The organism is Ancylobacter sp. GW821-FHT10E12 (assembly GCF_058809335.1).
Genome location: NZ_JBXASN010000009.1, coordinates 223,137 through 278,288 on the forward strand (window position 1 = coordinate 223,137; position 55,152 = coordinate 278,288).

Annotated in this window: 47 protein-coding genes and 2 tRNA genes (1 of these 49 cut by a window edge); 23 read left to right on the forward strand and 26 right to left on the reverse strand. The window is 68.0% G+C overall.

The genetic code is table 11. The features are described from left to right. The 14 genes from ribD to AC1RU4_RS14680 form a co-directional block, all read right to left on the reverse strand. Positions 1-417, reverse strand: the start of a protein-coding gene (gene ribD / locus AC1RU4_RS14615) for a bifunctional diaminohydroxyphosphoribosylaminopyrimidine deaminase/5-amino-6-(5-phosphoribosylamino)uracil reductase RibD (protein ID WP_492891869.1). Its footprint begins 678 nt before the window's first position; only the first 417 of its 1,095 coding nucleotides appear in the window; its start codon is at positions 415-417; its stop codon lies off the left edge, out of view. Positions 418-481: 64 nt separating this feature from the next. Further along, entirely contained in the window at positions 482-970 is a 489-nt protein-coding gene (nrdR, locus tag AC1RU4_RS14620) for a transcriptional regulator NrdR (RefSeq protein ID WP_492891819.1), read from the reverse strand. A 9-nt stretch (positions 971-979) separates the two neighbouring features. Beyond that, positions 980-2,281: a serine hydroxymethyltransferase gene (glyA, locus tag AC1RU4_RS14625; RefSeq protein ID WP_492891820.1), complete on the reverse strand. Its 1,302-nt coding sequence runs from the start codon at positions 2,279-2,281 to the stop codon at positions 980-982. A gap of 167 nt (positions 2,282-2,448) precedes the next feature. Continuing rightward, a complete protein-coding gene (locus AC1RU4_RS14630; RefSeq protein ID WP_492891821.1) occupies positions 2,449-3,183 on the reverse strand; it encodes a metallophosphoesterase family protein in 735 nt (244 codons plus the stop codon). 117 nt (positions 3,184-3,300) lie between these two features. Beyond that, positions 3,301-4,023 (reverse strand): ATP12 family chaperone protein, encoded by a 723-nt coding sequence (locus AC1RU4_RS14635; RefSeq protein ID WP_492891822.1) that lies wholly within the window; start codon positions 4,021-4,023, stop codon positions 3,301-3,303. After that, positions 4,020-4,691 carry an HAD-IA family hydrolase gene (locus tag AC1RU4_RS14640; RefSeq protein WP_492891823.1) on the reverse strand — a complete coding sequence of 224 codons (672 nt, stop codon included), beginning with the start codon at positions 4,689-4,691 and terminating at the stop codon, positions 4,020-4,022. The genes AC1RU4_RS14635 and AC1RU4_RS14640 overlap by 4 nt, the downstream gene beginning before the upstream one ends. A gap of 61 nt (positions 4,692-4,752) precedes the next feature. Continuing rightward, a tRNA-Val gene (locus tag AC1RU4_RS14645) sits at positions 4,753-4,828 on the reverse strand. 395 nt (positions 4,829-5,223) lie between these two features. Then, on the reverse strand, positions 5,224-5,502 hold the full coding sequence (locus tag AC1RU4_RS14650; protein ID WP_241616001.1) for an HU family DNA-binding protein: 279 nt from the start codon (positions 5,500-5,502) through the stop codon (positions 5,224-5,226). A 307-nt stretch (positions 5,503-5,809) separates the two neighbouring features. Then, positions 5,810-8,248: an endopeptidase La gene (gene lon / locus AC1RU4_RS14655; RefSeq protein ID WP_492891824.1), complete on the reverse strand. Its 2,439-nt coding sequence runs from the start codon at positions 8,246-8,248 to the stop codon at positions 5,810-5,812. A gap of 273 nt (positions 8,249-8,521) precedes the next feature. Next, on the reverse strand, positions 8,522-9,793 hold the full coding sequence (clpX, locus tag AC1RU4_RS14660; protein ID WP_492891825.1) for an ATP-dependent Clp protease ATP-binding subunit ClpX: 1,272 nt from the start codon (positions 9,791-9,793) through the stop codon (positions 8,522-8,524). Between the two features lie 389 nt (positions 9,794-10,182). After that, positions 10,183-10,815, reverse strand: a complete 633-nt coding sequence (locus AC1RU4_RS14665) for an ATP-dependent Clp protease proteolytic subunit (RefSeq protein ID WP_492891826.1) — start codon at positions 10,813-10,815, stop codon at positions 10,183-10,185. Positions 10,816-10,993: 178 nt separating this feature from the next. Continuing rightward, a complete protein-coding gene (tig, locus tag AC1RU4_RS14670; protein ID WP_492891827.1) occupies positions 10,994-12,355 on the reverse strand; it encodes a trigger factor in 1,362 nt (453 codons plus the stop codon). Positions 12,356-12,486: 131 nt separating this feature from the next. Then, positions 12,487-12,571 (reverse strand) — tRNA-Leu (locus AC1RU4_RS14675). A 330-nt stretch (positions 12,572-12,901) separates the two neighbouring features. Further along, on the reverse strand, positions 12,902-14,407 hold the full coding sequence (locus tag AC1RU4_RS14680; RefSeq protein ID WP_492891870.1) for an NAD(P)H-hydrate epimerase: 1,506 nt from the start codon (positions 14,405-14,407) through the stop codon (positions 12,902-12,904). A 324-nt stretch (positions 14,408-14,731) separates the two neighbouring features. Between AC1RU4_RS14680 and AC1RU4_RS14685 the strand changes: the two genes are divergently transcribed. Together AC1RU4_RS14685 and glnA are read left to right on the forward strand one after the other, a co-directional pair. After that, positions 14,732-15,070: a P-II family nitrogen regulator gene (locus AC1RU4_RS14685; RefSeq protein WP_213355983.1), complete on the forward strand. Its 339-nt coding sequence runs from the start codon at positions 14,732-14,734 to the stop codon at positions 15,068-15,070. An 81-nt stretch (positions 15,071-15,151) separates the two neighbouring features. Further along, a complete protein-coding gene (glnA, locus tag AC1RU4_RS14690) occupies positions 15,152-16,561 on the forward strand; it encodes a type I glutamate--ammonia ligase (RefSeq protein ID WP_492891828.1) in 1,410 nt (469 codons plus the stop codon). A gap of 104 nt (positions 16,562-16,665) precedes the next feature. On the opposite strand, the gene AC1RU4_RS14695 is transcribed toward glnA, so the two are convergent. The 4 genes from AC1RU4_RS14695 to AC1RU4_RS14710 all read right to left on the reverse strand — a co-directional run bounded on the left by AC1RU4_RS14695 (position 16,666) and on the right by AC1RU4_RS14710 (position 19,617). Continuing rightward, on the reverse strand, positions 16,666-17,844 hold the full coding sequence (locus tag AC1RU4_RS14695) for a GGDEF domain-containing protein (protein ID WP_492891829.1): 1,179 nt from the start codon (positions 17,842-17,844) through the stop codon (positions 16,666-16,668). Positions 17,845-18,043: 199 nt separating this feature from the next. Beyond that, positions 18,044-18,520, reverse strand: coding sequence for a 30S ribosomal protein S9 (rpsI, locus tag AC1RU4_RS14700; protein ID WP_492891830.1), 477 nt, complete (start codon positions 18,518-18,520; stop codon positions 18,044-18,046). A 2-nt stretch (positions 18,521-18,522) separates the two neighbouring features. Then, on the reverse strand, positions 18,523-18,984 hold the full coding sequence (gene rplM, locus AC1RU4_RS14705) for a 50S ribosomal protein L13 (RefSeq protein WP_492891831.1): 462 nt from the start codon (positions 18,982-18,984) through the stop codon (positions 18,523-18,525). 165 nt (positions 18,985-19,149) lie between these two features. Further along, entirely contained in the window at positions 19,150-19,617 is a 468-nt protein-coding gene (locus AC1RU4_RS14710) for a PaaI family thioesterase (protein ID WP_492891832.1), read from the reverse strand. Positions 19,618-19,750: 133 nt separating this feature from the next. Between AC1RU4_RS14710 and AC1RU4_RS14715 the strand changes: the two genes are divergently transcribed. The 5 genes from AC1RU4_RS14715 to AC1RU4_RS14735 all read left to right on the forward strand — a co-directional run bounded on the left by AC1RU4_RS14715 (position 19,751) and on the right by AC1RU4_RS14735 (position 24,702). Beyond that, positions 19,751-20,191: a CoA-binding protein gene (locus AC1RU4_RS14715; RefSeq protein WP_492891833.1), complete on the forward strand. Its 441-nt coding sequence runs from the start codon at positions 19,751-19,753 to the stop codon at positions 20,189-20,191. A 129-nt stretch (positions 20,192-20,320) separates the two neighbouring features. Then, positions 20,321-21,634, forward strand: coding sequence for an O-acetylhomoserine aminocarboxypropyltransferase (locus tag AC1RU4_RS14720; protein WP_492891834.1), 1,314 nt, complete (start codon positions 20,321-20,323; stop codon positions 21,632-21,634). Between the two features lie 206 nt (positions 21,635-21,840). Beyond that, entirely contained in the window at positions 21,841-22,002 is a 162-nt protein-coding gene (locus tag AC1RU4_RS14725; RefSeq protein ID WP_492891835.1) for a DUF1127 domain-containing protein, read from the forward strand. A gap of 151 nt (positions 22,003-22,153) precedes the next feature. Beyond that, positions 22,154-23,593, forward strand: a complete 1,440-nt coding sequence (gene trmFO, locus AC1RU4_RS14730; protein WP_492891836.1) for a methylenetetrahydrofolate--tRNA-(uracil(54)-C(5))-methyltransferase (FADH(2)-oxidizing) TrmFO — start codon at positions 22,154-22,156, stop codon at positions 23,591-23,593. Beyond that, on the forward strand, positions 23,590-24,702 hold the full coding sequence (locus tag AC1RU4_RS14735) for a serine/threonine protein kinase (protein ID WP_492891837.1): 1,113 nt from the start codon (positions 23,590-23,592) through the stop codon (positions 24,700-24,702). The genes trmFO and AC1RU4_RS14735 overlap by 4 nt, the downstream gene beginning before the upstream one ends. On the opposite strand, the gene AC1RU4_RS14740 is transcribed toward AC1RU4_RS14735, so the two are convergent. Continuing rightward, on the reverse strand, positions 24,699-25,652 hold the full coding sequence (locus AC1RU4_RS14740; RefSeq protein ID WP_492891838.1) for a LysR family transcriptional regulator: 954 nt from the start codon (positions 25,650-25,652) through the stop codon (positions 24,699-24,701). The two genes, AC1RU4_RS14735 and AC1RU4_RS14740, sit on opposite strands and share 4 nt — an antisense overlap. Positions 25,653-25,763: 111 nt before the next feature. Between AC1RU4_RS14740 and AC1RU4_RS14745 the strand changes: the two genes are divergently transcribed. The 10 genes from AC1RU4_RS14745 to AC1RU4_RS14790 all read left to right on the forward strand — a co-directional run bounded on the left by AC1RU4_RS14745 (position 25,764) and on the right by AC1RU4_RS14790 (position 34,232). Beyond that, positions 25,764-26,771, forward strand: a complete 1,008-nt coding sequence (locus tag AC1RU4_RS14745; protein WP_492891839.1) for an ABC transporter substrate-binding protein — start codon at positions 25,764-25,766, stop codon at positions 26,769-26,771. Positions 26,772-26,803: 32 nt separating this feature from the next. Further along, a complete protein-coding gene (locus tag AC1RU4_RS14750; RefSeq protein WP_492891840.1) occupies positions 26,804-27,652 on the forward strand; it encodes an ABC transporter permease in 849 nt (282 codons plus the stop codon). 10 nt (positions 27,653-27,662) lie between these two features. Then, positions 27,663-28,436 (forward strand): ABC transporter ATP-binding protein, encoded by a 774-nt coding sequence (locus tag AC1RU4_RS14755; protein WP_492891841.1) that lies wholly within the window; start codon positions 27,663-27,665, stop codon positions 28,434-28,436. After that, positions 28,433-29,200 (forward strand): SDR family NAD(P)-dependent oxidoreductase, encoded by a 768-nt coding sequence (locus AC1RU4_RS14760; protein WP_492891842.1) that lies wholly within the window; start codon positions 28,433-28,435, stop codon positions 29,198-29,200. The genes AC1RU4_RS14755 and AC1RU4_RS14760 overlap by 4 nt, the downstream gene beginning before the upstream one ends. After that, on the forward strand, positions 29,197-29,904 hold the full coding sequence (locus AC1RU4_RS14765) for an SDR family NAD(P)-dependent oxidoreductase (RefSeq protein ID WP_492891843.1): 708 nt from the start codon (positions 29,197-29,199) through the stop codon (positions 29,902-29,904). Before AC1RU4_RS14760 ends, AC1RU4_RS14765 begins: the two co-directional genes overlap by 4 nt. A 72-nt stretch (positions 29,905-29,976) precedes the next feature. After that, entirely contained in the window at positions 29,977-30,753 is a 777-nt protein-coding gene (locus AC1RU4_RS14770) for a creatininase (protein WP_492891844.1), read from the forward strand. 32 nt (positions 30,754-30,785) lie between these two features. Then, a complete protein-coding gene (gene speB, locus AC1RU4_RS14775) occupies positions 30,786-31,751 on the forward strand; it encodes an agmatinase (protein ID WP_492891845.1) in 966 nt (321 codons plus the stop codon). A 9-nt stretch (positions 31,752-31,760) separates the two neighbouring features. Further along, positions 31,761-32,717: an agmatinase gene (gene speB / locus AC1RU4_RS14780; protein ID WP_492891846.1), complete on the forward strand. Its 957-nt coding sequence runs from the start codon at positions 31,761-31,763 to the stop codon at positions 32,715-32,717. Positions 32,718-32,845: 128 nt separating this feature from the next. Further along, positions 32,846-33,334: a DNA starvation/stationary phase protection protein Dps gene (gene dps, locus AC1RU4_RS14785; RefSeq protein ID WP_492891847.1), complete on the forward strand. Its 489-nt coding sequence runs from the start codon at positions 32,846-32,848 to the stop codon at positions 33,332-33,334. A 397-nt stretch (positions 33,335-33,731) separates the two neighbouring features. Continuing rightward, a complete protein-coding gene (locus AC1RU4_RS14790; protein ID WP_492891848.1) occupies positions 33,732-34,232 on the forward strand; it encodes a MarR family winged helix-turn-helix transcriptional regulator in 501 nt (166 codons plus the stop codon). Positions 34,233-34,311: 79 nt separating this feature from the next. Here AC1RU4_RS14790 and AC1RU4_RS14795 read toward each other — a convergent pair whose 3' ends face one another. From AC1RU4_RS14795 to cckA, 3 genes are read right to left on the reverse strand one after another with little or no spacing between them, the layout of a single operon-like run. Further along, positions 34,312-35,940, reverse strand: coding sequence for an alpha-D-glucose phosphate-specific phosphoglucomutase (locus AC1RU4_RS14795; protein ID WP_492891849.1), 1,629 nt, complete (start codon positions 35,938-35,940; stop codon positions 34,312-34,314). Between the two features lie 18 nt (positions 35,941-35,958). Beyond that, on the reverse strand, positions 35,959-37,605 hold the full coding sequence (pgi, locus tag AC1RU4_RS14800; protein ID WP_492891850.1) for a glucose-6-phosphate isomerase: 1,647 nt from the start codon (positions 37,603-37,605) through the stop codon (positions 35,959-35,961). Positions 37,606-37,637: 32 nt separating this feature from the next. Further along, entirely contained in the window at positions 37,638-40,142 is a 2,505-nt protein-coding gene (cckA, locus tag AC1RU4_RS14805) for a cell cycle histidine kinase CckA (RefSeq protein WP_492891871.1), read from the reverse strand. Positions 40,143-40,409: 267 nt separating this feature from the next. On the opposite strand from cckA, the gene AC1RU4_RS14810 reads away from it, so the two are divergent. Further along, positions 40,410-41,348 carry a hypothetical protein gene (locus tag AC1RU4_RS14810; RefSeq protein ID WP_492891851.1) on the forward strand — a complete coding sequence of 313 codons (939 nt, stop codon included), beginning with the start codon at positions 40,410-40,412 and terminating at the stop codon, positions 41,346-41,348. A gap of 64 nt (positions 41,349-41,412) precedes the next feature. On the opposite strand, the gene dksA is transcribed toward AC1RU4_RS14810, so the two are convergent. Continuing rightward, entirely contained in the window at positions 41,413-41,829 is a 417-nt protein-coding gene (gene dksA / locus AC1RU4_RS14815) for an RNA polymerase-binding protein DksA (RefSeq protein WP_492891852.1), read from the reverse strand. 219 nt (positions 41,830-42,048) lie between these two features. Here dksA and AC1RU4_RS14820 point away from each other — a divergent pair, with 219 nt between their 5' ends. After that, positions 42,049-42,894 (forward strand): AAA family ATPase, encoded by an 846-nt coding sequence (locus AC1RU4_RS14820; RefSeq protein WP_492891853.1) that lies wholly within the window; start codon positions 42,049-42,051, stop codon positions 42,892-42,894. Between the two features lie 96 nt (positions 42,895-42,990). On the opposite strand, the gene AC1RU4_RS14825 is transcribed toward AC1RU4_RS14820, so the two are convergent. Then, entirely contained in the window at positions 42,991-43,860 is an 870-nt protein-coding gene (locus AC1RU4_RS14825) for a MipA/OmpV family protein (protein ID WP_492891854.1), read from the reverse strand. Between the two features lie 206 nt (positions 43,861-44,066). Here AC1RU4_RS14825 and AC1RU4_RS14830 point away from each other — a divergent pair, with 206 nt between their 5' ends. The 3 genes from AC1RU4_RS14830 to AC1RU4_RS14840 are packed head-to-tail and all read left to right on the forward strand — an operon-like array spanning position 44,067 to position 47,135. Further along, a complete protein-coding gene (locus tag AC1RU4_RS14830) occupies positions 44,067-44,579 on the forward strand; it encodes a SixA phosphatase family protein (RefSeq protein ID WP_492891855.1) in 513 nt (170 codons plus the stop codon). Positions 44,580-44,583: 4 nt separating this feature from the next. Then, positions 44,584-46,047, forward strand: coding sequence for a YcjX family GTP-binding protein (locus AC1RU4_RS14835; RefSeq protein WP_492891856.1), 1,464 nt, complete (start codon positions 44,584-44,586; stop codon positions 46,045-46,047). A 2-nt stretch (positions 46,048-46,049) separates the two neighbouring features. Further along, on the forward strand, positions 46,050-47,135 hold the full coding sequence (locus tag AC1RU4_RS14840; RefSeq protein WP_492891857.1) for a YcjF family protein: 1,086 nt from the start codon (positions 46,050-46,052) through the stop codon (positions 47,133-47,135). A gap of 320 nt (positions 47,136-47,455) precedes the next feature. Here the strand turns inward: AC1RU4_RS14840 and AC1RU4_RS14845 are convergent, their stop codons facing one another. After that, a complete protein-coding gene (locus tag AC1RU4_RS14845; protein ID WP_492891858.1) occupies positions 47,456-48,634 on the reverse strand; it encodes a vWA domain-containing protein in 1,179 nt (392 codons plus the stop codon). 81 nt (positions 48,635-48,715) lie between these two features. Further along, positions 48,716-49,036 (reverse strand): 2Fe-2S iron-sulfur cluster-binding protein, encoded by a 321-nt coding sequence (locus AC1RU4_RS14850; RefSeq protein WP_492891859.1) that lies wholly within the window; start codon positions 49,034-49,036, stop codon positions 48,716-48,718. Between the two features lie 498 nt (positions 49,037-49,534). Here AC1RU4_RS14850 and AC1RU4_RS14855 point away from each other — a divergent pair. Continuing rightward, on the forward strand, positions 49,535-55,152 hold a 5,618-nt coding region (locus AC1RU4_RS14855), incomplete at its 3' end, for an apolipoprotein A-IV repeat region-like domain-containing protein (protein ID WP_492891860.1).

Below are 55,152 nucleotides of genomic sequence, written 5' to 3' on the forward strand. Positions count from 1 at the left end.
GCCGGCATGGGCGAGCCGCGCCGCGGCCGCCCCCGGCCCGGCCCCGACCTCGATGCCGGCCTCGCGCAGGATCGAGAACCCGCGCCCGGAGACGCGCACGTCGGGATCGCCGATCGCCACCACCACGCGGGCGACGCCCGAGGCGCGGATGGCATCGACGCAGGGCGGGGTGCGGCCGTGATGCGAGCAGGGCTCCAGCGTCACATAGAGCGTGGCGCCGCGCGCGGCCTCCCCGGCCTGCGCCAGCGCCTGCGGCTCGGCATGCGGGCGCCCGCCCGGCGCGGTGGCGCCATGGCCGAGGATCAGCGGCCTCGCCTCGCCCCGGTCCCCGTCAAGTCGCACCACCAGCGCGCCGACGGCCGGGTTGGGCCAGGTCTGGCCGAGATGGCGCCGGCCCATGGCCAGCGCCGCGCCCATCAGCGCCTCGTCGAGCGCCGGATCGGCGACAGGGCCAGGCGCCACGGCAGCAGCGGCGGCGCCCTTACTCCTTGTCGGGATCGGCATCGGGATCGGCCGGCACGCGCGTCTCCAGCTCGCCGAGCAGCGCGCCGAAATCCTTCGCCTCGCGGAAATTGCGATACACCGAGGCGAAGCGGACATAGGCAACGTCGTCGAGCTGCTTCAGGCTTTCCATCACCCGCTCGCCGATCATCTCCGAGGAAATCTCGCTCTCGCCCTGGCTCTCCAGCCGGCGCACCAGCCCGGAGACCAGCCGCTCGATGCGGTCCGGGTCGACCGGGCGCTTGCGCAGCGCCACCTCGATGGAGCGGGCGAGCTTGTCGCGGTCGAACGGCACCCGCCGGCCGGAACGCTTGAGCACGGTCAGCTCACGCAGCTGCACCCGCTCGAAGGTGGTGAAGCGGCCGCCGCAATCCGGGCAGATGCGGCGGCGGCGAATGGCGGCGCTGTCCTCGGTCGGACGGGAATCCTTGACCTGCGTATCGAGGCTCCCGCAATAGGGACAGCGCATCTTTCACCCTCAGTTGTAGATCGGAAAGCGCGCCAGCAGGCTCTTGACCTTCTCGCGCACCGTGGCCTCGACAAGGCTGTCCTCGTCGGTGCCCTTCTGGGAGAGCACGTTCAGCACCTCGGCGATCATGTCGCCGATCTGCTGGAACTCGGCGACGCCGAAGCCGCGCGTCGTGCCCGCCGGAGTGCCGAGTCGCACGCCCGAGGTGATCATCGGCTTTTCCGGGTCGAAGGGAATGCCGTTCTTGTTGGTGGTGATGTGGGCGCGGCCGAGCGCGATCTCCGACACCTTGCCGGTCAGCTTCTTCGGCCTGAGGTCGACCAGCATCAGATGGGTGTCGGTGCCGCCGGAGACGATATCGAAGCCGTGGCCCTTCAGGTTCTCCGCCAGCGCCTTGGCGTTCTCGACCACGTTCTTCGCGTAGATCTTGAACGAAGGCTGCAGCGCCTCGCCGAACGCCACCGCCTTGGCGGCGATGACATGCATCAGCGGGCCGCCCTGAATGCCGGGGAAGATCGCCGAATTGATCTTCTTGGCGATGGCCTCGTCATTGGTGAGGATCATGCCGCCGCGCGGGCCACGCAGCGTCTTGTGCGTGGTGGTCGTCACCACATGCGCGTGCGGGATCGGCGAGGGATGCACGCCGCCGGCCACCAGCCCGGCGAAATGCGCCATGTCGACCATGAGATAAGCGCCGACCGCATCGGCGATCTCGCGCATCTTGGCGAAGTCGATATGCCGGGGATAGGCCGAGCCGCCGGCGACGATCAGCTTCGGCTTGTGTTCCTCGGCCAGCTTGGCGACCTCGGCATAATCGATGCGCTGGTCGTCCTCGCGCACGCCATAGGGCACCGCCTTGAACCATTTGCCGGACATGTTCACCGGCGAGCCGTGGGTGAGATGCCCGCCGGCCGCGAGATTGAGCCCGAGATAAGTATCGCCCGGCTGCAGCAGCGCGAAGAACACGCCCTGATTCGCCTGACTGCCGGAATTCGGCTGCACATTGGCGAAACCGGCGCCGAACAGCTTCTTGGCCCGCTCGATGGCGAGGTTCTCGGCCACGTCGACGAACTGGCAGCCGCCATAATAGCGCCGGCCCGGATAGCCCTCGGCATATTTGTTGGTGAGTACGGAGCCCTGCGCTTCCATCACCGCGCGCGAGACGATGTTCTCCGAGGCGATCAGCTCGATCTCCTCGCGCTGGCGGCCGAGCTCGGCGGTGATCGCCGAGGCGACTTCGGGATCGGTCTCGGCAAGGCTCGCCGAAAAGAACGAGTGGCTCGCCGACTGGGCGGGAACGGGCGACGTCATCAGGGGCCTCCGTATAGGCGAGGAACTGCGGCTCCGGGCGCATCACGCTCGCCGCACGCGCCCGTGCGAGCATCGCCGGTCGCTTACCACAGCGGCACCGGCGTTTCAAAGCTTGTACGCGCAAGGCTCGCCTGCGCCGGGCGGGAAGCCCGCACATTCCGGCCGGTTCAGGTCTGCAGCACCCGCACCCCCGCGCCTTCGAGAACCACGCAGCTCAGCCGGTCGCTGTAATAGGCGCCGGTGTCGACATTGATGCGATTGGGCCGGATGTCGACCGTCTCCGCCGGGGTGTGGCCATGCACCACCCGCTTGCCGAAATCCTCGGTGGAGTCGAGGAAGACGCGGCGGATCCAGATCAGGTCCTCCGGCGACTGCCGATCCAGCGCGACGCCGGGACGCACGCCGGCATGGCAGAAGAAATAATCGCCGAAGCTCGCGCTCAGCGACAACTGGCCGAGAAAGTCGAGATGATCGGCGGGGATGGCGTGCAGCGCCGCCTGCCGCAGATCCTCGAGGCCGGCGAACTCCCCCGCGGCGACGCCATAGGCAGCCAGCGTCTCGACGCCGCCATTGCGCAGCCAGAGCTCCCAGCCGCCCTGCCCGCCCAGCGCCGCGCGCATCATCGCCTCGTGATTGCCGGTGAGGCAGATCGCGCCGCGCGCGGCCTGGCAGCGGCGCAGCATCTCGATCACCGCGCGGCTGTCGCGGCCGCGGTCGACATAGTCGCCGAGGAAGACGAGCTGCACCGAGCGATGCCCCTGCGCATCGCGCTCGACCGCATCGAGCAGCCGCCCCAGCAGGTCGTCGCGGCCATGGATGTCGCCGAACGCATAGACCCGCAGCCCGTCCGGCAGGCGGGACGGCGCTTCCGGCGAGGCGGAGCGGGGAAGATCGGACACCATGCGAACCTCCATCGGGACGAGACGAACGACGCCGGATTCCGACCGGGCAGGCACCGGTCGGCCGGCGCCGCCGCGAAAACCACGCCCCGCGAACGCCCCGCTTCCCGGAAGCACGATTCAATCGGCGATGTCGACCAGTTCCAGCAGCCGCGCCGCACAGCGATAATCCCGCCAGCGTGCCGCCCGCCGCAGCTCGGCCTCGCTATCGGTGCCCCACATCTCCGCCTGCACGTCCTCGTCGATATGGGCGGCGCGCCAGCCCTCCGCCGCCGTCAGCCTTGCGTGCATCACGGCGAGCGAGAGCAGCGCCGAGCCGCTCAGCGTCGTCATCAGGCTGAGCGCGGCGAGGCGCAGCGGGTCGTCCGGCAGCTGAGCGGCTATCCGGTCGAGCGAGGCCTGCGGCTGCTCGACATGGATCACCCCCTCGGCGAGGTGGAAGCGGGCGCCGAAGCGCTCGCGCACCCAGTCCAGCACCGGGTCCCACAATTCCTGCTGCAGCAGCACGAGGCGGGCCGGCGATTGCGTGCGGTAGCAGATCAGGTCGCTGCCGGCATAGCGCACGATCTCGGCCCCCACCGCCTCCATCGCCGTCGCCACGCCGTCTATGGCCGAATTCACCAGCCGCGTCGTCGGCATGGACAGCGGGTCGACAATGTCGCCCTGCGCCGCCCATTCGCCGGCGATCTCCTCGGCCAGCGCCCGGTTCGGCACGCCGAGCCGATGCCGGCCGGGCGTGCGCACCGACCGCCCGTCGAGCGCGACATGGAACCCCTCCGCCCCGGCGACGGCGCGGGCCTCGGCATAGAAGCGCTTCAGCGGCGCGCCGCCGGCAAAGCTCATCGCGGCAGCTCCCAGATGTCCTCGATGCCGCGCGCCAGCTCGTCGGCGCCGGAGACCAGCATGTGCGCGCCGGCCTCCTCCAGCATGGAGGCCGGGTGATAGCCCCAGGTGACGCCGATGGCGCCGACCCCGGCGGCCCGCGCCATGATCATGTCGTAGCTGGTGTCGCCGATGAGGACGGTATCCCCGACATTCACCCCCGCCCCGGCGACCGCCTGCAGCACCATGGCCGGATGCGGCTTGGAGGGTGCATCGTCGGCGGTCTGGATGGTGACGAACCGGCCCTCCAGCCCATGATGCGCCAGCACCGAGGCGACGCCGCGCTGCGACTTGCCGGTGGCGATGCCCAGCAGCACGTCGTCGCGGGCGTGCAGCCGCTCGACGAGATCGTGCATGCCGGGGAACATCGGCTCGAAGAAATCGGGCTCGGCCCGCAATTCATGGAAGGCCGCGCGGTAGAGATCGGCCAGCTGCTCGGCGGGAAAGCCGGGATCGTCATGGCCCAGCCGCCGCATCGCCTCGACCAGCGACAGGCCGACAATGCCGAGGATCGCCTCGCGCGGCGGCAGGTCGATGCCGGCGCGGGCAAAGGCCCGCGTCATGGCGGAGACGATGACGTGCTGGCTGTCCACCAGCGTTCCGTCGCAATCGAAGACGATCAGTTTCACTTTATTCCCACCCGGCTGAGCCATGGCCTCGTCCGATCGCGCAGGCCGCGGCGGGGTCCGGTGGTGGGCGGTGACGGGCTCGAACCGCCGACCCTCTCGGTGTAAACGAGATGCTCTACCAACTGAGCTAACCGCCCTCGCCGACCTGCCGCCACCTGCCGCCGCATCGCCGGACCGGCTGCGGCACGGCGATCCCCGACCGGCACACTGGCGAAATAATCGGAATCATCGGCCGCGTAAACGGCCTTGCCGCACAATCCCTCGGGATCGCGATGCGCCGATGACGGCGCCTGCGTTCCGGGCCGGGACAGGAGCATCTGCTGGCGACGGGCTTTCAGGCGGCGCCCGCATCCTCGCACCGGAGGCGGCACGAAGGAAGGCGGCGCGCGGGTGGCCGCCGGCGGATTCCGCCGAGGCAACCCCGACTTCCTCGCCCCGAGCCGCGGACCGGTCTTCCCACCGGGCAGTCCGGCTCATCGCCGGCTGCGGCGGGGCGCGCCTTCGGCACCCCGGTCCGCGCGTCGGGCGGCGATCAGCCGTTGACGACTTCCTTCAGGCCCTTGCCGGGCGTGAATTTCGGTGCCTTGGAGGCTTCGATCTTCACCGGGTTGCCGGTGCGCGGGTTGCGGCCCTCGCGAGCGGCGCGGGTAACGACGGAGAAGCTGCCGAAACCGATCAGCTTCACTTCCTCGCCAGCCTTCAGCGAAGCGGCAATGGCATCGAAGGTCGCGTCGACCGCAGCGGCGGCGGCCGCCTTCGTCAGCTTGGCCTGCTCGGCCACGGCGGCGACGAGTTCGTTCTTCGTGGTCATGAGACCGTTCCTTCCCTTGATTGCACAAGAATCGTCGATGAAGTGCACCGACGACGGGCGCGTACCTTTATCTAAATTGCGGCGATTGCAAGCAGGATCGGCCCCAGAACCCGCATAAATAAACGGTTTTGTGCAATAAGAGGTATCATGATACATCAAACCGGAAGCGTTTGCCGCGCCTTTAAATTAGGCTCGGCGCGACCATAGCCGGCGCGCGGTCGCAAAGCCGGCTACCGAACCCGGCCGGCGGAAAAGCGAACGGCCCCGGATGTCCGGGGCCGTCCGTCGTCATCGCGTGGCGGGAGGCTCAGTGGGCGGCGATGCCGGTCCCCTCGTCCCGCCCGATCGCCGGCTCCACCGGCGCGGGGGCATCGATCGGCTTCTCTTCCCAAACGATCGGTTCGAGCTGGCGGGTCAGCGCGTGGCGGAGCACTTCGTCCATCCGCGACACCGGCACGATTTCCAGCGCGTTCTTCACGTTGTCCGGGATTTCCGCCAGGTCCTTGGCGTTCTCCTCGGGGATGAGCACCTTCTTGATGCCGGCGCGCAGCGCCGCCAGCAGCTTCTCCTTCAGCCCGCCGATCGGCAGCACCCGGCCGCGCAGCGTGATCTCGCCGGTCATGGCGATGTCGCGGCGGATCGGGATGCCGGTCAGCACCGAGGTCAGCGCCGTCGCCATGGCGACGCCGGCCGACGGACCGTCCTTCGGGGTCGCCCCCTCGGGAACGTGGACATGGATGTCCCGGCGCTCGAACAGCGGCGGCTCGATGCCGAAATCGACGGCCCGCGAGCGGACATAGGAGGCCGCCGCCGAGATCGATTCCTTCATCACGTCGCGCAGGTTGCCGGTGACCGTCATCTTGCCCCTGCCGGGCATCATGACGCCTTCGATGGTCAGGATCTCGCCGCCGACTTCCGTCCAGGCCAGACCCGTCACCACGCCGACCTGGTCCTCCAGCTCGGCCTCGCCGTAGCGGAACTTCGGCGCGCCGAGATAGTCCTCCAGCTGCTGCACGGTGATCCTCACGCTCTTCTTCTTGGAGAGCATGATGTCCTTCACCACCTTGCGCGCGAGGTTGGAGATCTCGCGTTCGAGGTTGCGCACGCCCGCTTCCCGCGTGTAGCGGCGGATGAGGGTGAGCAGCGCCTCGTCGTCGATCGACCATTCCTTCGGCTGCAGGCCATGCTTGGTCAGCGCCGAGGGGATCAGGTGCTTCTTGGCGATCTCGGCCTTCTCGTCCTCGGTGTAGCCGGCGATACGGATCACTTCCATGCGGTCCAGCAGGGCCGGCGGGATGTTGAGCGTATTGGCCGTCGTCACGAACATCACGTTCGAGAGGTCATAGTCGACCTCCAGATAGTGATCGGAGAAAGTCGCGTTCTGCTCGGGGTCGAGGACCTCCAGCAGCGCCGAGGACGGATCGCCGCGGAAATCGGCGCCCATCTTGTCGATCTCGTCCAAGAGGAACAGCGGGTTGGCCTTCTTGGCCTTGCGCATGGACTGGATGACCTTGCCGGGCATGGACCCGATATAGGTCCGCCGGTGGCCACGGATCTCGGCCTCGTCGCGCACGCCGCCGAGCGAGACGCGCACGAATTCGCGCCCCGTCGCCTTGGCGATCGACTTGCCGAGCGAGGTCTTGCCGACGCCGGGCGGGCCGACGAGGCACAGGATCGGGCCGGTGAGCTTGTTCTGCCGGCTCTGCACCGCGAGATATTCGAGGATGCGCTCCTTCACCTTGTCCAGGCCGTAATGCTCGGCATCGAGCAGGCCCTGGGCATAGGGCAGGTCCTTCTTGACCTTGCTCTTCGAACCCCACGGGATCGACAGCAGCCAGTCGAGATAGTTGCGCACCACGGTGGCTTCCGCCGACATCGGCGACATCTGCCGGAGCTTCTTCAGCTCATGCGTCGCCTTCTCGCGGGCCTCCTTGGAGAGCTTCACGGTCTTGATGCGCTCTTCCAGTTCGGCGAGCTCGTCGCGGCCTTCCTCGCCGTCGCCGAGTTCCTTCTGGATCGCCTTCATCTGCTCGTTGAGATAGTACTCGCGCTGGGTCTTCTCCATCTGGCGCTTGACGCGCGAGCGGATGCGCTTCTCGACCTGGAGGACCGAGATTTCGCTCTCCATGAGCGAGAGAACCTTCTCCAGCCGCGCCGGGACCTTGAGGATCTCCAGCACCGCCTGCTTCTCGGGGATCTTGACCGCGAGATGCGAGGCGACGGTGTCGGCCAGCTTCGAGTGGTCCTCGATCTGGGTGACGACGCCGACGACTTCCGGCGAGACCTTCTTGTTGAGCTTCACGTAGCTCTCGAACTCGCTCAGCACCGAGCGGCCCAGCGCTTCGGCTTCCACCTTGCTGCCGGCATCCTCCTCCAGCGCCGTCGCCTCGGCCTCGTAGAGGTCGCTGCGGTCGGTGTAGTGGTGGACCTTGGCGCGCGAGATGCCCTCGACCAGCACCTTCACGGTGCCGTCGGGCAGCTTCAGCAGCTGCAGCACGGAAGCGAGCGTGCCGATCTTGTAGATCGCGTCGGTGGCCGGATCGTCGTCCGAGGCATTCTCCTGCGTCGCGAGCAGGATGAAGGTGTCGTTGCGCATCACTTCCTCAAGCGCGCGGATCGACTTCTCGCGGCCGACGAAGAGGGGCACGATCATGTGCGGAAAGACGACGATGTCGCGCAGCGGGAGAACGGGGAAGGTCTGCGGGACGCCGGGCGTGAGCGCGGTGCGAGGCTTGGGGCTCGTCATGGCTCTTTCCTTTCTGTTGACGGCCGGTCGCCGACCTCGGGCGCGGGGCGCGCGAGGGCGTTCGACCGTGCCGCAATGCGGCCGGAACGCGAACGATAATCTCTGTGCATATGCGGGAAGTTAGGCCGCTTCAGACACGTGGATCCGATCGAGGACCGGTGGTTGAAGCTCAGATGGATATGCCGTCCGGCTCCGTCAAGGGTGCCGGTGCGGCCCCCCGCGGAAGCCCCGGCCGGGCCTTTGCGCCCGGCCGTATCCGTGCCCGGCGCGCCGTCAGGCACTCGCGCCCGCATCGCCGGCGGCGCGGTCCGCATAGATGTAGAGCGGGCGCGCGTTCTGCTCGACGACCTCCTTGGAGATGACGACTTCCTCCACGCCTTCGAGGCCCGGCAGGTCGAACATCGTGTCGAGCAGGATGCCCTCCATGATCGAGCGCAGGCCGCGCGCGCCGGTCTTGCGCTCGATGGCCTTGCGGGCGATGGCGCCCAGCGCTTCCTCATGGATCGACAGCTCGACATTCTCCATCTCGAACAGCCGCTGATACTGCTTCACCAGCGCGTTCTTCGGCTCGGAGAGGATCTGCTTCAGCGCCGCCTCGTCGAGATCGCCGAGGGTGGCGATGACCGGCAGGCGGCCGATGAATTCCGGGATCAGCCCGTATTTCAGCAGATCTTCCGGCTCGACCTCGCGGAACACCTCGCCCGGCTTGCGGTCCTCGGGAGCGGAGACCACCGCGCCGAAGCCGATCGAGGTGCCCTTGCCGCGCGCCGAGATGATCTTGTCGAGGCCGGCGAAGGCGCCGCCGCAGATGAACAGGATGTTGGTGGTGTCCACCTGCAGGAATTCCTGCTGGGGATGCTTGCGCCCGCCCTGCGGCGGCACGGAGGCGACGGTGCCTTCCATGATCTTCAGCAGCGCCTGCTGCACGCCCTCGCCCGACACGTCACGGGTGATCGAGGGGTTGTCCGACTTGCGGCTGATCTTGTCGATCTCGTCGATATAGACGATGCCGCGCTGCGCCCGCTCGACATTGTAGTCGGCCGACTGCAGCAGCTTGAGGATGATGTTCTCCACATCCTCGCCGACATAGCCCGCCTCGGTGAGCGTCGTCGCGTCCGCCATGGTGAAGGGCACGTCGAGGATGCGGGCGAGCGTCTGCGCGAGCAGCGTCTTGCCCGAGCCGGTCGGCCCGATCAGCATGATGTTCGACTTCGCCAGCTCGACGTCGCCGGCGTGCTTCGTCGCGTGGTTCAGGCGCTTGTAGTGGTTGTGAACCGCCACGGAGAGCACGCGCTTGGCGTGGAACTGGCCGATCACGTAATCGTCCAGGACCTTGCAGATCTCCTTGGGGGTAGGAATCCCGTCGCGCGACTTCACCAGCGAGGACTTGTTCTCCTCGCGAATGATGTCCATGCACAGCTCGACGCATTCATCGCAGATGAACACGGTAGGTCCGGCAATGAGCTTCCGGACCTCGTGCTGGCTTTTGCCGCAGAACGAGCAGTAGAGGGTGTTCTTGCTGTCGCCGCCGCCAACCTTGCTCATGCGTCTCTCCGTCCGCTCGGCGGACCAGGCGTCGCCCGGCCTCGCCTCAGTCTCGCAGGCCGCCGCGGGCCTCCAAGAGGGAGAAACGCGACGGCACCAGGGGCCGTCTCCAGGAAGTGACCAGAGGGTCGATCCACCGGCTAGCCAAGCACGCCGCCGCCGGACCGATCAAGAAGGCAATCGCGCCATCCCCGCTTTCGCTCGGATGGACAATGCCTGTCGTCACCCCGTCACACCTCCTGCTCAACAATCACGCACGCTGCCAAATCACGCTTATCTCCATGCAAGCGCGATACCGCAGCGCACGCAAGTCCGCGTTCTCCAAACAACCCGCCACTCACCCCATATAGGGTGGCGGCGTGTCCCGGAAACCACGAGTTTTACGACAATCAGGACTTTGCGGATGCGTCGTCCGGGCGCTTGTCGATCACTTTATCGATAATTCCGAACGCCTTCGCCGCCTCGGCGGTCATGAAGTTGTCGCGCTCCAGCGCGTCCTCCACCGCTTTCAGGTCCTGTCCGGTGTGGTGGACATAGATCTCGTTGAGGCGCCGCTTGAGGCTTTCCACCTCGCGGGCATGGATCAGGATGTCCGTCACCTGGCCCTGATAGCCGCCGGAAGGCTGGTGGACCATGATTCGCGCGTTCGGCAGGGCGAAGCGCATGTCCTTCTCGCCGGCGGTCAGCAGCAGCGAGCCCATCGAGGCCGCCTGGCCGATGCACAGGGTCGACACTGCCGGCTTGATGAACTGAATCGTGTCGTAGATCGCGAGACCCGACGTCACCACCCCACCCGGGGAGTTGATGTACATCGAGATTTCCTTCTTGGGATTCTCGGCTTCCAGGAACAGCAGCTGCGCGACCATCAGGGTCGACATGCCGTCCTCGACCGGCCCGGTCAGGAAAATGATGCGCTCCTTGAGAAGGCGCGAATAAATATCGTAGGAGCGCTCGCCCCGATTGGTCTGCTCGACCACCATCGGAACGAGGTAATTCATGTAAGTATCGATCGGGTCACGCATATTTCAATCCTCGGCGGGCCGGCGCCGCAAAGCGCCGCGAATCCTTCTCCCGCCCCACAATAATGGGAAAGCGCGTGCCTACCAGCCCGTGCGGCGATTAAGCCACGGGCGTCCCCGCTTGTGGGAAGCCGCCGGCGGGACCGGCGGCTCCGGAGGGTCGCGAGGACCCTCGGGGTCGTCAGGCCTTGTCGGCCGGCTTCTCGTCGGTGTCCTCGGCATAGAGCTCCTCGCGGGTGACGGGAATTTCCGTCACCTTGGCGAGCTCCAGCAGGAAGTCGACGACCTTCTCCTCGAAGATCGGCGCACGCAGCGTGGCGAGGGCCTGGGCGTTCTTGCGATAGAACTCCCATACCTGCTGTTCCTGGCCGGGGAACTGGCGGGCACGTTCGACGACGGCGCGGGTCACTTCGTCGTCGCTGACCTGTATGTTGTTCTTCTCGCCGATTTCCGCAAGGACCAGGCCGAGGCGCACGCGACGCCGGGCGATCTTCTCGTAGTCGGCGCGGGCGGCCTCCTCGGTGGTGCCCTCGTCCTCGAAGCTCTTCTTCTGGGCTTCCATCTCCTGGGTCACCGAACCCCAGATGCCGTCGAATTCCTGGCTTGCAAGGGTCGGGGGCACGTCGAACTGGTGCAGGCCGTCCAGCGCGTCGAGCAGGCGGCGCTTCACTTTGGCGCGGCTGGCGGCGGCGTGCTCCTGCACGATGCGGCTCTTCACCTGCTCCTTCATGGCCTCCAGGCTGTCGAGGCCGAGCGTCTTGGCGAATGCGTCGTCCACCGCGAGCTCGCCGGGCGCCTCGACCTTCTTCGCCGTCACCTCGAAGGCGGCGTCCTTGGCGGCGAGATGCGCTGCCTGGTAATTCGCCGGGAAGGTGACGTTGACGGTGCGGGTCTCGCCCTCGGCGACGCCGACCAGCTGCTCTTCGAAGCCGGGGATGAAGCTGTTGGAGCCGATCACCACCGGGATGTCCTCGGCGCTGCCGCCCTCGAACGTCTCGCCGTCGATGGTGCCGACGAAGGAGACGGTGACGCGGTCGCCGGTCTCGGCGGCGCCGGTCTTGTCGGAGAACGGACGGTTGGCCTCGGCGATGCGCGCGACGGCCTCGTCGACCTCGGTGTCGGCCACGGCCAGCGCCGGCTTGTCGATGGCGATGGAGCGGAAATCGCCGAGCTCGATCTTCGGCAGCACCTCGATGCCGACGGTGTAGGAAAGGTCGGCCTTGCCGTCGATTACCTCCTTCACCAGCGCCTCGTCCTGCGGCAGCTCGACCTTCGGCTGCATGGCGAGCTTGAAGCCGCCATCCTCGACGATCTTGGTGTTGGCCTCGTTGACCGCCTGGTCGATGACCTCGGCGAGCACCGACTTGCCGTACATCCGCTTCAGATGCGCGACCGGCACCTTGCCGGGGCGGAAGCCGTTGAGCTTCACGCGGTCCTTCATCTCCGCGAGGCGCTCATTCGCCTTGGCGTCCAGTTCGCTGGCCGGCAGCACCACGCGATATTCGCGCTTGAGACCTTCGGCGAGGAGTTCGGTGACCTGCATGTCGTTCGGCCTTCGTCGTGAGCGCCGCCGGAGCGGCGTGTCTGAAATCGTCGGTTGCGAGAACGGTGCCGCAAGCGCGGCCCGGCCCTCGGTGATAGGGTCGCTCGGAAGGCGCCAGGCTTTGGAGGTGCTGGTGCGGGCGGAGGGGCTCGAACCCCCACGACTTGCGTCACTGGAACCTAAATCCAGCGCGTCTACCAGTTCCGCCACGCCCGCTTTACGCGCCGCCGCCCTCGCCATCCGGCAAAAGCACGCGGGCGCGCGCACCCGAATAGGTGCCGCCAGCCGGGTGCGGGCTTATAGCACGGTCATGCCGCAGCGCTAGAGCATGTTCCTTAAAAGTTGAATGACAATTGCAGAGGGAGATGGGTGCCGCGCGACCGGCGGCCTGCGTCCTTCGAGGCCCGGCGGCGCCGGGCGCCCCCAGGATGACGGGGGGTCCGAAGAGACGTCAGGAAGACCGGCGTCATCCCGAGGCGCGCGTGAAGCGAGCCTCGAAGGACGCAGCCCTCCGTCCCAACTCACCCCGCGTGGGCGGCATTCGGATCACACCGCCGCCCCCAGCCGCGCGAACAGCCGGCGATAGACCGGCCGCAGCGCCTCGACCAGATCGTCGGCCACCAGGCCCGGCCCCGCCTCCCGCGCCGCCTCGCCATGCAGCCACACCGCGGCGGCGGCGGCCTCGAAGGCCGGCATGCCCTGCGCCAGCAGCCCGCCGATCATGCCGGAGAGCACGTCGCCGGCGCCGGCGGTCGCGACATAGGCCGGCGCGTTGGCGGCGATGGCCGCCCGCCCGTCCGGGCTCGCCACCACGGTATCGGGCCCCTTGAGCACCAGCACGGCGCCGAGCAGCGCCGCCCCGCCCCGCGCGCGCTCCAGCTTGGACGGTGCGTCGAGCACATCTGCTTCGCCGGCGAACAGCCGGGCGAATTCGCCGTCATGCGGCGTCGCCACCGCCGCCGGCGACGCGGAGATGGCGTGCGCCAGTCCCCGCGCGTCGCCGGCATAGGAGGTGATGAGGTCGGCATCGATCACCAGCCGGCGGTCCGCCGCCGCCTCCAGCTTGGCCCGCGTCCCGGCGCCGATGCCGGCCCCCGGCCCCAGCACCACCGTGCCGAGCCGCCGGTCGGCGAGCAGATGCCCGAGCTCGCCGGCATCCTCCGCCGTTCGCACCATCACCGCGGAGAGATTCGCCGCGTGGATGGGCAGCGCCTCGCGCGGGCAGGCCACCGTCACCAGCCCCGCCCCGGCCCGCAGCGCCGCCTTGGCGGCGAGCCGCGTCGCCCCGGTGGCGAAGGCCGGGCCGGACACCGCGACCAGGTGGCCACGGGTATATTTGTGCCCGTCAATGCCCGGCACCGGGAATTGCGCCGCCCACAGCGCCGGCCGGTTGGCGAAGGCGGACGGGCGGATCGCCTCCAGCACCGCCTCGCCGATGCCGATATCCGCGACCTCCACCCTCCCCGCATGCACGCGCCCCGGCATCAGCAGGTGGCCGGGCTTCAGCCGGAAGAAGGTGACGCTGGCCGTCGCCCGGATCGCCGCCCCGCGCACGGCGCCGGTCGCGCCGTCGATGCCGGAGGGCAGGTCGACCGCCACCACCGGCCGGCCGGCGGCGTTCACCCGCTCGACCAGCGCCCGGACAGGCGGATCGAGGTCCCTCGCCAGCCCGGCGCCGAACAGCGCATCGACGATCAGATCGGACCGGGCCAAACTGGCCTGCACGACCTCGACATCGGTCGCATCGTACACCTCACCGGTCCAGAGACCGGCCATGATCCGGGCATCGCCGCGCAGCCGCTCGCGGTCGCCGAGCAGCGCCAGCGTCACCGCGAATCCCTGCCCCGCGAGCCGCCGCGCCGCGACGAATCCGTCGCCGCCATTGTTGCCGGGGCCGCACAGAATCAGCACCCGCCCGGCCGGCGGGCACAGCAGCGCCGCCGCCTGCGCCACCTTTGCGCCGGCGCGCTGCATCAGCAGCGTCCCGGCGGTTCCGGCGGCGATGGTCAAGGCGTCGGCACGGGCCATTTCAGTGGGCGTCAGCAGCTCGATTCCGTCCCGATCGCCGCCCGAAGCCTGGAAGCCTGTGGACATCTTCACCTTCCTTCCAGCCCGCCGAAGCGGCACGACGTCGCATTTTGCCTATTTTCGACGCAACCAACCGGCTTCGACGCCGGCAAATCATGCCTAGTTGCTGAACTTAATGAACAATAAAGCGGCATATCGGATATTCGTGCGCGGCGCCCCGCTACCACGGAACCGGCAACAAGCTGATATCATGCGTCTTTCAGGGCTGCTATCGTGCTTGGCATGGGTTCTGCTTCGACGCGGCCGGCCCAGCCGCGGCGGATGGTCGGGTCAGGGAGACGAGATCAGATGAAGAAGATTGAGGCCATCATCAAACCCTTCAAGCTCGACGAAGTGAAGGAGGCGCTGCAGGAAGTCGGCCTGCAGGGCATCACCGTCACCGAGGCCAAGGGTTTCGGGCGGCAGAAAGGGCATACGGAACTCTACCGCGGCGCCGAGTACGTGGTAGACTTCCTGCCGAAGGTGAAGATCGAGGTCGTCGTAGGCGACGAGATGGTGGAGACGGCGATCGATGCCATTCGCCGCGCTGCCCAGACCGGCCGCATCGGCGATGGCAAGATTTTCGTCTCCAACATCGAAGAGGCGATCCGCATCCGCACCGGAGAGTCCGGCGTCGACGCCATCTGATGGGCGATGCCGGGCTTTTATTTTCGCCCGGCAATCCCCGCTGCTTGACGCCAAGCAGTGCACATCAGAGGCACGAGTAAAATGACGACGGCCAAGGACGTTCTGAAGCTCATCAAGGACAACGACGTCAAATACGTCGACCTGCGCTTCACCGATCCGCGCGGCAAGTGGCAGCACGTCACCTTCGACATCACGATGGTCGACGAGGATTTCTTCGCCGAAGGTCAGGCCTTCGACGGTTCGTCCATCGCCGGCTGGAAGGCGATCAACGAATCCGACATGCACCTGCAGCCGGACCTCGACACCGTCTGCATCGACCCCTTCTTCGCGGAGACGACCCTGGTCGTCGTCTGCGACGTGCTGGAGCCGACCACGGGCGAGCCCTATGGGCGCGACCCGCGCGGCATCGCCAAGAAGGCCGAAGCCTATATGAAGAGCACCGGCATCGGCGACACCGTCTATTTCGGTCCCGAAGCCGAGTTCTTCATCTTCGACGACGTGCGCTTCAAGGCGGACCCGTACAATACCGGCTTCAAGCTCGATTCGAGCGAGCTGCCGACCAATGGCGACACCGAATATGAAGGCGGCAATCTCGGCCACCGCGTGAAGACCAAGGGCGGCTACTTCCCCGTCCCGCCGGTCGACAGCGCGCAGGACATGCGCGGCGAGATGCTGGCCGCCATGGCCCGCATGGGCGCCCGGGTCGAGAAGCATCATCACGAAGTGGCTTCCGCCCAGCATGAGCTCGGCCTGAAGTTCGGCCCGCTCGTCACCATGGCCGACCACCTGCAGATCTATAAGTACTGCATCCACCAAGTGGCTAACGTCTACGGCAAGACCGCGACCTTCATGCCGAAGCCGATCTTCGGCGACAACGGCTCGGGCATGCATGTGCACCAGTCGATCTGGAAGGAAGGCAAGCCGCTCTTCGCCGGCAACAAATATGCCGACCTGTCGGACTATTGTCTGTGGTACATCGGCGGCATCATCCGGCACGCGAAGTCGCTCAATGCCTTCACCAACCCGCTGACCAACTCCTACAAGCGCCTGGTTCCGGGCTATGAGGCGCCGGTGCTGCTGGCCTATTCGGCCCGCAACCGCTCGGCCTCCTGCCGCATCCCCTACACCACCTCGCCGAAGGCCAAGCGCCTGGAGGTCCGCTTCCCCGATCCGGGCGCGAACCCCTATCTCGCTTTCGCCGCGATGCTGATGGCCGGCATGGACGGCATCCTCAACAAGATCGATCCCGGCCAGGCGATGGACAAGGACCTCTACGATCTCCCGCCCAAGGAGCTCAAGAAGATCCCGACCGTCTGCGGCTCGCTGCGCGAGGCGCTGTCCTCGCTCGACAAGGATCGCGACTATCTGAAGAAGGGCGGCGTTTTCGACGACGACTTCATCAACTCGTATATCGAGCTGAAGATGACCGAGGTCGCGCGCTTCGAGATGACGCCGCACCCGGTCGAGTTCGAAATGTACTACTCGGTCTGACCGGCCGGATCGCGGCGGACCCGCTCCGCCGCCGCCGACCACCACCACAGGAAAGGGCGCCGCGAGGCGCCCTTTTCGTTGGCGGCGCCACGCGGATCCGGCTCTCAGGCCGGCGCCGGATTGCCGGCTTCCTGGAGCATCACCCGGTCGCGCCCGCCCTGCTTGGCGGCATAGAGCGCCATGTCGGCCCGCACTTGCAGCAGGGAGAGGGCTTCGCCCGAAGCGGCGGCCGGCAAATGGCCGGTGGCGATGCCGATGCTCACCGAGAGCTTGGTCCCGCGCATCGGCAATCCCTCGCCGGAGCGCCGAAAGGCGACGCGGATGCGCTCGGCGGTTTCGCGGGCCACCGCCGACCCGGCGCCGGCCAGCACCACGCCGAACTCCTCGCCGCCCAGCCGGGCAGCTATGTCGCCGCCCTGAAGATTGCCGCGCAGGACCTCGGCGAACAGGCACAGCACCTCGTCGCCCGCCGCGTGGCCGTAGACGTCGTTCACCGATTTGAAGCGGTCGAGATCGAGTACCAGCACCGCCACCGGCCCACCGGCGGCGATGGCTTCGCGGGTCCGCGCGAGAAACCCCCGGCGATTGAGCAGGCCGGTCAGGTCGTCGACCAGCGCCGCCTCCTGGAAATGCCGCTCCCGCCGCTCACGCACCATGCCGATGACGCAGAAGGCCATCAGCACCTTGAAGCCGACCAGCTCGAACGCATAGACGATCAGGCCCGGATCGAGCAGCACGCTGCCATGCAGATTGATGGTGACGATGCCGAGCATCACCAGCCCCGGCCGCGCCACCAGCGCCAGCATGTGCAGCGCCAGCAGCCCTGTCGCCACCCAGCGCGACAGCAACCCGTCGGCGCGGCCGCGATACAGCTCGTAGATGGTGAGGCCCAGCAGCAGGGCGGAAAACGCGAGCATGACCCACATGCGCGGCACCGCGTCGTCACGGAGCCATGGCAGCTGGCAGAGCGCGATCCAGGCGAGAACCAATATGGCGGGAAGCAGATAGGCCGGCCGGCGGCGGTCGAAGACGCGGCAGCCGTTCCAGCCGAAGCTCCACGCCAGCAGCAGGGAGGCGTTGGCGAGTTCGATCGATACGAAGGCCGGCACGACGCCGCGCGCCGCCAATCCCGCGAGCCCCACCGTCGAGAGCACGAAAGCCGTGCCCCAATAGCCGAGAGCGTTCTCGCTCGGCCACATGATCCAGGACACGAACAGCACGCCCGCCACCAGCAGCGTCGCAAAGGTCGTGAACGACCAGATGGTCAGCGGATCATAGGTCATGCGACTGGATCATGCGTCTTGCACCGAGACGGGGATCGGCTCCCAACACGCATCGAGATACCGGAACGGTCGCGCTCTGCCTAGCGAACTCGCGACGATCGCGCCTCGACTGGCGACGGCGCCGGCTGCCGGCGCGCGGCAAACAAAAAGGGCAGGCCGTGAGGCCTGCCCTTCGAGAAACAGCGGATGAGACCGCGTATCAGCGCTTCGAGAACTGGAAGCTGCGGCGAGCCTTGGCGCGGCCGTACTTCTTGCGCTCGACGACGCGCGAGTCGCGGGTCAGGAAGCCGCCCTTCTTCAGCGGGCCGCGCAACTCGGGCTCGTAATAGGTGAGCGCGCGGGAGATGCCGTGGCGCAGTGCGCCGGCCTGGCCGGAGAGGCCGCCGCCGGAAACGGTGCAGACCACGTCATACTGGCCAGTGCGGGCCGCCGCCGCGAAGGGCTGCTGGATGATCATGCGCAGCACCGGACGGGCGAAATACACCTCGAGGGTGCGATCGTTGACGGTGATCTTGCCGGTGCCGGGGCGAACCCACACGCGGGCGACCGCGTCCTTGCGCTTGCCGGTGGCATAGGCGCGGCCGAACTTGTCGAGCTTCTGGACGTGCTTGGGCGCCTCGGACGCCTGGGGCTTCAGCGCGTCGAGCGCGTCGAGGGACTGGAGAACCTCGGCCATGATCAGTTCCTCACATTCTTGCGGTTCAGCGCCGCGACGTCGAGCGTCTCCGGCTGCTGGGCCTCGTGCGGGTGGGCCGAGCCCTTGTAGACGCGCAGATTGCCCATCAGCTTGCGGCCGAGCGGGCCGCGGGCGAGCATGCGCTCCACGGCCTTCTCCACCACGCGCTCCGGGAAGCGGCCGTCGAGCAGGAACTTCGCGGTCCGCTCCTTGATGCCGCCCGGAAAGCCGGTGTGGTGGTAATAGACCTTGTCGTCGCGCTTGCGACCGGTCAGCACCACCTTCTCGGCATTGATGACGACGATGTTGTCGCCGCAATCGACATGCGGGGTGTAGATCGGCTTGTGCTTGCCCTTCAGGCGGGTGGCGATGATCGTCGCGAGGCGGCCGACCACGAGGCCGGAGGCGTCGATCACCACCCACTTCTTCTCAATGTCGGCGGGTTTTGCCGAAAATGTCTTCATGGGATTGATCCATATGCGTAAGGCGTGCCGCCTGTCCGGCCACACTTCTCTTGGCCGGGGCTTCTAGCCGAGGCACGGCGCAACGTCAATGGAATGATGCGCTAAAATATCAAGTAAAATCAAAAGCTTATGAAATAGGTATAAAAATACCACGACGGAAGTACTTCAAATCGCTCGCGGTGGGATCGAATAGGTGGTTACGGCATGGGCGCACAGCTCCTCCTCGCCCTCCGCCCGCAGCGTGATCTCGCAGACGGCGAGGCGCTTGCCCAGCTTCATCAGGCTCGCCTCGGCGATCATCGGCCCCGATGCCGGCCGGCGCAGGAAGTTGATGGAGAAATTGGTCGTCACCGCCAGCGGCACCGGGCCGATGGCGGCGAGGATCGCCGCATAGGCGGCGATGTCGGCAAGGCCCATCATGGTCGGGCCGGATACGGTCGCCCCGGGACGCAGGTGCTCGTCGCCGGCGATCAGGCGAACGCCCACCCCTCCGGCATCGACGCGGGCGATGGCGTGCGGGCGCCCCTTGCCGAAGGCCTGCGGGAATTCAGCGACGAGATAGGACTGGAGCCGCTCCGCATCCATGCCCCCGCCCGTGCCCGGCCCGCCCGCGCCGTTGCCGTTCTCCGCCATCATGACCTCCCAGCGATCCTGCGCGGCAGTATCGCCGCCTCGCCGGCCGCCGTCAGCCTAGCCGCGCACGTATAGATTTGATGCATTGCATCACCATATGGGATCGACCGGACGCCGCCCCCTGGAGCCTCGCATGGATCACGATACCTATTCCGACGCCTATATCGCCGAACAGCTCGGCCGCGTGCGCAGCATCGCGGTAGTGGGTGCCAGCCCCAACCCCGCCCGGCCGAGCCACGGCGTCGCCCGTTATCTCGCCATGCAGGGCTTCAAGGTATTCGCCGTCAATCCCGGCCAGGCGGGGCGCAACATTGCCGGCCTGCCGACCTATGCCCGCCTCGCCGACGTGCCCGAGCCCGTCGACATGGTCGACGTGTTCCGGGCGCCGGAATATCTGCCGAAGGTGATCGCGGAGGCGCTCGCCCTCTCCCCGCTCCCCAAACTCATCTGGACCCAGCTCGGCGTGCGCGACGACGCCGCGGCCAAGCTAGCCGAAGCGGCCGGGGTCGCCGTCATCATGGATCGCTGCCCGGCCATCGAGATGCCGCGCCTGCGCCTCGGCGGCCCGCACTGAACGGCAGGCTCCGTCGAAATTACATAAATTTTCCGTACTAATAATTTCTATACGACGCTGTTGCGTTTTTTAGGCAGCGGAGGTGAAGTGACGTCCGGCGGCCGCCATGCCGCCCACGGAGGATGCCCCATGACCGACAACGCCGCCCAATCGCCCGGCTTCGCCCCCCAATCGCCGGGCTTCGCCACCCTTGCCGTTCATGCCGGCGCCGCGCCGGACCCGACCACCAAGGCCCGCGTGACCCCGATCTACCAGACGACATCCTTCGTCTTCGACGACGTCGATCACGCGGCGGCGCTGTTCGGGCTGCAGGCCTTCGGCAACATCTATACCCGCATCGGCAACCCGACCAATGCGGTATTGGAGGAACGGGTCGCCGCACTCGAAGGCGGCACCGCCGCGCTCGCCGTCGCCTCCGGCCATGCCGCGCAATTGCTCGCCTTCCAGACATTGCTGGCGCCGGGCGACGAATTCGTCGCCGCCAACAAGCTCTATGGCGGCTCGATCAACCAGTTCAACCACGCCTTCAAGAGCTTCGGCTGGAACGTCGTCTGGGCCAATGCCGACGACCCGGCCTCCTTCGAGCAGGCGGTGACCCCGCGCACCAAGGCGATCTTCATCGAATCGATCGCCAATCCGGGCGGCGTCGTCACCGATATCGCCGCCATCGCCAAGGTCGCCAAGCGCGCCGGCGTGCCGCTCATCGTCGACAATACGCTGGCGACGCCCTACCTGCTGCGTCCCATCGAGCACGGCGCCGACATTGTCATCCATTCCGCCACCAAGTTCCTTGGCGGCCATGGCAATTCGATCGGCGGCGTGCTCGTCGATGCCGGCAGCTTCAACTGGCTGCGCGAGGGTCGCTACCCGATGCTCTCGCAGCCGCGTCCCGAATATCAGGGCCTGGTGATCGGCGAGACCTTCGGCAATTTCGCCTTCGCCATCGCCGCCCGCGTGCTCGGCCTGCGCGATCTCGGGCCGGCGCTGTCGCCCTTCAACGCCTTCCTGCTGCTCACTGGCATCGAGACGCTGCCGCTGCGCATGCAGCGCCATTGCGACAACGCCCTGGCGGTGGCGCGATTCCTCGCCGACCATCCCAAGGTGGAATGGGTGAGCTATCCCGGCCTGCCGGGCGACCGCTACCACACCATCGCCTCGCGCTACCTGCCCAAGGGTGCCGGCGCGGTGTTCACATTCGGGCTGAAGGGTGGCTACGATTCCGGGACCGCGCTGGTGTCGAACGTGCGGCTGTTCTCGCATCTCGCCAATGTCGGCGACACCCGCTCGCTGATCATCCACCCGGCCTCGACCACCCACCGCCAGCTTTCCGACGCCCAGAAAGTGGCGGCCGGCGCGGGTCCCGACGTGGTGCGCATCTCGGTCGGCATCGAGGATCCGGCGGACATCATCGCCGATCTCGACCAGGCGCTGGCAGCGGCGTGAGGGCGGCCACGCGTGCGATGCAGCACGCGCGAGCTACGCAATTATGAATGAAGTGTGGGCATTCCATGCGCGCGCCGCATGGCTGGGATGCGGTATATTTCCTACCGAGTGAGCAGTCTGTCGAATATATAGGCAGGGAAATGATTACGGGACGTGCAGCCGATCTTGGTGGTCGCCCCGCTTTCGCAACCTGATGGAGACTGAACATGCTGCTCTGGGGCTTTATCGCCAAGCAGATCCGCCGCTGGCAGGCGTATCGCCGCACCGTCACCGAGCTTTCCCAGCTCGACGACCGCACCCTCGCCGACATCAACGTGTCGCGCGCCGACATCTTCCGCGTGGCCCGCAAGGCGGCTGCTGCGGCCTGATGGCGGCTTACCCCGCCTGCGGATCTCTAGAGAACGCGGACTAAGCGGCCCCGGCCTTCCGGGGCCGTTTCTGTTTTCGGACCTGCGCGCCCCCTGCGTTGCCGCGCGATCCGTGCTAAGGGGCCGCCTGGAAACGCGGACCCGACGACGCATGAACGTGCCCGACCCCCATCCTGTGCATATTATCGGCGGCGGCCTCGCCGGCTCGGAAGCCGCCTGGCAGCTCGCCCGCCGCGGCGTGCCGGTGGTGCTGCATGAAATGCGCCCCGTCCGCAGCACCGATGCCCACAAGAGCGACAGCCTCGCCGAGCTGGTCTGCTCGAACTCCTTCCGCTCCGACGACCACACCTCGAACGCCGTCGGCGTCCTGCACGCGGAGATGCGTCGGCTCGGCTCGCTGATCATGGGATGCGCCGACCGCCACCAGATCCCCGCCGGCGGCGCGCTCGCCGTCGACCGCGAGGGATTCGCGCAGGCGGTCACCGCCGCCATCGAATCGCACCCGCTGATCACGCTGGAGCGCGGCGAGGTCGACGGAATGCCGCCGCAGGAATGGGGCAGCGTCATCGTCGCCACCGGCCCCCTCACCTCGCCGCCGCTCGCCGAGGCGATCCGCGCCCGCACCGGCGAAGGCGCGCTCGCCTTCTTCGACGCCATCGCTCCCATCGTGCATTTCGATTCGATCGACATGGACGTCGCCTGGTTCCAGTCGCGCTACGACAAGCCCGGCCCCGGCGGCACCGGCGCCGACTATATCAACTGCCCGATGGACAAGGCGCAGTACGAGGCCTTCGTCGCCGCGCTGGTCGCCTCCGATACCGTGCCCTTCCGCGACTTCGAGGCGGGCACGCCCTATTTCGACGGCTGCCTGCCGATCGAGGTGATGGCCGCGCGCGGCCCCGAGACATTGCGCCACGGCCCGATGAAGCCGGTCGGGCTCACCAATCCCCGCTCGCCGGAGGTGAAGTCCTACGCCATCGTCCAGCTGCGGCAGGACAATGCGCTCGGCACGCTGTTCAACATGGTCGGCTTCCAGACCAAGGCCCGCCATGCCGAGCAGGTGCGCATTCTGCGCATGATTCCCGGATTGGAAAACGCCGAATTCGCCCGTCTCGGCGGGTTGCACCGCAACACCTATCTGAACTCGCCGCGCGTGCTCGACGGCACGCTGCGGCTGAAGGCCGAGCCGCGCCTGCGCTTCGCCGGCCAGATCACCGGCTGCGAGGGCTATGTGGAAAGCGCCGCCATGGGGCTGATCGCCGGCCTGTTCACCGCCGCCGAGCGGCTCGGGCGCGCCCTGCCGCCGCCGCCCGCCACCACCGCGCATGGCGCGCTGCTCGCCCACATCACCGGCGGCCATGTTCTAGGCGAGGACGAGCCCTCCACCCCCCGCTCCTTCCAGCCGATGAACGTGAATTTCGGCCTGTTCCCGCCGCTCGAACGGGCGCCGACCGCCGACGCCGACGGCAAGCGCCTGCGCGGCAACCAGAAAACCGTCGCCAAGAAGCAGGAAATGGCTCTCCGCGCCCTGCGCGACATCGACGACTGGGCGCGCAACGCGGTGCCGGACGACAGCGAGGCCGCCCCGTGACCCGCCGTTTCAGCGATCCGCCGATGCCGACCGCCACCTCGTCCGGCGGCACGTTCGAGCTCGACACCGTGCTCAAGCGCGACATCTTCTCCACCATCGAGCGCGGCATCTGGCATGATGGCGAGGGCGGCGAGCACCCGGCCGTGCGCCGGCGCTATGCCGATGTGAAATGGTGGGTGAAGCCGCTCGCCCGGCATTTCGCCCGCCGCGAGGCGCGGGCGCTGCGCCGCGCCAATGGCAGCGGCCACACCGTGCCGGTCTTCGCGCTGGAAGAGGGCTGGCTGGTGCGCGGCTTCGTCGACGGGCTGCCGCTGCAGATCGCCCGGCCGGTCGGCGATGCCGCCTGGTTCGCCTCGGCCCGCGAGGGACTCAGGGCGATCCACCGCCGCGGCATCGCCCATAACGACCTCGCCAAGCCGCAGAACTGGCTCCATGCCGCCGACGGCCGGGCGGTGCTGATGGATTTCCAGCTCGCCGTCTGCTTCCGCACCCGCTCCAAGCTATTCCGCATCGCGGCGTATGAGGATGTCCGCCACCTGCTGAAGCACAAGCGCAGCTTCTGCCCGGAGGCGCTGACCGCGCGCGAGAAGAAGATCCTCGCCCGCAAGAGCCTGATCAACCGCATCTGGATGTCGACCGGCAAGCAGGTCTACATCTTCGTCACCCGCAAGCTGCTGAATTATCACGACACCGAGGGCCGTGGCCCCCGCGCCATGGAGGAAGGCCCGCGCATCGCCGAGGCGCTGGCCAGCGCGCCGGACGTGCACGCGGCCCACATCACCGACTTCCCCACTCCCGGCGGCAGCTTCGGGCTCTATGCCTTCGTCGAGGCCCAGCCCGGCGTCACCGAGGCGGCGCTGCGCGCCCATCTCGCCGCCGCCCTGCCCGGCCACAATCCGCCCGAGCATATCCAGCTCGTCGCCGAGCTGCCGCGCGAGGAGACGGGCGAAGAAGCGGGAGATGTGCGCGACGACCTCCTGCGCCTCGTCGCGCTCAACCAGATCGACCAGATCGACCAGTTGCCGCGCACCCCGGCGCAGCAGGCGGCGCTCGACGTCATCATCCGCGAGCGCAAGAATCTCAGCGACCGGGTTCGCCGGGGCATCTAGGGCGCCTCGAACGCGGCGCCATCCCGCTCGTCCTCCGCGCGGCCGTCATCGCCCGATCCGGCCTGCGCCTTCAATTCGCGCACGAAGGCGTCGACCAGCGGCCGCTCGCCGCGCAGCCGCCGCGTCGCGGCGAAATGCGCCGATTCGAAGCCGTAGCTTTCCGGCCGGATCACCCGCATCTGCCCCCGGCCCACCCAGTCCTCGCCGATATGGCGCGGCAGGTAGCCGATGAACCTGCCCGACAGGATCAGCATCACCTGCGCTTCCATCTGCACGATGGAGGCGCTCGCGCGCGGATGGTTCACTCGGTAGAGATCGTCGAAATGGCGATAGCCGCGCACGCTGAACATCGCCTCCTCGATCTGCGCATGGCCGATCTCGCGCGCCGGCACCGCGAACAGCGGATGCTCCTGCCCGCAATAGAGCGCGTGCGGCTCGCGATGCAGCGGGATGTAGGAGATGCCGGGGACCTTCTGCGAGAAGGCGCCGATCACCACGTCGCGCTCGCCGTCCAGCAGCGAGCGCTCGAGATCGAGCGGCGTGCCGAGCTGCAGGTCGATGAACACTTCCGACGCATAGACCATGTAGCGCGACAGCGCCGTCTGGAGGCCGAGCCGCGGATTGGTGACCACACCGTCATTGATGCCGATGCGCAGCCGGCCGACCAGCGTGCGCTGGTCGCGGCCGATCCGGCCGTGGAAGGCCTCGATATCGTCGAACAGCCGCCGCGCAGCCGCCAGCGTCGCCTCGCCGAATGGCGTCAGCCGGAAGCCGGAGCGCCCGCGCTCGCAGAGCTGCCCGCCGAGCTTGCGCTCCAGCGCGGCGAGATGGGTGGAAATGGTCGATTGCGACAGGTTGAGCGCGATCTGCGCATCGTGGAAGCCGCCCTCGTCGGCCAGCACCACGAACACCCTGAGCAGCCGCAGGTCGATATTGTCGAGGCGACGCATTCGGGCTCCGATCGCCACATTGAGGATTGTCGATACAATCTTCCATTAAAAATGATTTTTGTGAATGTAACTCCGGTCCAGCATGGCGAGCCTTCCATTGGAGTAATCGCCATGAGCGCCCGCCGCACCCACGCCCCACGCCGCCTTGTCGCCCTCGCTTTGCTCGGCGCCCTGGCCGCCGGCCCGGCGGCCGCCGCCGACACCGTCCGCGTCCTGGCGCCGACCTGGCCGGGCTTCGCGCCGGTGCTGGTCGCCTCCGACCTCGGCTACTTCAAGGAGCTGGGCCTGGCCGTCGACATGAAGTTCGAGGACGACCGCGCCAACGTCATGGCTGCCATGGCCCGCGGCGACATCGATGTCGACATGCGCACCATCGGCGAGCATCAGGGCCGCCCGCGCGACGCCTCGACCCCCGGCGTCATCATCGGCACCATCGACAAGTCGGTGGGCGGCGACGGCGTCATCGTCGACGGCTCCATCGCCGGGATTGCCGATCTCAAGGGCAAGACCATCGCCGCCGAGCCGAACATCCCGGCGCGCCTCCTGCTCCAGCTGGCCCTCAAGAAGGAAGGCCTGACGCTGAAGGATCTCGACATCAAGGAGATCGCCACCGCCGATACCGTCGCCGTGTTCGCCGATTCATCCGTCACCGCGGTGGCGAGCTACGAGCCCTTCCTGTCGCAGGCGATGACCGCCAATGCCGCCCGCAAGCCGAAGATCATGGCCTCGTCCAGGGACAGCGACATCGTCGTCGACGTGATCACCGCCCGCCAGGACGATCTCAAGGCCAACCCGAAGAAGTACGAGAACTTCCTAAAGGGCATCTACAAGGCGATCGCCTTCTACAAGTCCAACCCGGCCGAGTTCATCAAGCTGGCGGCCCCGCACTACAATCTCAGCGAGGCCGAGGTGAAGGACATTCTCGACGCCTCGCTGGCCTATACCGACCTCGCGCAGGCCGCCGCCTATATCGGCGCGCCCGGCAAGCCCGGCACGCTCTACGGCGTGTTCGACACGGTGATGGCGCTCAACCTGGAGAACGGCGCCGCCGAGACCAGGCTCAACGCCGCCCAGCAGATCGACCCCTCCGTCATGGCCGCCGTCGCGGCGGCGAAGTGAGCGCCTCGACCGTGGGCGAGACGCGCGTGGCCATGAACACATCCGCCGAGGAGGCGCCGAACGGCGCCACCACTTCCGCGCCGCCGGCGGCCGGCTTCCCGGCGGGCGAGCTTTTTCGCCTGCGGGCGCCCCTGCCGCGCTTCGTCGCCGGCAGCATCGCCGTCGGCGCCAGTTTCGCCGTCTTGCTGGCGTGGGAGATCGCCGCCCGCGCCGGCCTCGCCAACCCGCTGTTCTTCCCCGCACCCACCGCCATTGCCAAGGCGATGGGCACCATGTTCGCCGAGCAGAACCTCGCCTGGAACGCCGGGGTGTCGATCCTGCGCGTGTGGAGCGCCTTCCTGCTGGCGGCGATCATGGCGATCCCGATCGGCATGATGATGAGCGGCTACCGCGCCTTCGGCGCCGCGCTGGAGCCGATGATCGACTTCATCCGCTACCTGCCGGTGCCGGCGCTGGTGCCGCTGTCGATCATCTGGTTCGGCGTCGGGGAGGAGACCAAGATCTTCCTGCTCTGGCTCGGCACCTTCTTCCAGCTGGTGCTGCTGGTCGCCGACGACATGCGCCGGGTGCCGCACGAATATTTCGAGATCGCCGCCACCATCGGCGCCAGGCCAGGACAGGTGCTGAAGGACGTCGCCCTGCGCGCCATGCTGCCGGGCCTCCTCGACAATCTGCGCATCACGCTGGGCTGGTGCTGGACCTATCTGATCATCGCCGAAATCGTCGCCGCCAGCTCCGGCCTCGGCTTCGTCATCTGGACCGCGCGGCGCTACATGAAGACGCCGGAAGTGATGGCCGGCGTCGTGCTCATCGGCCTCATCGGTCTCCTCACCGATCAGCTCATCCGCGCGCTCCACCGCCGCGCCTTCCGCTATCTCTAGGGGGCACGCCATGCAGCCGCATCTCAGATTCGACCGCGTCACCAAGCGCTTCGGTGACGTCCACGTCGTCGAGCAGCCCTTCGACCTCTCGGTCGCCGAGAAGGAATTCATCGTCTTCCTCGGCCCCTCCGGCTGCGGCAAGACCACGCTGATGCGCATGATCGGCGGCCTCGACACGCCGAGCTCGGGCCGAATTCTGCTGGAAGGCCAGCCGGTTGGCCCGCCGGATCGGCGGCGCGGCATGGTGTTCCAGTCCTATTCCTCCTTCCCGTGGCTGACGGTGGCGGAGAATGTCGCCTTCGGCATGCGCTACCGCACCGACATCTCGGAGGACGAGAAGCTGGCCCGCCGCGATCACTATCTCGATCTCGTTGGCCTGTATGAGTTCTCCGACGCCTATCCGAACAAGGTGTCGGGCGGCATGCGCCAGCGCATCGCCATCGCCCGCACACTTGCCTGCGGCTCCGACGTGCTGCTTATGGACGAGCCCTTCGGCGCGCTCGACGCGCTGCGCCGCGAGCAATTGCAGAGCGAAGTCAGGAACATACAGCGCCGCGACGCCAAGACCGTCGTCTTCGTCACCCATGATGTGGAGGAAGCCGTGTTTCTCGCCGACCGCGTGATCGTGTTCTCCGCCCGCCCCGCCCGCATCACCGCGGAGATCGACGTGCGCGCCCGCCTCGGCGAAGAGCGCACGCTGGCCATGCGCGACGGTGCCGACTTCTTCGCGCTTCGCAACGAGGTGCTGCGGATCGTCCGCGCCAGCGCGGGAGACGCCGCATGACCGATATCGGCCTCGCCGGCCTCGCCGGCCGCACCGTCCTCGTCACCGGTTCCAGCCGCGGCATCGGCTTCGGCATCGCCCGCGGCTTCGCGGCGGCGGGCGCGCGGCTGCACATGCTCGCCGACGACGAGGCCATTCACGAGGCGGCCGAGCGGCTTGGCGCCACCGGCCACCGCGCCGACATCACCGATGCCGCGGAGGTCGCCCACGTGGCGGAGGCGTTGCCACAGCTCGATGTGCTGGTGAACAATGCCGGCCTCGAACGGCTGACCCCGCTCGACGACGCGAGTGCCGGGAACGAAGCCACCTTCCGCCGCATCGTCGAGATCAACATCGTCGGCACCTTCCTCGTCACCCGCGCGCTGCTGCCCTCGCTCGCCGTGGGAGGCCGGATCATCAACACCGCCTCGGTCTGGTCGCGCGGCTCGGAAGCGCTGTTCGGCGCCTATGTCGCCTCCAAGCACGCGGTGATCGGCCTCACCAAGACCTGGGCGAAGGAGCTCGGCCCGCGCGGTATCACGGTGAATGCCGTCTGTCCCGGCTGGGTACGGACGGAAGCCTCGCTGCGCTCGCTCAACCACATGGCCGAGCAGCGCGCCGTCGCCCCGGACCAACTCCTGAAGGAGATCGTCGCGGCGCAGGCCATGCCCGGCTTCATGGAGCCGGACGACGTCGCCGGCACCTATCTGTTCCTGGCGTCCGACCTCGCCGCCAACATCACCGGCCAGAGCATCGGCGTCGATCGAGGAGAATTCCCGTGGTGACTCAAGCCTCTCTCGACATTCGCGTCATCGTCACCGGCGCGGCGAGCGGCATTGGTCGCGCCTGCGCCCAGCGCCTCGCGGAGGCTGGCGCGCGGGTGGTCGGCTTCGATATCGCGGGGGCCGAGGCGCCGTGGACCATGCTCAGGGTCGACCTCACCGACGAGGCGGCGGTGGTTGCGGCGATGGACGCGGCAGCTGCCCGGCTCGGCGGCCTCGACGTGGTGGTCAACTGCGCTGGCATCGAAATCGAATTCCCGCTCGAAACCTTCGATCTCAAGGCCTTCGACAAGATGGTCGCCGTCAACCTGCACGGCCCCATTCTCGTCGCCCGCGAGGCGCTGCGCCATTTCGGCGAGACCGGGCGCATCATCAACATCGCCTCCGAGCTCGGCTATCTCGGCCGCGCCCATGCCTCCGGCTATTGCGCCACCAAGGGCGCGATCCTGGCGCTCACCCGCTCCTGGGCGCGCGAGCTGGCCCCGCGTGTGCTTGTCAACGCCGTGGCCCCCGGTCCGGTCGACACGCCGCTGCTCAACTTCGCCGGCATGGACGCGCGGCAGCGCGCATTGGAGACCAACAATCCGCTCGGCCGCATCGGCCGGCCTGAGGAGGTCGCCGAGGCGGTGCTCTTCCTCGCCTCGCCGTCCACCGGCTTCATCACCGGACAATGCATCAGCGTCGATGGCGGCGCGGCGATGCACTAGCTTATTGTTTTAACGCGCTTTCTTCACGCGGATCGACTTCCGCTTCGCTTGAAGGCGCTCTTGGGGGAAAACATGGTCGACAGCGTCTATCTCTCCGAACTCAGCTGGCCGGAATTCGCCCGGAAAGTGGCGGCCAACGTGCCGGTGTTCCTGCCGCTCGGCACCACCGAGCAGCATGGTCCGCACCTGCCGCTCAATGTCGACGTCGTGCTGCCCACCGGCGTATGCGAGCGCGTCGCCCGGCAGGTCGGCGGCCTCGTGGCCCCGACCATTCCCTATGGCTACAAGTCGATGCCGCGCTCCGGTGGCGGCGAGGCCTTCCCCGGCACGCTCAGCCTCGACGCCAACACCTTCTCGCTGGTGGTGCGCGACGTCATCCGCGGCCTCGGCCATCACGGCGTGCGCCGGCTGGTGGTGGTGAACGGCCATTTCGAGAACGCCTGGCCCTCGGTCGAGGGGCTCGATCTCGGCCTGCGCGAGCTGCGCCGCGACGGCATCGCCGACATGCAGGTGATGCGGCTGGAATATTGGGATTTCGTCAAGCGCGCCACGCTGGACAAGCTGTTCCCCGACGGCTTTCCCGGCACCGAGCTGGAACATGCCAGCCTGCTGGAAACCTCGCTCATGCTGCTGCTGCGGCCGGAACTCGTCGAGATGGACAAGGTGCCTTCCGACGGCCCGGCCAGGTTCCCGACCTATGACTGCTTCCCGGTGCCGGCCGATTTCGGCCTCCCGCCCTCGGGCGTGCTCGCGGTCGCCCATGGCTCCTCCGCCGAAAAGGGCGGTTGGCTGATGGACGATCATGTGGCGCTGATGAGTGCCGCCATCCGCAAAGAATTCAGCCTCTGAGCCTCCGCCGCCTCTACCCGAGCAGGATACCCATGACGACCCATTTCGAGCCCGTCGATTCCGGTGCGGTTCCCCGCTATGCCGGCATTCCCACCTTCATGCGGCTGCCGCTGGCCTCGCCGGCCGAGGTCGATATCGCCCTGCTCGGCATTCCCTATGACGGCGGCGCCACCAACCGGGTCGGCACGCGTCACGGGCCGCGCGAGATCCGCAACCAGTCGAGCCTGATGCGCCGCGTGCACCACGTCTCCGGCCTGTCGCCGTATGACCGCGCCCGCATCGCCGATTGCGGCGACGTGCCGATCGACCCGATGGACCTGATGCGCACGCTCGACCTCATCTCGGCGCATTATGCCGGGGTGAAGGCCGCGGGCACGCTGCCGCTGACCGCCGGCGGCGATCATCTGGTCTCGCTGCCGATCCTGCGCGGCCTCGCCGCCGACGGGCCGGTCGGGCTGATCCAGTTCGACGCCCATTCCGATACCTATGACGAGTTCTTCAACGGCAGCCGCTACAATCACGGTACGCCGTTCCGCCGCGCCATCGAGGAAGGGCTGATCGACCCGAAGCGCTTCGTGCAGATCGGCCTGCGCGGCGCGATCTCCGACGCCTCGAACTATGATTTCGCCAAGGCCTGCGGCATCCGCATGATCTTCATCGAGGAGGCCACCGAGCGCGGCATCGCCGACGTGATGGCGGAGGCGCGCGCCATCGTCGGCGACCTGCCGACCTATGTGACATTCGACATCGACTGCATCGACCCGTCCATGGCGCCGGGCACCGGCACGCCGGAGATCGGCGGCTTCACCACCCGCGAGGCGCAGCTTCTGGTGCGCAAGCTCGAAGGGCTGAACCTGATCGGCGCCGATGTCGTCGAGGTATCCCCGCCGCTCGATCCGTCGGGCCTGACCGCGCTCACCGGCGCCACCATCATGTTCGAACTGCTCTGCGTGCTGGCCGGCGTCGTCGATGCCAGCACCAAATCACCGGCGAAGTGAGGAAAGACAATGGCTCACGGTTATGAAGGCGGCCGGCTCGACCTGCCCTTCGTCGGCATCTGCACCTTCGGCAAATATCCGCTCCAGCTCGACTGGGACAAGATCGACGCCGATGTCGCCGTGCTCGGCGCGCCCTTCGATCTCGGCACGCAATGGCGCACCGGCACCCGCACCGGGCCGCGCGCCATTCGCGAGGCCTCGACGCTGTTCTCCTTCGGCCATGCCGGCGCCTATGACCACGAGGACGACGTCACCTATCTGGCGGCGGAGAACACCCGCATCGTCGATATCGGCGATGCCGACATCGTCCACACCGACACGCTGCAGAGCCATGCCAATATCGAGGCCGGCGTGCGCACCATCCTGAAGGCGGGCGCCCTGCCGGTCGTGCTCGGCGGCGACCATTCGATCAACATCCCCTGCGTCAACGCCTTTTCCGAGCAGGAGCCGATCCACATCGTCCAGTTCGATGCCCATCTCGATTTCGTCGACGAGCGGCACGGCGTGCGATTCGGCCACGGCAATCCGCTGCGGCGGGCGGCGGAGAAGTCCTATGTCACCGGGCTGACCCAGCTCGGCATCCGCAATGTCTCCTCCACCGCCCGCGAGGGCTACGAGGCGGCGCGCTCCATGGGCAGCGACATCCTCAGCGTCCGCCAGATCCGCAAGCTCGGCACCGAGGCGGTGCTGGCGCGCATCCCCGCCGGCAAGCGCTACTACGTCACCATCGACATTGACGGCTTCGATCCCTCGATCGCGCCGGGCACCGGCACGCCGAGCCATGGCGGCTTCGCCTATTACGAGGTGCTGGAACTGCTGGACGGACTCACCAGGCGCGGCACGGTGGTCGGCGTCGACCTCGTCGAGGTGGCTCGCGAATATGATGCCGGCGGCATCACCGCCATCCTCGCCGCGCAGGTGCTGCTGAACTTCATCGGCCGCATCCTGCACAACCGCGGGCTCTGAGCGAAGATCCGCCTGAACCCGGCCGCCGTCGCCCGATTTTCCCGCCATCCACGCCCGGCGGGGTTTCGAAGCCGCCCACGGGTGCCATAATGCATCACCCGGGAAGGTGACGACAGAGAGAGACCGACATGCGTCCGCACAGCACCAGCAACGATCTTCCCTCCAACGCCAAGAAGGTGGCCATCGACCTGCTCAACGGCAATGTCGCGACCGCCATCGACCTCGCCCTTGCCACCAAGCAGGCGCACTGGAACCTGAAGGGGCCGCAATTCATCGCCGTGCACGAGATGCTCGACGGCTTTCGCACCCAGCTCGACACCCATGTCGACACCATGGCCGAGCGGGTGGTCCAGCTCGGCGGCACCGCGCTCGGCACCACGCAAATCGTGGCGAAGGCGACCTCGCTGGAGGCCTATCCGCTCGACATCTACAAGGTGAAGGACCACCTGGAAGCGCTGGTCGAGCGCTTCGCCAAGGTGGCGAACACCGTGCGGAAATCGATCGACGAGGCCGACGAGGCGGGCGACGCAGGCACCGCCGACATTTTCACCGCCGCCTCGCGCGACCTCGACAAGGCGCTGTGGTTCCTCGAGGCCCATCTGCAGGAAGCCCGCTGACATCCTCGCGCGGCTGGCCGGCTGACCCGTCTTCCACCGAATCGGCCGGCCTCCCCGCAGGCAATCGCTATCGACAAGGTCGCGGCGAAGATCGGCGTTTCTTGAACCGGTCGCAGTCGATCTTCGAGCCCAAACTAGACCTTAAGAAACAATGAGGTTCCTGGATACCACTGCTTGGGTTGAATTCCCCGTCCCCCCAGCTATTTTCGCGCGCAGCTACATGTTTGTCTTTTTCGGTTAAGCATTTAGGATCCAACCGCTGAAGAATCGGTACCGCGCATGGCGGATGTGCCGACGTGCAGTTTGTATTGCGTAGGGAAGAGGGGGATGGTCGTTCATGGCAGGCAACGCGGCTTCGTCCGGCAGAGCACCGGAAAGCGACTATGATCGCGGCCTCATGCCATCGGATACGTCCGCCTCGGCGGATAGTTCCGGCGAGTTGGTTATCACCCATCTGGAAATCGCGCGGTTGATCGAGCGCGCACATCGCCGCTTCCTCGACCTGTTGCGCATGGAGCTGACCCGGCTCTCGACCGACGACATCAGCCCGTCCCAGGTGATGCTGCTGTTCACCATCGGCTCGGACGAATTGTCGGTGCGTGACCTCCTCGAGCGCGGGCACTATCTCGGCTCCAATGCCTCCTACAATCTCAAGCAGCTGGTGGACGCAGGTTACGTGAACCGCACGGCCTCGCAGCGCGACCGCCGCTCGGCGCGGCTGCGCCTGACGCCGAAGGCCGTCGCCCTGTGCGAGAGCATCCGCGCCATGCACGATACCGTGCATCGCCAGACGGTGCGCGACGAGACCGATGCCCGTGAGCTCTCCACCGCCTATAACGTGTTGCGCCGGCTTGAAATGCTGTGGACCGGCTCGCTGCGCTATGGCGAGGGCGCCTGAGCCGCCGTCCGCTTCCCGCCATCCTTAAAAAAAGGGCGCCTCCAGGCGCCCTTTTCCTTGTCCGAGCATCGCAACGCGATCACGTGATCACGTCTGGCGCGCCGCGCCCGGTGCGGCCGGCAATATCGGGCAGGCTCCGCGAGATCGCGATCAGGTCGGCCAGCGCCGCCTGCGTCTCCAGTTCGTGTCGGCTCGCCTCCGGCTCGAAGCGCTCGATATAGACGCGCAGCGTCGCCCCTGCGGTGCCGGTGCCCGACAGGCGGTAGACGATGCGCGAGCCGTCGGTGAAGAACACCCGCACGCCCTGCTTCGTCGTCACCGAGCCGTCAACCGGGTCGTGATAGGCGAAGTCGTCCGCCCTCTCCACGACGAGCCCCTCGACCGCGGTGCCGGCGAGCGAGGCCAGCCGGCCGCGCAGATCGGCCATCAGCCCGTCGGCGGCGGCGCTGTCGACCTCCTCGTAATCGTGGCGCGTATAGTAGTTGCGGCCATAGGTCGCCCAGTGCTCCTTCACGATCTCGGCGACGCCCTGCTTGCGGGCGGCGAGGATGTTCAGCCACATGAGCACCGCCCACAGACCATCCTTCTCGCGCACATGGCTGGAGCCGGTGCCGGCGCTCTCCTCACCGCAGACGGTGGCGAGGCCGGCATCCAGCAGGTTGCCGAAGAACTTCCAGCCGGTCGGCGTCTCGTAGCTCTTGATGCCGAGCTTCTCGGCGACCCGGTCGGACGCGCCGCTGGTCGGCATCGAGCGGGCGATGCCGGCGATCCCCGCCTTGTAGCCCGGCGCCAGATGCGCGTTGGCGGCGATCATGGCCAGCGAGTCCGACGGGGTGACGAACTGCCCGCGGCCGATGATCAGGTTGCGGTCGCCGTCGCCGTCCGAGGCCGCGCCGAGATCGGGCGCATCGTCCGACATGAGCAGGTCGAACAGGTCCTTGGCGTGGACGAGGTTCGGGTCCGGGTGGTGGCCGCCGAAATCCGGCAGCGGCTCGAAATTGATCACCGTGCCTTCCGGTGCGCCGAGCTCGCCCTCGAGGATCGCCTTGGCATAGGGGCCGGTCACCGCGCTCATCGCGTCGAAGCGCATGGCGAAGCCGCCGGCGAACAGGTCGCGAATGGCGCCGAAATCGAACAGCGAGGCCATCAGCTCCGCATAATCCTCCACCGGGTCGATCACATCGACCACCATGTCCTCGATGCGGGTGATGCCGGGCACGTCGAGATCGACGTCGTCGGCATCGGAGATCTTGTATTCGGTGATGGTCCTGGTGCGCTCGAATATCGCGTCGGTGATGCGCTCGGGCGCCGGTCCGCCATTGCCGATATTGTACTTGATGCCGAAATCGCCGTGCGGCCCGCCGGGATTGTGGCTGGCCGAGAGGATGATGCCGCCGAAGCCTTCGTGCTTGCGGATCACGCAGGAGGCGGCGGGGGTGGAAAGGATGCCGCCCTTGCCGACCAGCACCCGGCCGAAGCCGGCGGCCGCGGCCATCTTGATGACCTTCTGGATCGCCTCGCGATTGTAGAATCGCCCGTCGCCACCGACGACCAGCGTCTCGCCCTCGTAACCCTCCAGGCTGTCGAAGACCGACTGGACGAAATTCTCGACATAGTTCGGCTGCTGGAACACCGGCACCTTCTTGCGCAGGCCGGATGTTCCCGGCTTCTGCCCATCGAAGGGCGCGGTCGCGACGATGCGGATCATTTTACCCCCAAAACAACGCTATTTCGCAGAAACGCCATGTGCGGTGAGATGCTGCAAGAGTCCGGCCGAGGACCCGCTCAGCGAGGGCGACGCAATGCCGCTCTCCACTGCCGGCAGCAGCGTGTCGGCCAGTTCCTTGCCGAGCTCGACGCCCCATTGATCGAAGCTGTTGATGTCCCAGATCGCGCCTTCGACGAAGACGCGGTGCTCGTAGAGCGCGACGATGCGGCCGAGCGCATAGGGATCGAGGATGCCATAGGCCAGCGTCACCGACGGCCGGCTGCCGGGGAACACCCGGTGCGGCGCCAGCCGCGCGGCCTCCTCCGGCGCGACGCCCTTGGCGAGCAGCTGGTCGCGCGCCTCCTCCACCGTGCGCCCGCGCATCAGCGCCTCGGACTGGGCAAGGCAATTGGCCATCAGCATCGTGTGATGACGTTCGAGCCCCGGCTCATGGCCGCGCGCGGCCACCAGGAATTCCACCGGGACCGGATCCGTGCCCTGGTGGATGAGCTGGAAGAAGGCGTGCTGGCCATTGGTGCCCGGCTCGCCCCACACCACCGGCCCGGTGGCATGGGCGACCGGCGTGCCCTCGCGGGTGACGCGCTTGCCGTTGCTCTCCATGTCGAGCTGCTGGAGATAGGCCGGCAGTCGGGCGAGATGCTGGTCATAGGGGATGACCGCGCGGGTGGCGTAGCCGCTTATATCGCGGTGCCAGATGCCGATCAGCGCCAGCAATACCGGCAGATTGGATTCCAGCGGGGCGCTGGCGAAATGCGCGTCCATGTCGGCCGCGCCGTCGAGGAAGAGCCGGAACCCTTCGGCGCCGATGGCGATCATCAGCGGCAGGCCCACCGCTGACCAGATGGAATAGCGTCCCCCGACCCAGTCCCAGAACCCGAAGATCCGGTCCGGCGCTATGCCGAAGGCCGCCACCTTGTCGAGCGCGGTCGACACCGCCGCGAAATGCGCGCCGACCGCCGCCTCGCCCAGGGCCCCGACCAGCCAGGCGCGCGCCGAGCGGGCATTGGCCATGGTCTCCTGCGTGGTGAAGGTCTTGGAGGCGACGATGAACAGCGTGGTCGCCGGATCGAGCGATTTCAGCGTGTCGTAGAGATGCGCGCCGTCGACATTGGAGACGAAATGCAGCCGCGGCCCGTCGTGATAGGGCGCCAGCGCCAGCGTCGCCATGGCCGGCCCGAGATCGGAGCCGCCAATGCCGATATTGACCACATCGGTGAAGCGCTCGCCGCCGGCCCCGTTCACCGTACCGGCCCGCACCCCTTCGGCGAAGGCGCCCATGGCGGTGAGCACCGCCTCGACGTCCGCCATCACGTCGCGCCCGTCGACCGTCACCGGCGTACCCGGCCGGCGGCGCAGCGCGGTGTGCAGCACGGCGCGGTTCTCGGTGATGTTGATGCGATCGCCGGCGAGCATCGCGTCGCGCTTGGCCTCCACGCCGGTGGCGCGGGCAAGGTCGAAGAGCAGCGCGCGGGTCGCGTCGGTGAGCGCCGTCTTGGAATAGTCGAGCAGGAGATCGTCGAGACGCGCGGAAAAGCGCGAGAAACGATCGGGATCGGCGGCGAAAAGGCTGGCGAGGGTTGTGCTGGCTTCCTGGGTTTGGCGGTCGGCAAGCGTCTTGAATATCCGATCGACTTCTACGCTCATAAATATCTCCGGCTCTGGCAATCCAAGACAGCCTACGATTTCGCCGCGAGGCTGTCTTTCACCGCTTCAATCAATTGCTTCAGCGTAAAGGGCTTCGGCAGAAAACCGAAATCGGCGCCCTCGGGCAGGTTCTTGGCAAAGGCCTCTTCGGCATAGCCCGACATGAAGATCACTTTTATGTCGGGATAGGTGCGGCTCAGCTCTTTCAACAGCGTCGGCCCATCCATCTCCGGCATGACGACGTCGGACAGCACGAGTTGCACCGCCTTGCCGTGCTCCTCCATCACCTCCAGCGCCTCGACGCCCGAGCCCGCCTCCAGCACCTGATAGCCGCGCGAGACCAGGGCGCGGGCGGCAAAGGCGCGCACGGCTTCCTCGTCCTCGACCAGCAGCAGCGTGCCGCGCCCGGTGAGGTCGGCGGACCTGGCCGGCGCTTCCGGCTCGGCGGCCTTGACCGGCACGTCGGCCGCGTCCGGCACGTGGCGCGGCAGGAAAACGCGGAACACGGTGCCACGACCGGGGGCGCTGTCGACCTCGATGGTGCCGCCGGTCTGCTTGACGATGCCGTAGACCGTCGACAGGCCGAGGCCGGTGCCCTTGCCGACCTCCTTGGTCGAGAAGAACGGCTCGAAGATCTTGTCGACGATGTCGGCGGGAATGCCGGTGCCGGTGTCGGTCACCTCCACCAGCACATGGTCGGCGGCCGGAAGGCCGGCCTTGGTATAAGGCGCCGTCTCCGCCGCCGTCACATTGGCGGTGCGGATGGTCAGCGTGCCGCCATCCGGCATGGCGTCGCGGGCGTTCACCGCCAGATTGACGATCACCTGCTCGAACTGGTTGATGTCGGCCTTGACGGGCCACAGGCCGCGCCCTTCCTTCACTTCCAGCTTCACCCGCTCGCCGAGCAGGCGGCGCAGCAGCATCGACAGGTCGCTCATCACGTCGCCGAGGTTCAGCACCTGCGGGCGCAGCGTCTGCCGGCGGGAGAAGGCGAGCAGCTGCCGCACCAGGCCGGCGGCGCGATTGGCGTTCTGCTTGATCTGCATCACGTCCTGGAAGGACGGGTCGGTCGGCCGGCTATTGGCGAGCAGCAGGTCGGAATAGCCGATGATGGCGGTCAGCACATTGTTGAAGTCGTGGGCGACGCCGCCGGCGAGCTGGCCGACCGCCTGCATCTTCTGGCTCTGCGCGAACTGCGCCTCCAGCGTGCGCTGCTCGGTGGTCTCGATGGCGTAGACGATGGCGGCTTCCGCCTCCTCGCCGCCGTCCTCGACCGGCGCCAGATAGAAGCGGGCCGAACGGGCGCCCTCGCGCTGGAAGCCGACATCGACCGGGCCGGGCGGCGCGTGGCCGGTGAGCACCATCGCCAGCGCCGCCGACAGCGCCGGATGCGAGGCCTCGGCGGCGACGTCGGCGAGGCGGCGGGTCTGGCCGGCATCGGCGCTGCCGAACTGGCGGGCGAACATCGCGTTGGCCCGCACGATCTGGCCGTCGCGGTCGATGGTGGCGATGGCGATCGGCGAATTGTTGAAGAAGCGGGCGAAGCGCACCTCGGCCGCGCGCAGCGGATCCGCCTCGTTATCGGCGCGCGAGCGGTTGACGACGAGGGTGCGCGAGGCCCCCGGCGTGCCGTCGGCGGAAAAGGACACCCGGTGCCACAGGCGCACCGGCAGGCGCTGGCCGTTCTTGCGCTTGAGGTCGAGGTCGAACACCTCGGTGCGCACCCCGCCGGGCATCGGCGTCATGCCCGTCAGCAGCGCGGCGGAGGGGCCGGGCACGATATCGGCGACGGTCAGCCCGCCCGGCCCGAATTCGGCGAGATCGTAGCCCAGCCAGTCGACCAGCGTGGCGTTGATATAGTGGATGGCGCCGCCCGCCGCCGAGAAGAACCCGGCCGGCGCATGGTCGAGATAGTCGATGGCGTGCTGCAGCTCGAGAAAGGCGGTCTCCTGCCGCTCGCGCTCGCGAGTGAGGTCGCTCACCGTCCAGATCACCGCGCGTCCGGGGGCCGGGCGGGCGCCGAGCTTCAGCCAGCGCACCGGCGCGCCGGGCAGCCCGGCAATGCGCACCTCCTCGGAGACCGCGCGGCCCTCGCGCACGCCCTGCGCCAGCCGATAGACCGCCTCGGAGGCGTCGGGATCGGCGGTGAACAGCCGCTCGACCGGGCGGACCTCCTCCATCGAGGCGGCGCCGGTAATGGCGCGATAGCTCGCATTGGCATGCAGCACCCGGCCGAGGGCGTCGACGATGCTCGTGCCCTCGGGCGCGCCGTCGACGATGCGCCGGGCGAGTTCGTCGGCGGGATCGGGAACGCCGAAGCGCAGCAGCCCGGCGGCATAGGCGAAGAGCGCGAACACGCCGACCACCGAGAGCATGCTGAGCAGGCCGACGATCCAGGGATCGGCGTTCTCGCGGCCGAGCAGCAGCAGCGAGACCACCGCACCGACCAGCGCCAGCGCCACCGCCAGCACCAGCCGGATGCTGCCGCCGATTTCCGGACGGTCGAGGGAGGGATCGTCGGGTCCGCTATCCGCCATGTCCACGCCAGAAGCCTTCCTGCATCCGCCCGCTGCGAAGCGGTGCATCGGAAGACGGGTTAGTGATTCCCTTTGGTGCCCGAGCCCGCCCGCAGGGGCAAGGGCGGATTTGGCGCGCGGCGGCGTTTGCCCCCAGCACCCGGCATGTCGCGGGCCGGGCGAGCGGCCGCAGGGTTGCCGCAGGGCCGGTTCCGCTCCAAAAAGAGGCCAGCGATGCCCCGCGCATGCCGTCCCGGCGGATCCGTGCGGCACCAGGGAGACAAGCCTATGATCGATACGCTCTTCGCCAATGGCGGCCTGACGCCGGCCGGCACGCTCGCCGCCATCGGGCTCGGCCTGCTGATTCTCGTGATGCTGGTGATCCGGCTCAGCCGCCGGCGGCGGCGCCACGGCCTCGGAGCCGCCGGCCATCGGCTGGCGGTGCTCGACCAGGTGCCGATCGACGACACGCGCCGGCTGGTGCTGATCCAGCGCGACGATGTCCAGCATCTGGTCATTCTCGGTGGCGGCAGCGATTTCCTGGTGGAATCCGGCATCGGTCGCGCGCCTGCTGCCCGGCAGGCCGCACCGGCCGCCTCCGCCCCGGCCGTCGAGCCGGTGGCACCCGCTCGCCAGCCGAGCCCCGCGATCCGCGAGGAGAAGCCGCCCATCAAGGCGCCGGCCGCCCCCGCGACGGTCGCGCCAAAGCCCGCCATCATCCCGCCGACACCGCCCAAACCGGTGGCCGCCGCGACCGCCTTGGCCCCGACAGTCCCGAAGCCCGCCGCACCCGCGCCCGTCGCCGCACCCGCGCCGGTCCCGACCGTGCCCGTGTTCGATGCTGCCGAGGCGCAGATCACCGATGTCGAGCCGCCGCGCCCCGAACCCCGCCTGGACGTTCCGGCAGAACCGTCCCCCGCCCGCGCAGCGCCGCCGGCCGAACCCGTCGTCGACGAGACGCTGCTGACGCCGGGCAACGGCCGCGTCGCGGTGAAGCTCGACCCGCATTTTGCCGGCATGGTCGACCAGCTTGAAGCGACCCTGCGGCGGCCGGCAACGCCGGAAGCGCCCCCGCGCGCCGCGCCGACGCTCGGCCCGGCCGAGCCGGCCGTCGAGGCACCGCGCGGCGAAGCGCCGGCCGTTCAGCCGGCCCAGAGGCCGAGCGTCGTCGACGCCGATTTCGAGAATGAGATGGCGAGCCTGCTGGGGCGCAACCGCCGGCCATAACGCGAAAGGGCGGCCCGCCGGCATGGCGGACCGCCCTTTTCACGGTTTTCGGCTCCGACGTCGCTCAGTCGTCGCGATAGACGCGCTCACGGCGTTCGTGGCGCTCCTGCGCCTCGATCGACAGGGTGGCGATCGGCCGGGCTTCGAGACGCTTGAGCGAGATCGGCTCGCCGGTCTCCTCGCAATAGCCGTAGCTGCCGTCGTCGATGCGTTCGATCGCCGATTCGATCTTGGCGATCAGCTTGCGCTGACGGTCGCGGGCCCTGAGCTCGATGGCGCGGTCGGTTTCGGAAGATGCGCGGTCGGCGATGTCCGGGTGATTCTGGTTCTCGTCCTGAAGATGCTGAAGGGTTTCCTTCGCCTCGCGCAGGATGTCGTCCTTCCACTGAAGCAGCTTGTGGCGGAAATATTCCCGCTGCCGCTCGTTCATGAAAGGCTCGTCCTCGCGGGGGCGATACTCCTCGTCGATTACAACCGACATCGGCCTTCGTCCTCGTGTTACGGGGTATGCCCCTCTCGGGCGCAGCTTATAGCCTCCCCAATGTCGCCGTACAACCGTCCTGAACGTCATCCACATGACATGAAATGGCGGATTTTTCAGCAGCTTGCGCGGAAATTGCGGGCAGGCGCCGCTCGGTGTCGCACTTGGTCCGGCGCGAACCCGCGCTTAGGCTGGCCATGCGTTTGCGAGGGATGAGGCATGCGATTCGAAGGAACCTCCGCCTATGTCGCCACCGGCGACCTCAAGGTCGCGGTAAACGCCGCCATCGCGCTGGAGCGTCCGCTGCTCATCAAGGGCGAGCCGGGAACCGGCAAGACGGTGCTGGCCGCCGAGGTGGCCTCGGCGCTCGGTGCCCCGCTGATCGAGTGGCACGTCAAGTCCACCACCCGCGCCGCCCAGGGTCTCTATGAATATGACGCGGTCTCGCGGCTGCGCGACGGCCAGCTCGGCGACCCGCGCGTCAGCGACATCGCCAACTACATCAGGCGCGGCAAATTGTGGGAGGCGTTCACCGCCCCGGTGCGGCCGGTGCTGCTGATCGACGAGATCGACAAGGCCGACATCGAGTTCCCCAATGACCTGCTGCAAGAGCTCGACCGCATGGAATTCCATGTCTACGAGACCGGCGAGACGGTGCGCGCCGCCCGGCGGCCGGTCATCCTCATCACCTCGAACAACGAGAAGGAGCTGCCCGACGCCTTCCTGCGCCGCTGCTTCTTCCACTTCATCCGCTTCCCGGATGCGGAAACCATGCATGCGATCGTCGAGGTGCATTTCCCCGGCATCAAAAGCCGGCTGGTGGCCGAGGCGATGCGGCTGTTCTACGAGCTGCGCGAGGTACCGGGGCTGAAGAAGAAGCCCTCGACCTCGGAACTGCTGGACTGGCTGAAGCTGCTGATGAACGAGGATATCGAGCCCGAGACGCTGCGCGAGCGCGACCCGCGCCGTCTGGTGCCGCCGCTCGCCGGCGCGCTGATCAAGAACGAGCAGGACGTGCACCTGCTCGAGCGGCTCGCCTTCATGGCGCGGCGGGAGGCGCGATAGGCGCTCCCCGCAAATGAAAACCCCACCGGGCGGCAGCCCGGTGGGGTTTGATCGGTCGGGGGGTGATCGGTCGCAGGAGCCGTGGGCTCACCCGCCTCACTCGAAGCCGAGGAAGAAGGTATAGGAGAGCGAGACGCCCGCCTGGAACTGGTTGCGGTCGCCGTTCTGGACCACCAGCGGGCTGTCGGCGGCATCGCCCATCAGATATTTGTACTCGCCAAATACCGACCCGAGAATGTTCGGCGTGAAGCGCTTCATGACCTGGCCGCCGAAACCGACCGAATAGATGCCGCCACCGGCCTCATACGGGGTCAGGTTGTTGCCGAGGGAGATGGCCGCGTCGGATTCTTCCTGCGTGACGCCGAAATAGGCATCGGTATAGCCGGAGCTCGCCAGGGTCATGCGCGGACCCGCGGAAAGCGCCATGCCGCCCCAGAAGTCGGTGAAATGGATGGCATCGACAGCAAAGTCCGCCACGACGCCGTCAAAACCGCCGAAGCCATAGCGAAGCTCGGTGCGCAGGCGCAGCCAGTCGACCGGGTACCACTGGGCGTAACCGCCGATCTGGTAGGCGTAGTCGACATCGTTGAGGCCACGAAGGTCGGGCGAATCGCCCGCGTCGCGCTTCCAGTTGATCTGGCCGGCGATACCGGTCTCGAAATAGCCGGTATCGATAAGAGCGATGCTGGCGCTGTCGTTGAAGCTGCGGAAGCGGCTGAGATGGTCGGCGCGGGAGATCGAGAACAGCGGACGAAACGCGAATTCATAGTCATCGGAACCAGCGTAATCCGGCTGGGCCATGGCGTAGCCGCCGACGGTCACCGTCCATTGGCGATCAACCGGCTCTCCCGCCACAGGCGGGATGCCCACGGGGACGACCGCCGCCGGGTCGGCCGCGTGTGAAACCGTCGCGGAGCCGAGAATCCCCGCCACAACCACCAGTCCCGCAATACCGATCGACCGCATGTACCCAACCCTATGCCCGCGTTTCATTCCTGTCATAGACCAGCCTAGCCGAACTTTGGTTGCCGAAAAGTCACTTAACAAAAGTCGATTGCCATAGTCCGCTCCCGCCCCTGACGATTTGGCGCCGCATTGGCGGGGCAATCGGTCGGACCGCACCTATATAGACCGGGCCGTGCGTTCCCTTCCCTTGTGCGAGGCTCCCGCCCATGCTCCGCCTGATGCTGTTCCGCCATGCCAAGTCCGATTGGCCCGCCGGCGTGCCCGACCGCGAGCGGCCGCTCGCTCCCCGCGGGCGCAGGGCGGCGCCCGCCATGGGCGACTACATGGTCCGCTCGGGCCTGACCCCGGAACAGGTGCTGGTCTCGCCGGCCCGCCGCACGCTGGAAACCTGGGCGGCCGCCTCCGAATCGTGGGTCTCCCCGCCGGCGACCATCTATGAGGAAGCGATCTACGAAGCCGCGCCCGGCGAACTGCTCGATCTGGTCCGCCGGCGCGGCGCGGCCTCGCCACTGATGCTGGTTGGACATAATCCGGGAACCGAGACGCTGGCCGCGCTGCTTCTGGCGCCGGCCGAGCGCGACAAGCTGCCCGGCAAGTTCCCGACCGCCGCGCTGGCGGTCATCGAGCTTCCCTCCGAGCGCTGGAGCGATGCCAGCCCCGGCACCGGCACGCTGGAGCGCTTCGTCTCGCCGCGCAGCCTCGGCCTGCGGGAGGACTGAGCCCTTGGCCTCCTGGTACGAATCGCTGGTCGAGGAGGCGCGGCTCGCCGCCCTCACCTTGCTCGACCGCGCCGAGGATCTCGCCAATCCCACCTTGCGGCTCGGCATTACCGGCCTGTCGCGCGCCGGCAAGACGGTGTTCACCACCGCCCTCATCCACGCGCTGATGCGCGGCGAACGCATGCCGGTCTTCAGGGCGATGAACGAGGGCCGCATCGCCCGCGCCACGCTGGAGCCGCAGCCGGACGACGCGGTGCCGCGCTTCGACTACGAGGGCCACCTCGCCACGCTGGTCGACGAGCGGCGCTGGCCGGAATCGACCCGCCGCATCAGCGAGTTGCGCCTCGTCATCGACTACGCGCCGGCCCGCGGCGGGCGGCGCAGCCTCACCCTCGACATCGTCGACTATCCCGGCGAATGGCTGCTCGACCTGCCTTTGCTCGGCCAGTCCTATGCCGATTTCGCCGGGCAGAGCCTCAATCTCGCCCGCGCGCCCGCCCGTGCCGCGCTGGCCGCTCCCTTCCTCGCCGCGCTGGCGCAGATCGAGCCGGATGCGCCCGCCGACGAGACCGAGGCACGCCGGCTGGCGGCGCTGTTCACCGATTACCTCGCCGCCTGCCGCGCCGAGGCGGTGTCGATGAGCCTGCTGCCGCCCGGCCGCTTCCTGATGCCGGGCGACCTCGAAGGCTCGCCCGCCCTCACCTTCGCCCCCATCGATATCTCCGCCGGCACCGATGCGGCCTCCGGCTCGCTGCAGGCCATGATGGAGCGGCGCTTCGAGGCCTATAAGGAGCGCGTGGTACGCCCGTTCTTCCGCGATCATTTCGCCCGTCTGGACCGGCAGATCGTGCTGATCGACGTGCTCGCGGCGCTGAATGCCGGCCCGGCGGCCCTTGCCGACCTGGAGGCCGCGCTGGACGGCATCCTCGCCGCCTTCCGCATCGGACGGAGTTCGTGGCTGGCCTCGCTGTTCAGCCATCGCATCGACAAGGTGCTGTTCGCCGCCACCAAGGCCGACCATCTGCATCATGGCAGCCACGACCGGCTGGAGGCGATCCTGCGCCGGCTGGTGGAGCGGGCCCTGGCTCGCGCCGAAGGCACCGGTGCCGAGATCGACGTGGTGGCGCTCGCTGCCGTGCGCGCCACCCGCGAGGCGAGCGTGAAGCGCGGCCGCGCCACCCTGCCCGCCATCATCGGCGTGCCGGAGGCAGGGCAGCACGGCGCCGACGATTTCGACGGCCTCGCCGAAGCCGCCGTCTTCCCCGGCGACCTGCCGGACAACCCTGCCGCGCTGTTCGACCCGAAGCTGGGCTTTCGCGGACTGTCGGATGCGGAAGGCGGCGATTTCCGCTTCCTGCGCTTCCGGCCGCCGCTGGTGACGCGCAACGCCGAGGGACGCGCCCTCGCCCTGCCCCATATCAGGCTCGACCGTGCCCTCGACTTCCTGCTCGGCGACCGGCTGAGGTGATCATGACCGACAAGACCCGGACCGACACCACCCGGACCGACACGACACGCCGCCCCCAGGCCTTCCGTCTGGACGATCCCGACGTCGTGCTGGCCGAGGACGGCCGCCCCGCCCCGCGCGGCGCCATCGTCGTCACCCCGAGCGCCATGGCGCCGGAGCCGGAGGAAACGCCGCCGCTGCCCGTGCCGCCGCCGCGCACCTCGCGCTGGGGCGCGCTGTTCTGGTCTGGCCTCGGCGGCCTCGTCTCGCTCGGGCTTGGGCTGGCGGTCTCCAGGCTGATCGAGGACCTGTTCGCCCGCGCCGACTGGCTCGGCTATGCCGGGCTCGCCTTCACGGCACTTTTCGTCGTCGGCGCCCTCGCCATCCTCGGGCGCGAATTGTTCGGCCTGATGCGCCTGCGCACCCTCAACGCGCTGCGCGAGCAGGCGGCGGAGGCCATCGCCAAGGACGACCGCAAGCTGGCCGAGCAGGTGACAGGCGAACTCATGACGCTGGCCAAGGCGTCTCCTCGGCTGTTTCGCGCCCGCACCGAACTGGCGAGCCATCTCGACGCCATCATCGACGGTGCCGATCTCGTGCGCCTCGCCGAGCGCCACCTGATGGCGCCGCTCGATGCCGAGGCGACGCGGCTGGTGTCGGACGCCGCCAAGCGGGTTTCCGTCGTCACCGCCGTCTCGCCGCGCGCGGCGGTCGACCTGATCTTCGTGCTGGTCACCGCCATCGGCCTCGTGCGCCGGCTTGCTCTTCTCTATGGCGGGCGCCCCGGCGCGCTCGGCATGATCCGGCTGTTCCGGCAGGTGGTCGCCCATCTCGCCGTCACCGGCGGCATGGCGGCCGGCGATTCCATCATCCAGCAATTGGTCGGCCACGGGATCGCCGCCAAGCTCTCCGCCCGGCTCGGCGAGGGCGTGGTCAACGGCCTGCTCACCGCCCGCCTCGGCCTCGCCGCCATCGAGGTGACGCGGCCGCTGCCCTTCGCCGCCCTGCCGGCCCCGGCCATCTCCGACGTCGCGTCCGGCCTCATCACCCGGAACCCGAAGGAAGAGGAAAAAACGCCGGTTGGGCAAGGTGGAACGCCGGCTCCCTGAATCGAGATGTCAGGACGCTGAATCAATCCGGCGGCACGTCATCAAGCTTACTTTTTGAATCAAAAATTAACCATATAAATCAAAATCATATCGTCATTTTCTGAATCCATGTCTTCACCCGCCGCGTTGAGACAGGTGCTTGGCGTGCTCGGCGCCGCATCTCTGAATCAAAACATGAGGCGGCAGAATCCTCGCCGGACACGCGGGTCGGATCATCTTGCGAGAAGACTGAATCAATATCTGCACATTCCTCTGCAATACATTGATTCATATCTCCTTTACAGAGATCCAGGACATCGCTTCAACGCGCGTGCGGTGCCCTAGCGCGACAGGCCCCGCATCGCCGCGTCGAGGCCTTCCAGCGTCAGCGGAAACATCCGCCCATCCATGGCCTGGCGGATCATCTGCACCGACAGCATGTCGTCCCAGTCACGGCGCGGCAGCGGATTCAGCCACACCGCGTGCGGGAAGGCCTCGGTGACGCGCTTCAGCCAAACCGCTCCCGGCTCCTCGTTCATATGCTCGACCGAGCCGCCGGGATGGCTGATCTCATAGGGGCTCATCGCCGCATCGCCGACGAAGATCAGCTTCCAGTCCGGCGGGTAGGTGCGCAGCACCTCGACCGTCGCCGTCCAGTCGTTCCAGCGGCGGGAATTGTCCTTCCACACCCGCTCATAGAGGCAGTTGTGGAAATAGAAGTGCTCGAGATGCTTGAAGGCGTCGCGGGCGGCGGAGAACAGTTCCTCGCACTGGCGGATATGCCAGTCCATGGAGCCGCCGACGTCGAGGAACAGCAGCACCTTCACCGCGTTGCGCCGCTCCGGCCGCAGCTTCACGTCGAGATAGCCGGCCTGCGCGGTGGAGCGGATGGTGCCGTCGAGATCGAGCTCGTCCGCCGCCCCGGTGCGGCCGAAGCGGCGCAGGCGGCGCAGCGCCACCTTGATGGTGCGCGAGCCGAGCTCGGCCCGGTCGTCGAGGTCGCGAAAGGCACGCTGGTCCCACACCTTCACCGCCCTGTTGTGGCGATTGCCCTCCTGCCCGATCCGCACGCCTTCCGGGTTGTAGCCGTAGGCGCCGAACGGTGAGGTGCCGGCGGTGCCGATCCATTTCGATCCGCCCTCGTGCCGGCCCTTCTGCTCCTCGAGCCGCCGGCGCAGCGTCTCCATCAACGCGTCCCAGCCACCGAGCGCCTCGATCGCCCGCCTGTCTTCCTCGGAGAGATGGCGCTCGGTCAGCTTCTTCAGCCATTCGGCGGGAATGTCCGCCGCCTCGACCGCCTCGCTCATCAGCTCGAGCCCGCGGAAGGCATGGGCGAACACCCGGTCGAAGCGGTCGAGATGCCGCTCGTCCTTCACCAGCGCCGCGCGGGCGAGATGATAGAAGTCCTCGACGCGGCGCCCGGCCAGGTCGCGCTCCATCGCTTCCATCAGCATCAGATATTCGCGCAGGCTCACCGGCACCCCGGCGACCCTCAGCTGGTGGAAGAAGTCGATGAACATCGGGTCGGCCCGCTTGGCTGCATGGTCGGCCCGATCTTAGCGGGCACCGGCCATCAGGCGGAAGCGCCCGAGATCATCGCCTCAGCCCTGATGTGCCGGCGTGCGCACGATGAGCCCGTCCAGCGCCGCAGTGATCTTGATCTGGCAGGACAGGCGCGAGTTCGGCTGCACGTCGGAGGCGAAGTCGAGCATGTCCTCCTCCATCGGCCCCGGCTCGCCGACGGTCGCGGCCCAGGCCTCGTCGACATAGACATGGCAGGTTGCGCAGGCGCAGGCGCCGCCGCATTCGGCATCGATGCCCGGCACGCCGTTGCGGATCGCCGCCTCCATCACCGTGGAGCCGACAGGTGCATCCACCGCCCGCTCGGTGCCGGCAGCGTCGATATAGGTGATTTTCGGCATGGCTGAGGTTCGATGGAAAAAGAACAAATTCAGGGTGAGATGACTAGATAGACCTGCCTGACGGCGAACGCCAGACGCCGAAGGACGCAGAAGACCCCGCCGCGCCGCGACGGTGCGTCGGCCGCTGCGCTTTGAAAACAAAGCGTTACCAGGCATGGTAAACAGGCCGTTAACGATAACCTCAATCAGGCGATTAACCCCAGTTCCATTTTTATCGGGCACAAGCGTAGGATACGAGTGCGGTGAACCGACGATCCGGCAAGGCGTTTTCCGGCATTTGAGCCGGCCCGGCGCGTGTATTGCGCCAGGAACGCCCTAATTGGACCGTCGGAGAGCCGCATACCCCGGCACGACGGCGACCGCCGTTCGGAGTTGCGTAAGGACCGGAGGCGACAGCCTATGTCGACGAGCACGAAGAAAGTGCATCAGGATCCTGCCGAAGCAGCGCTTTCGGCAATTGAAGAGGCCCTGAGCCTTGACCTCGGCAACGAGGACGAGGTGGCACACGCTGATCGGGCGAACGCCGCTGACGCGAACGCACCTGCCGAATGGTCCGGCAGCGAACGGATCGAGGAGGCACCGGCCGCGCGCACCTCCACCGAGGACAGCCAAGACCTGCCCCCCGCCCGCGAGCCCGACGGCCCGCGGATCGAGGTGCGCTCGCGTGACGATTTCGAGGAAAATCTCGATTTCGATACCGACGGCTCGATCACTCACGATATCGAGCTCGGGGAGTTCGACAGCCCGCTGGCCGACTTGCAGGACCAGGAAGACGAGCCGGTGGCAAGCCGCCTCGGCCCGCCGCCGATCCTCGGCATCCCGCGCCCGGAATTCGCCGACGCGCCCTCCGCCGCGCCTGCGGCCTCCCGCCCGGAATCCGCGCCGGCCGCCGCCGGCCCGCGTGCCGCCAATGACGATCGCCAGACCATCGGCCAGCTGCTGGCAGCGCTGCAGCGCCGTCCCTCGCCGACCCCCTATTATGTCGCCGCCGGCGCATCGGCCGCGTGGCTCGCGGCGGGCGGCGGGCTTGCCGCCACCCAGCTCGGCACCGCCGGCCTCAGCCTGTCGGGCATGCTGACCTCGCCGGCGGCGCTCGCCGTGGCCGCCGGCCTCATCGTGCCGCCCGCCTTCTTCTTCATGATGGCCGCCATGGCGCGCCGCATGCAGGAAATGCGCATCGTCGCCTATTCCATGGCGCAGGTCGCCGTGCGCCTCGCCGAACCCGCCGCCGCCCCGAAGGAGAACATCGCCGCCGCCGCTCCGGCCCCGCGCAGCGAGGCCGCCGCCATCGTCGACGACGGCATCGAGCGCAGCATCAGCCGCGCCGGCGAGATCCAGACGCTGGTCCGCGCCGAAGTCGCCGAGCTCGAACGCGCCTATGACGACAACGAGGCGCGCATGCGCCAGCTCATCGAGCGCCTGCAGTCCGAGCGCGAGGTGATTCTCTCGCACGCCGAGCACATCCGCGAGGCGATAGCCTCGGCGCATTTCTCGTTCACCCACGAGGTGGACGGGGTCAGCGAGCGCATCCACACCACCGTCACCGATGCCGCCGACCGGGTCACCACGACGCTGTCGGAGAAGGGCGAGCACATCACCCTCGCCCTCGGCCGCGTGGGCGACACCATCATCGACGCGCTGTCCGACAAGGGCGGCGACCTCATCGACCGCCTCCAGGCCACCGGCGCCGACGTCAACACCAACCTGTCCGGCGCCAGCGACGCGCTCATCTCCACCCTCACCGGCCAGACCGAAGAGATCACCAACCGCCTGTCGAACGTCACCGCCGATCTCGCCTCCACGCTGGCGAGCCGCACCGACGAAATCGGCGACCGCCTGATGCGCACCGCCGGCGAGCTCGCCGACGTCGTGACCAGCCGCACCGACGAGATGGGCGCCAAGCTCACCGCCACCACGCTCAATCTCACCGAGACGCTGACCGCCCGCTCCAACGACATCACCGACGCCCTGGTCGGCACCGGCACCCGCCTCGCCGACGAGATCGCGATCCGCGCCAGCGAGGTCAACCAGACCCTCAAGAGCACCGGTGACTCGCTGGTTCTCGACCTGTCGATGCGCGGCGGCGAGGTGGTGCGCAAGCTGGAAGAGACCGGCTCGCGCGTCGCCGATACCATCACCGTGCGCGGCGACGACCTCGCCGACCGCATCGCCGATACCAGCAACCGCATCTACGACACCATCGCGGTGCGCGGCGGCGATCTCGAGCGCCTGCTCGGCGAGACCGGCGAGCGCGTGGTCCACCAGATCACGCTCGCCAGCGCCGGCGTGCACGATGCCTTCGCCGAATCCGCCGAGCAGCTCGGCCAGGATCTCGCCCAGCGCGGCAATGCGGTCGGCGACCAGCTGGCCGCCGTCGGCGCCGAGGTCGCCCAGACCATCGCCCAGCGCGGCCAGCGCGCCAACGACCAGTTCCGCGAGACCGCCGAAGGACTCTCCGCCTCGCTCGTCGCCCGCAGCGACGCGGTGCGCGAATTGCTCACCTCCCGCATCAAGGCGATCGAGGAGACCATCTCGGTGCGCGGCAACGAGCTGGCCGACCGCATCGGCTCCGACACCGCCCTGCTCGGCCGCCAGATCACCGACGGCCTGCGCGATTTCGACACCGTGCTGCAGACCCACGGCTCGGACATCGTCGAGCGCATCACCGAGCGGGTGGAGATCATCGCCCGCGCGATGGACGTGAACCTCGCGGGCTTCGACGACCAGGTCACCGCCAAGACCGAGCAGGTCACCGCTTCGCTCGACCTGCGCCTCGCCAATATCGAAGGCGTGCTGGATCGCGGCATGGAAGGGCTCAACGACACGCTGTCGAGCCGCACCGTCGAATTCGCCAAAACCATGACCGAGGGCGCCAAGCTCGCCACCGAGGCGATGGACAAGTCGCTGAACGTTCTGGACGGCTTCTTCACCGACCACGCCAAGGAAGTGACCGAGACGCTCACCGAGCGCATGGACGTGGCCGCCCGCACCCTCACCGACGGCGCGCGCATGGCCAATGACGCCATGAGCCAGTCGCTGGCGGTGCTCAACGGCTTCTTCGAGGATCGCGCCGGCGCCGTCACCGAGGAGCTCAGCCAGCGCATCGAGCAGGCCGACCGCACCCTCGCCGCCCGTGCGCAGGAGATCGCCCAGACGCTCGACACCCGCGTCAACCGCTTCGAGGAAACCGTGGTCGGCCGCATCGAAAGCGTCGCCACCTCCGTCGAGGTACGCGGTGCCGCCATGGCCGACCTGCTGGGCCAGCGCATCGGCGCCGTCGCCGGCCAGCTGCGCGGCGAAGCCACCGATATCGAGCAGAACCTCACCGCGCTCATCGACAATGTCAGCCGCACGCTGGTCGACCGCGCCGGTGACGTCGCCACCATGTTCGACGCCCGCACCGACGAGATCGGCCGCCTGCTCGACGAGCGCGGCAACGGCCTGCTCGCCGCGCTGGAAGACCGCAGCGTCGGCATCACCAGCGAGATCGGCCGCGCCTCCACCGATCTGCTGGCCTCCATCGACGATCATCGCGACAATCTCGTCCAGGCGCTGGATCGCACCCGCTCCGGCGCGGTGGAAGACATCCTGCGCGCCAGCGAGGAATTGCTGCACACGCTGGAAACGCGGTCGGACGTCATCGTCTCCGCCTTCGAGGCGACCACCAGCGATCGCTCCGAGCAGCTCATGCGCATGAGCGACGACGTGCTGAACGCCGTCGAGGCCCGCACCGCCGGCATTCTCGATGCCTTCCAGCGCTCCACCGCCGGCGCCGCCGGCGACATGGCGCGGGTGGGCGACGACCTCATCTCCAACCTGCAGAGCCAGAGCGGGGACGTCGTCGCCGCGCTCCAGCAGGTCGGCGGCAACCTCACCGAGGAGATCGCCCGCAATTCCGCGACCCTGGTCAACGATCTCGACGGCCGCAGCGCCCAGCTGGTCGAGGTGCTGCGCCAGACCAGCGACGTCACCTCCGCCGAGTTCGTGCGCCTCACCGAGGAATTCGTCCGCGCGCTCGACGATCGTGGCGGCACCATCGTCGACACCGCCCGCCAGACCGCCGAATTCGCCGCCGCCGAGCTTGCCCGCGTCAGCGAGGACTTCGCCCTGTCCCTCGACGGGCGCGGCGAGGCCATGGTCGGCGCCGCCCGCCACACTGCCGAAGCCGCCGCCGCCGAACTCGCTCGCGTCAGCGAGGACTTCGTCGCCACGCTCGACGGGCGCGGCGAGGTCATGGTCGGCGCTGCCCGGCAAACCGCCGAAGTCGCGGCCGCCGAGCTCGCCCGCGTCAGCGACGCCTTCGTGGAATCGCTCGACGGACGCGGCGAAGCCATGGTCCAGGCCGCCCGCCAGACCGCCGAGGTTGCGGCAGTCGAGCTCGCACGCCTCAGCGACGAACTGGTCCACGCGCTCGACGGGCGCGGTGAAGCCATCGTCGACGCGGCCCGCCAGACCACCGACTACGCCGCCGGCGAGCTCGCCCGGCTCAGCGAATCCTTCGTCGCCGCCCTCGACGGACGTGGCGAGGCCATTGTCGGCGCCGCCCGCCAGACCACCGACTACGCCGCCGCCGAACTCGCCCGTCTCGGCGAGGAACTCGCTGGCACCCTCGACGGACGCGGCAACGCCATCGTCGAGGCCGCCCGCCAGAGCGCCGAATTCGCCTCCTCCGAACTCACCCGCATCGGCGAGGAACTGGCCGGCACCCTCGACGGCCGCGGCAACGCCCTGGTCGATGCCGCCCGCCAGACCGCGCAAGCCACCTCCGCCGAACTCGCACGCATCAGCGATGAGCTGGTCCAGGCGCTCGACGGCCGCGGCGGCGCCATCGTCGATGCCGCCCGCCAGACCGCCGAATCGACCGCCTCCGAGCTCGCCCGCATCAGCGAGGAACTGGTCCACACGCTCGACGGCCGCGGCGGCGCCATCGTCGACGCCGCCCGCCAGACCGCCGAGTTCGCCTCCTCCGAACTGGCGCGGCTCAGCGAGGAATTCACCGCCGCCCTCGATGGACGCGGTTCGGGCATCATCGAGGCGATTTCCGAGAGCGGTCGCGCCGCGGTCGCCGAGATCGCCGCCACCAACGAGGCGCTCAAGGGCGACGTCTCCGGCCTGCTGGTTCGTCTCGGCGAGGTCAATGTCCAGCTGCAGGACGTGCTAGCCGGCTCGACCTCCAACCTCGCGGAGATCGAAAGCTCGATCTCCGAGCGGCTCAACAGCTTCCGCACCACCGTCTCCACCATCGAGGATGCGAGCCGCCTCGCCTCCGGCCGCATGGACGAGCAGATCCGCGACCTGCGCGCCGTCTCCACCGACGTGCTGCAGGACGTCGCCGGGCTCAGCCAGAAGTTCAGCGAGCAGGCCGGCATCATCACCGAGGTCGCCACCGCCCTCGGGTCGGCGCATGAGAATCTCGACGAGACGCTCGGCGGCCGCCACGAGGCCCTGATCTCCCTCGCCGACGCGCTCAAGGCCCGCACCGGCGAACTCGACGGCACGCTGGCGGAATACACCCGCGCGCTGGACGACACCTTCGCCCGCGCCGAGAGCCGGGCAGCCGAGCTTGCCCGCAGCATCGTCGAAAGCGCCGGCACCTCCACCAGCGCCGTCGTGGAGCAGCAGGAGAAGCTGCGCCAGTCGGTCGAGGCCGAGCGCGAGCGCACGCTGGCCGAGCTCAACCGCACCTATGAGCAGGCGGTCGGCGAGGTCAACGCGCTGATGACCAAAGCCAATGAGGGCTTCTCCGGCACTGCCGCCGAGCTTCGGACCTCCGCCGCCGACATCCAGCGCGTGCTGGAGACCACCCGCGAGGAGCTGAAGCGCGGCATTCTCGAACTGCCGGAAGAGACCGAGGCCAGCGCCGCCACGCTCCGCCGCACCGTGAGCGAGCAGATCAAGGCGCTCGCCGAGCTCAACGACATCGTCTCCCGCCACGGCCGCGCGCTCGATATCGACACCGGCTCGCGCGCTCGGCAGGCTGCTGCGGCCGCCCCGGCCGCCCCGGTGCGCGCGCCGGCGGAGCCGGTCCGCACCGAGCCCGCGCGAGCGGAGATGCCGCGCCGTGCGGAAGCTCCGCGTCCGGCCGCACCGGCCCGTGCCGAGCCGCGCCCGGAGCC

Excerpts from the sequence above, each read along its gene's own strand:
- lon (WP_492891824.1), bottom strand. The coding sequence starts at position 8,248 with ATGACGAGCCCCAAGCCTCGCACCGCGCTCACGCCCGGCGTCCCGCAG.
- dps (WP_492891847.1), top strand. The coding sequence starts at position 32,846 with ATGCGTCCGCACAGCACCAGCAACGATCTTCCCTCCAACGCCAAGAAG.
- AC1RU4_RS14825 (WP_492891854.1), bottom strand. The coding sequence starts at position 43,860 with ATGCGGTCGATCGGTATTGCGGGACTGGTGGTTGTGGCGGGGATTCTC.
- speB (WP_492891846.1), top strand. The coding sequence starts at position 31,761 with ATGGCTCACGGTTATGAAGGCGGCCGGCTCGACCTGCCCTTCGTCGGC.
- AC1RU4_RS14850 (WP_492891859.1), bottom strand. The coding sequence starts at position 49,036 with ATGCCGAAAATCACCTATATCGACGCTGCCGGCACCGAGCGGGCGGTG.
- AC1RU4_RS14710 (WP_492891832.1), bottom strand. The coding sequence starts at position 19,617 with ATGGCGGAGAACGGCAACGGCGCGGGCGGGCCGGGCACGGGCGGGGGC.
- clpX (WP_492891825.1), bottom strand. The coding sequence starts at position 9,793 with ATGAGCAAGGTTGGCGGCGGCGACAGCAAGAACACCCTCTACTGCTCG.
- glyA (WP_492891820.1), bottom strand. The coding sequence starts at position 2,281 with ATGACGTCGCCCGTTCCCGCCCAGTCGGCGAGCCACTCGTTCTTTTCG.
- AC1RU4_RS14720 (WP_492891834.1), top strand. The coding sequence starts at position 20,321 with ATGACCGACAACGCCGCCCAATCGCCCGGCTTCGCCCCCCAATCGCCG.
- glnA (WP_492891828.1), top strand. The coding sequence starts at position 15,152 with ATGACGACGGCCAAGGACGTTCTGAAGCTCATCAAGGACAACGACGTC.
- AC1RU4_RS14725 (WP_492891835.1), top strand. The coding sequence starts at position 21,841 with ATGCTGCTCTGGGGCTTTATCGCCAAGCAGATCCGCCGCTGGCAGGCG.
- AC1RU4_RS14695 (WP_492891829.1), bottom strand. The coding sequence starts at position 17,844 with ATGACCTATGATCCGCTGACCATCTGGTCGTTCACGACCTTTGCGACG.
- rpsI (WP_492891830.1), bottom strand. The coding sequence starts at position 18,520 with ATGGCCGAGGTTCTCCAGTCCCTCGACGCGCTCGACGCGCTGAAGCCC.
- AC1RU4_RS14770 (WP_492891844.1), top strand. The coding sequence starts at position 29,977 with ATGGTCGACAGCGTCTATCTCTCCGAACTCAGCTGGCCGGAATTCGCC.
- rplM (WP_492891831.1), bottom strand. The coding sequence starts at position 18,984 with ATGAAGACATTTTCGGCAAAACCCGCCGACATTGAGAAGAAGTGGGTG.
- AC1RU4_RS14810 (WP_492891851.1), top strand. The coding sequence starts at position 40,410 with ATGATCGATACGCTCTTCGCCAATGGCGGCCTGACGCCGGCCGGCACG.
- cckA (WP_492891871.1), bottom strand. The coding sequence starts at position 40,142 with ATGGCGGATAGCGGACCCGACGATCCCTCCCTCGACCGTCCGGAAATC.
- AC1RU4_RS14760 (WP_492891842.1), top strand. The coding sequence starts at position 28,433 with ATGACCGATATCGGCCTCGCCGGCCTCGCCGGCCGCACCGTCCTCGTC.
- tig (WP_492891827.1), bottom strand. The coding sequence starts at position 12,355 with ATGCAGGTCACCGAACTCCTCGCCGAAGGTCTCAAGCGCGAATATCGC.
- AC1RU4_RS14750 (WP_492891840.1), top strand. The coding sequence starts at position 26,804 with ATGAACACATCCGCCGAGGAGGCGCCGAACGGCGCCACCACTTCCGCG.
- AC1RU4_RS14830 (WP_492891855.1), top strand. The coding sequence starts at position 44,067 with ATGCTCCGCCTGATGCTGTTCCGCCATGCCAAGTCCGATTGGCCCGCC.
- AC1RU4_RS14685 (WP_213355983.1), top strand. The coding sequence starts at position 14,732 with ATGAAGAAGATTGAGGCCATCATCAAACCCTTCAAGCTCGACGAAGTG.
- AC1RU4_RS14650 (WP_241616001.1), bottom strand. The coding sequence starts at position 5,502 with ATGACCACGAAGAACGAACTCGTCGCCGCCGTGGCCGAGCAGGCCAAG.
- trmFO (WP_492891836.1), top strand. The coding sequence starts at position 22,154 with ATGAACGTGCCCGACCCCCATCCTGTGCATATTATCGGCGGCGGCCTC.
- AC1RU4_RS14635 (WP_492891822.1), bottom strand. The coding sequence starts at position 4,023 with ATGAGCTTTGCCGGCGGCGCGCCGCTGAAGCGCTTCTATGCCGAGGCC.
- dksA (WP_492891852.1), bottom strand. The coding sequence starts at position 41,829 with ATGTCGGTTGTAATCGACGAGGAGTATCGCCCCCGCGAGGACGAGCCT.
- AC1RU4_RS14715 (WP_492891833.1), top strand. The coding sequence starts at position 19,751 with ATGGATCACGATACCTATTCCGACGCCTATATCGCCGAACAGCTCGGC.
- AC1RU4_RS14845 (WP_492891858.1), bottom strand. The coding sequence starts at position 48,634 with ATGTTCATCGACTTCTTCCACCAGCTGAGGGTCGCCGGGGTGCCGGTG.
- AC1RU4_RS14665 (WP_492891826.1), bottom strand. The coding sequence starts at position 10,815 with ATGCGTGACCCGATCGATACTTACATGAATTACCTCGTTCCGATGGTG.
- nrdR (WP_492891819.1), bottom strand. The coding sequence starts at position 970 with ATGCGCTGTCCCTATTGCGGGAGCCTCGATACGCAGGTCAAGGATTCC.
- AC1RU4_RS14755 (WP_492891841.1), top strand. The coding sequence starts at position 27,663 with ATGCAGCCGCATCTCAGATTCGACCGCGTCACCAAGCGCTTCGGTGAC.
- AC1RU4_RS14745 (WP_492891839.1), top strand. The coding sequence starts at position 25,764 with ATGAGCGCCCGCCGCACCCACGCCCCACGCCGCCTTGTCGCCCTCGCT.
- AC1RU4_RS14820 (WP_492891853.1), top strand. The coding sequence starts at position 42,049 with ATGCGATTCGAAGGAACCTCCGCCTATGTCGCCACCGGCGACCTCAAG.
- AC1RU4_RS14630 (WP_492891821.1), bottom strand. The coding sequence starts at position 3,183 with ATGGTGTCCGATCTTCCCCGCTCCGCCTCGCCGGAAGCGCCGTCCCGC.
- pgi (WP_492891850.1), bottom strand. The coding sequence starts at position 37,605 with ATGAGCGTAGAAGTCGATCGGATATTCAAGACGCTTGCCGACCGCCAA.
- speB (WP_492891845.1), top strand. The coding sequence starts at position 30,786 with ATGACGACCCATTTCGAGCCCGTCGATTCCGGTGCGGTTCCCCGCTAT.
- AC1RU4_RS14740 (WP_492891838.1), bottom strand. The coding sequence starts at position 25,652 with ATGCGTCGCCTCGACAATATCGACCTGCGGCTGCTCAGGGTGTTCGTG.
- AC1RU4_RS14840 (WP_492891857.1), top strand. The coding sequence starts at position 46,050 with ATGACCGACAAGACCCGGACCGACACCACCCGGACCGACACGACACGC.
- AC1RU4_RS14795 (WP_492891849.1), bottom strand. The coding sequence starts at position 35,940 with ATGATCCGCATCGTCGCGACCGCGCCCTTCGATGGGCAGAAGCCGGGA.
- AC1RU4_RS14790 (WP_492891848.1), top strand. The coding sequence starts at position 33,732 with ATGCCATCGGATACGTCCGCCTCGGCGGATAGTTCCGGCGAGTTGGTT.